We start from the raw sequence: 57,671 nt of genomic DNA on the forward strand, positions 1-57,671 counted from the left end.
GTTGTCTATTTACTCAAAATGGCTTTCTGCAAGCCGCCGTTTGGACAGAGATGACACGCTCTATTGCATTTTCAGGGTTCCGGCAAGATCGTGCAGGGCGGCAATAATGGATATGATCGCGTCGCGTGCTTCCGGGCATTTCGACACCGAAGGCAGGAGCGCGGTATACGCCGCGATCTGGCCGAGAAGACAATCCGCCAGAAACCCGCACAGGTAATGGATTGAAAGATAGTTGAGTTCGGCAATGCGGCGGGGATAAGGCCCGACGCGTGGAACGCCGCCCAAGGATTCGATAAGCCGGGCGATATGTTCGGATTCCTGCCGGTCGAAGTCCGCCACGGCCTGGATGCGCTGGACCAGACGCTGATTTTCGGGTGCGACATACGGGCTTGCCTCGAGAATATATTCGGCCAGCGAATGGTAGCGATCCATGAAAACGCGGTTGAGCGCATCGAGGGTGGCTTGGGGTGTGGTGGCGGTTGCTTCGTCGAGCATAAACGGGCTTCCTTATCCACCCGCCGCAAGGCGGATGATCGCCAGCACGGGCGAAAAATGCAGCAGGACGACGGTTGGCACGGCGAGACCAAGGGCATAGACGCGGTCCCATGCGTTCTCTTCGACGGCGTTTTCTTCCGGCGCTTCAAAGGCCATCGCGCGCATGATGGTCATGTAGTAATAAAGCGACACGGCGCTGTTGAGCACGCCGATGACGGCGATGGTGAAGTAGAACAGGGCCATCGGGGTGAGGAGACCGGTTGCCGGCATATGGCCGAGACCGGCCGCAATAACCACCTTGAAGATCATGAACTTGCCGACAAATCCGGCGGTGGGCGGCAGTCCGGTCAACGCAATCAGGAAGATGAACATCGTGGTTGCGAGCACGGGCGACCGCGACGCCATGCCGCGAAACGCGCCGATGTCGGAACGTCCCGCGCGATTGATAACGGCCATCGCGACCCAGAACGCGCCGAGGTTCATGAACAGGTAAACAAACAGGTAAAACAGGATGGCCTCGATGGCGTCAGCCCGGTAGACGGTCAGGCCCAGCAACAGGTAGCCGGCGTGCGCAATCGAGGAATACGCGAGCAGTCGCTTGACGTCGGTCTGGCGGATGGCGGCCAGATTGCCGAAGGTCATCGTCACTACGGCGAGAATGCCGAACAGGATGGGCAGGATGTCCGCGCCCATGCCGCCCGTGCCGCCGGCGGTGAAAAAGGGCAGCATTATGCGCAACAACGCCCCGAAACCGGCCGTTTTCGACACGACGGCGAGGAAGGCCGTAACGGGCGTGGGGGCGCCCTGGTAGACATCCGGACACCAGAAATGGAACGGGACCATGGCGCACTTGAAGCCTACGCCCGCCAGAATCAGCGCGAGCACCAGCAGGATGCCGAGCGGGTTTACGAGGCCGGCGGCGGCCATGCGGACCAGCTCGGCCCCCCCCGCGCCGAGCGACAAGGTACCGGTCAATCCGTACCAGTAACTGATTCCGAAAAGCATCACGCCGGACGCGACCGCGCCGTACACGAGGTACTTGAGGCTTGCCTCGGCGGACAGCCGGTTGTGTTTATCGGAACCGGCCAGCACATAGGATCCAATCGAAAGCGTTTCCATGCCGATTATGAACAGGACAAAGTGATCCGATGCGACGAGAAACATCGCGCCCATCAGACCACCGAGGATCAACGAAAAATACTCGCCGTGCCGGAAGGATTCGAGTTCGCGGCTGCGCAGTGAGAACAGGATGACGCCCGCCGTGCCCATCAACAGAATCGCGTTGAAGACCGTGCCCGCTTGATCGTGCACGAACATGCCGCGGAAGGTTGCGCCGGTGGAGGCGGATGGCGCAAAACGGGCGACGAGCAATAGAAAGGCGAGCATCGTGCCGCCCAGTGCTATGCCGCCGCAAACGCGCCGGCTGGAACGCAACGGCACGAGTAGATCGGCCACGACGACCGCGCAGATCGTCGCCGCGACCACGATGTGCGGCAGGACGGCATTGCCGTGTCCCGCCAGTTCACGCCAAGTCATGGGATTCATAGCGATCGGATCACTTTTCCTTTTGGGCTGCCCGGTATTGCCGGAGAAATTCATACACGGCCGGCAACAACGAAATGATGATGATGGCGATGATAACCAGTGAAAAATGGTCTTTCACGACGGGCGCATTGGCGAAGAAATAGCCGCCGAGCGTCAACAGAAAAACCCAAAGCAACGCGCCAACGACGTTGTATGTGAGAAACTTGCCATAGGTCATGCTGCCCACGCCCGCGACGAACGGCGCGAACGTCCGCACGATGGGCACGAAGCGCGCGATGATAATCGTCTCGGCGCCGTACCGTTCGAAGAACTCATGCGTGCGGTCGAGATGTTTCTGGTTGATGAACCGGATTTTCTCGCCACGCACCAGGCGCGGCCCCACAAAATGGCCAACCCAGTAATTGACCGTGTCGCCGATGATGGCGGCGGCCGTCAGCAAGAACAACAGGCCCACGACATTGAGCGATCCCAGGGAAGCAAAAACGCCCGCCGCGAACAACAGCGAATCGCCGGGCAGGAATGGCGTCACCACCAGCCCGGTCTCGCAGAAAATGATGACGAAGAGGATCAAGTAGGTGAATGCGCCGTAATTTTCGATGATTGTGGCGAGATGCTTGTCGAGATGCAGAAAAACGCTTATCGCCGTTTGAATCAACTCTATCATGTCTCAGTTGCCTTTCAGATGGCCGTTTACAACGCCACGAACAACCGCATGAACACATCCGTCGAGGAGGCGTATACATTCAACACAAGCATCGGCAGGATGCCGAACACAATGCACAAAACGCCCAAGGGCGCGATGGCGATGAATTCCCACCGGTTGCAATCGGGATACCCCTCGTATTCCGGCTTGGCTTTGCCGAGATAGACACGCTGCATGGTCCACAGGATATAGCCCGCGGTCAGCAGCAAACCGACGGTCGAACAGGCCGCCAGCCATGGACTATACCGGAACGTGCCGAGCAAGACCATGACCTCGCCGATAAAGCCCACCAGCGAGGGCAGGCCGAGCGACGCGAAGAACCCCACCACGGCCAGCGCGAAATACACCGGCATGTGCGTGCCGAGGCCGCCGAGCCGCGCAATGTCGCGATGATGGGCGCGATCGTAGATCACGCCGACGAGCATGAACATCATTGCCGAGGACAGGCCGTGGGCGAACATCTGGAAGATCGCGCCGTTGACCGCCTCGGTTTTGAGAATGGCGATGCCGAGCAGGACGTAGCCCATGTGGCTGACGGATGAATAGGCGACGAGTCGCTTGAAGTCGCTCTGGCCAAGCGCGCACAACGCGCCGTAAATGATATTGACCACGCCCAGCACGGCGAGGAACCACATCACGCCGGGCATACTGGCCACATCGGGCAGCAGCGGCCAGTTCAACCGCAGGAAGCCGTACCCGCCCATTTTCAGCAGGACGCCGGCCAGAATGACGGAGATGGCTGTCGGCGCCTCCACATGCGCGTCGGGCAACCAGGTATGGAACGGGAAAATCGGAACCTTGATCGCGAATCCGATGAACAATCCCCAGAACAAAAGGTACTGGAAGAGCGTCGGCCCGCCGGCCACGTGGAACGGCTGGCGCGCGACGAGTTCAGGGATATTGAAGGCGTACTGGGCTTGGCCCATCGAGGACATCTTGAAATAGTAGGCGAGCATGACGAGCAGGATCAGCACCGAGCCGAGCAGGGTGTAGATGAAGAACTTGATGGCGGCGTATTCCTTGCGCGGACCGCCCCAAATGCCGATGAGGAAATACATCGGCAGCAGCATGACCTCCCAAAAAACGTAGAAGAGGAAGAAGTCGAGCGCCATGAACACGCCCATCATGCCCGTGACCAGCAACATGTAAAGAACGTAGAATGCCTTGACCTGCTTCACGACCGAAAACGCGCTGAAGGTTGCAAGGAACGACAGCAGGCCGGTCAGCACGATGAGCATGACCGACAAGCCGTCCACCCCGAGGCGGTAGTAGATGTTGTACGCCGTGATCCAGGGGATTTCGATCAGGGTGCGGGCGTCATACGCGGCAAGCGCGCCGCCGGTCTTGATGGCGGCGGCGTCGAAGATCCACCAAAGGTACAGCGTCAGCAGGAACACGATACCCGTTGTAGCCGCGGCGATGGCGCGAATCAGGCCCGGCCGCCCGTTTGGCGCGAGCAGCATGACGACGGCGCCCGCAAGCGGCAGAAATGTTATTAACGTTAGCAACGACTTGTCCATGATGACGAATCAAGCCTTCCTTGTTCTTTGTGTGAGAAAAGGGGATGAGGGGATAATAGGGATGAAATGGAGATTCATTCCGATTCTATCCTCCGAAAGTCCGCCTTTTCGTCCGCGAAATTCACCAATATTGCAGTCCGGCAACCTGTTGCTTTCAGGTATGAGCGGACTTGTGCGTAATGTGATTTTCCAAGAGCCTCTACCGTTTTAAGTTCCACAATGACTGTGCCTTCGACAAGCATATCGAGTCTATGCAAGCCCACTTCCTCGCCTTCATAGAAGATCGAAACGGACTTTTCCGTTTCTACACGCAACCCACGTCTTTGTAGTTCGATCCGGAGCGCATTCCGGTAGATGCTTTCCAGAAAACCCGGGCCTAATTTCGAATGGACGGCGATGATCGCGCCAATAATCTCCCTGGTGAGAGTATCGGTCTTCGAGTCCATCTCCGTAATCCCCGTTATCTCCATATCTCCTTTTTTTACACACGTCGCGTTCATGGCTGCCAGTATCCGTAGAACGCATACGCACACACACTCGATATGATCAACAGGCCGAGCACGGTCAACATGAGATATTGCCGCACGTAGCCTGTTTGGGATTGATTGACTTGGCGGCCCATGTAGGCTGTGGTTTGCGCGGAGCCGTTGACAAACCAGCCGTCCACCACGATTCGGTCGAAGATTTCGGTGAGGTAGGACCACGCCCAGCCGCACCAGCCGGCCAGATTGACAATGCCGTCAATGATGAGGCGGTCGAAAGTGGCGGAGATTACGGCCAGCGCGCGCGTGGTCATGACGAAACACGCCATATACGCCTCGTCGAGATAATACTTGTTCCAGAGAATCCGGTGCGCAAGGCTGCAACGTTGCGCCACGCGACCGGGATCGAGCAGCGTCTTGCCGTCTTTGCGTTGCAGGTAGAATGCGGCGCCCAGGAGAATTCCGGCCAGCGCAAGGCAGGTCGAAAGGCCCATGGCCATGTAATGCGCCTTGTGGCGGGCCTCGGCTTCCGGACTGTGTTCGCCGGCATGCGCATCGCCGAGCGGATCGCCATGCGCTTCGCTCGAAGCGGCGTGCGGCGTTTCCGCGTCATGCGACTGCTGGACAACGCTGTCCATGAGCGACGTTGTGAAACCGGCTTCGCGTAAGCCGCGCACCTGCTCGACGCCGGATTTCGCCGGATTCATCGCGCCGAACCATCCGCCCATCCCGCCGCCCACGACCGCGAGCGTTCCAAGCACGATCAGCGGGATGAGCATGGGCAGCGGCGATTCGTGCGCGTGGTCGTAGGCGTGATGGTCTCGCGGCTTGCCGGTAAAGGTCAGGAAGAACTGGCGGAACATGTAGAAGGCCGTCAGGAACACCGTGGAAAATCCCGCCACGACGAGGAACCAATGGCCGTTGAGCATGGCAAAAGCGAGCACGTCGGCGAGAATCGCGTCCTTGCTCCAGAATCCGGAAAAGCCGGGGAATCCCGCCAGCGCCAGCGTCGCGAGGAGATAGCAAACCGTCGTGATGGGCATTTTTCTGCGCAGGCCGCCGTATTTGCTCATGGACTGTTCGTGGTGCATCGCGTGGATGACCGCGCCCGCGCCGAGAAACAGGCCGGCCTTGAAGAAGGCGTGCGTCGTGAGATGGAACAATCCCGACACATAACCGCCGACGCCGAGCGCAAGGATCATATAGCCGAGTTGACTGACTGTCGAGTAGGCGAGGACTTTCTTGATGTCGTCCTGCACGAGCGCAATCGTCGCGGCAAACAACGCCGTGAATCCGCCTATATACGCGATAAACAGCAGCGTGGGCGGATCGAACACCGGCAACAAGCGGCCGGTCAGGTACACGCCCGCGGCCACCATCGTAGCGGCATGGATCAGCGCGCTGACGGGCGTTGGGCCTTCCATCGCGTCGGGCAGCCAGACATGCAGCGGGAATTGCGCGCTCTTGCCCATCGCGCCGAAGAACAGGCCGAGGCCGGCAATCGTCCGCCATGCGCCCGACAGGCCGCCCTGCTCGACCGCCGCGAACAGATCGCCGTATTGCAGCGATCCCACCTGCAGGTAGCACACCATGATACCGATGAACATGCCCACGTCGCCCAGGCGCGTCGTGATGAAGGCCTTGATGGCGGCGTCGGACGCGGACTTCTTCTCGAACCAGTGGCCGATGAGTATGTAGGACGTCAATCCAACAAGTTCCCAGAACATATACAGATACAGCAGGTTGTTCGCAAGGACGAGTCCGAGCATGGACACGGTGAAGAGCAATAGGCCGGCGAAGTAACGCCCGTATCGGACGTCGCCTTCCATGTATTTCGTCGAGAACAGATGCACGAGAAAACTGACCAGCGTGACAACGACGAGCATGACGGCGGTAAGCCGGTCAATCAGGATGCCGCCGAGCACGGCCTTGTTGACTTCCATCGGCAGCCACGCGAACGAAAGGTTCACGAAGACCGGGCGCGGATCGCTCCACGCGCGCCAGAAGACGTACAGCGACAATCCGAGCGCCAGCCCCATGACGCTCGTGGCGATGAAATCGCCGCGCCGGGGCAGGCGCTTGTTGAACAGGCCCAGCACGACGAACGAAACCAGCGGGAGCGCGAAGATCGCCAGGCCGCATTTCAGCATCGTGTGGTCCATGCGTTAGAGCCTCATCCGGTTGGCTTTGTCCACTTCGACGGATCCGAAGTTGAAATACAGGTTCAGAAGAATGGCCAGCGCCACGGCGGCCTCGCAGGCCGCCAAGACGATGATGAAGATGCCCATCATCGGTCCGGCCATTGAAGTGTCGTTTGTGGCGGATTGCCCGAATCGCCAGAACGCCATGAAATTGAGGATCGCCGCGTTCAGGATCAGTTCGAGACCGATCAGGATGCCGATGGCGTTCCGGCGCGCCATGCAGGCCGTCAGGCCGAGCGCGAAAAGGATCGCCGCCGCAGTCAGATACCAAAGCAGTCCGACCGGCTGTGTCGAGGAAAATCCGGCGGAGGTCAGCAGGGTTGTATTCATCGCTCGCGCCTCCTGACGAGGTAGGCCGCTCCAACAAGGCATAGGAGCAGCGTCATACCCGCGACCTCAAAAGGCAGCAGGTAGGTTGTCAGCAGCGCATGGCCGATGGGCCGCACGTCGCCGACAGGCGGGTTCTGAATCGGCCCGGCACGCCATGGCACGGTCCAGATTAGATGCGCCAGCACGACAAAGAGCGCCGCGCTGAGCGTGCCGGCCAGCAGATAGAGCCAGTGGGTGTCTTTCGGGTCGCGCTGCATCGGACGCGCGGTGAGCAATATGCCGAACATGAGCAACACAAGAATGCCGCCGACGTAAATGATGACCTGCGTGACCGCGAGGAAACTGGAGCCGAGCAGGACGTAATACCCGGCCATGCCGAGCAGCGTGAAAAACAACGAAAATGCGGCCACGACGATGCTTCGGCTCAGCGCGGCGACCGCGCCGGACCCCAGCACCAGCAGGGTGATCATCCAGAACGCGATGTTCGGGCCCTGCCAGATCGCGACGGTTTGGATGGCCGTGTCCGTGTTCATTGTTCCGGTTGCTCCTGCGCGTTTCGTTCCGCCTCTTCGCGCGCCTTGCGTTCGGCTTCTTCCCTTGCTTTTCGTTCCGCTTCCTTTTTGGCCTGCGCCTCCTTGCGTTCGGCTTCCTTGCGCGCGAGAAGCGCCTTGAATTCGTCCATTTCCTCTTGCGATTTGGGACGGGCAAAATGCCGCAGGCAATCCCCGCGCGAACCGCACGCAAGGTTGTATTTTTCCGAAAGGGCCAGCGCGTTGAACGGGCACGCCTCCGCGCACAAATTGCAGAAAAGGCAGCGCGCGTAGTCAATGTCGAATTGCAGCAGCATCACGTCGCGGCCCCGGCCCAGCAGATCGATGCCGATGCAGTCCACAGGGCACGCGCGCGCGCATGCGCGGCAACCGGTGCATTTCGACTCGTCGTACACATGCACGCCCCGGTGGCCCGGCGGAATGACCGGCTTTTCCTCCGGATAGCGCATCGTGACTTTCTTGCCAAAGAAGTATTCGATGGTGATCTTCATCCCGGCATACGTGGTGTATATCCCCGCCCAGATATCGGCGAAGTATTGCGCCACGGGATTTTTCTTTTCCGCCGTCTTCATGGAAACACCACCACCTGGATCGCCGCCCACGTCGCGCAGACAAGACCGATAGGCAGCAACACCTTCAAGCACAAGTACATGACCTGGTCAATGCGGATGCGCGGCAAGGTCCAGCGCACCCAAATCATCACGAAATACAGGCCGAAGGCCTTGAGAAACATGTTGATTACGCCGACGATCTCGTACGCGGCAATCGTCAGCCCGAGTCTGCTGAAAGCCGTGCCGGCCAGCGTGGCGGCAAACACTTCGAGGGACGCCGCCACCGACAACCCGCCGCCGGCTTGCGCATGAATCGCATCCAGCCACGTGTTGAAAAACGCCGCGTTTTCCGGCAAGGCCGGGCGTGGAATCGGTCCGTGCCAGCCGCCTAGGAACAGGATCGCCGCCAGCGCGCACACAACGTACATTGCCGCGTACTCGGACATGAAGAAAAAGGCGAAACGCAGACCGGAGTATTCGGTATGGTAGCCCGCCACCAGTTCGCTTTCCGCCTCGGGCAGGTCGAAAGGCGCCCGTTTCGTTCCGGCCAGCCCCGCGATGTAGAACATGAAAAAGGCCACGAACGCCGCGGGCGAACGGAAAATCGCCCAGCCGAGTATCCACGGCCCTTGCGATTGCCACGCGACGATTTCGCCGAGATTCAATGAACCGGCCAGGAAGATGACGACGAGCACGCACAGGCCCATCGGAATTTCGTAGGACAGCATCTGCGCGGCGAGGCGCATGCCGCCGTAGAGCGACCACTTGCTGCCCGGTCCCCAGCCGGCCATCAGGATGCCGATGACTTCGATGGCCTGGAAAGCCAGCACGAAATAGAGCCCCAGCTGCATGTTGGTCAGCACGATGCGTTCGCTGAACGGAAGCACCGCGAAGGGAAGCATCGCGCCGAGGAACACCAGGATCGGCGCGGCCGTAAACAGACTCCAGTTCGCCGCCGACGGCATGATGTCCTCTTTGGCGAGTAGTTTGATGGCGTCGGCGAGTGGCTGCAGAATGCCCAACGGCCCCACGCGGTTCGGACCAAGCCGCACCTGGATGAATCCGGCGATGCGCCGTTCGCCGTAGGTCCACACCAACGCCATGATCGCCATGAAAGCAACGATGATCCCGCCGCCCACGAGGTACGCCAGCACAAACGGCAGCCATGACGGGACGTGCAGCAACGGCGGAAACAACGCGCCCGCGCCCGACTCATGGAATGTCTGGATTACATCGTTCATCGGTCCACTTCACCCAACACGATATCGATCGAGCCGATAATCGCGACCACGTCCGCCAACAACACGTCGCGGCAAACCGCGTCGGTTATGCACAGGTTGCAGAACGACGGCGCGCGCGACTTGACGCGCAACGCCTTCGATGAACCGTCGGCGACCACGTAAAATCCCAATTCGCCGCGCGGATTTTCGCACGGAACGTACGCCTCGCCTTCGGGCAGATCGAACGAACGGCCCACTTTCTCGAAAAACGGCCCTTCGGGCAGGCCGTCGAGCGCCTGTTCGACAATCTTGCAGCTTTCCATCATCTCGACCATGCGGACCCAGTAACGGTCCCAGCAGTCGCCGGTCGTTCCCATGGCGCCTTCGCCCACCGGCACGTCGAACGAGAAATGTTCGTAGCCGCAGTAGGGATGCGCCTTCCGCAAGTCGAACGCGACCCCGCTGCCGCGCAGGCACGGCCCGGTCAAGCCGTAGGCGATGGCCTGTTCGCGCGGAATCACGCCCACATTGGCCGTGCGCTTGACGAAGATCTGATTCTTGCTGAGCAGGGTGTTGTATTCCGGCCATACCTTGCGCATCTGCACGAGGAAGGCGCGAATGTCGGCGGCGATTTCCGGCGTCATGTCGCGCGCGACGCCGCCGATGCGGGGGTAATGGTAGAGCAGGCGTCCGCCGCTGATCTTTTCAAAGATGGAAAGGATCATTTCGCGTTCGCGAAATCCGTACAGGAAGGGCGTGAACGCGCCGAGGTCGAGCGCATACGTGCCGAACGCCAGCAAATGCGACGCGATACGGTTCAATTCCGCCATGATCACACGCAGATACGATGCGCGATCCGGCACCGCAAAGCCGCCGAGTTTTTCCACGGCAAGACAGAACGGCAGCGGATTGTTCATCGAACCGAGATAATCCATGCGGTCCGTGTACGGGATGACCTTCGCATAATCGAGCGATTCGGCGATTTTTTCAAAGCAGCGGTGCAGGAAGCCGATTTGCGGCCACGTCCGCCGGACCATCTCGCCGTCGGTTTGCACAATGAGCCGCAACACGCCGTGCGTGGAGGGATGCTGCGGGCCCATGTTGATGAGCAGTTCTTCCGTCCTCAGCGAGTCGGCGTATTCTCTCGTGGTTTCGTGGGTCATCTATGCGTTGGTCAACCCATGATATTCCGTCGGCGCCTGGTAATCCTTGCGCAACGGGTATCCTTCCCAGTCGTCCGGCAGCAGAATGCGTGTCAATTCGGGATGGTTTTCATAAACAATTCCCATCATGTCGAATGCCTCGCGTTCATGCCATTCGGCGGACGCCCATACCGAAGACACGGACGGCACGCGGGGCGTCTCGCGGTCCACATCCACGCGCAACACAAGCGAATGGGAATGCTGGTACGAATAAAGATGATAGACCGACGACAATTGGGCGCCCCGGTCCACCGTGGAAATCAGGCGGAGAAAATCGAACCGCGTCGCGTCGTGGTCCCGCAGAAAACGGCACACGTCCGCGAGACCTTCCGCGGCCACAACGATGAAGGCGTCGCCGCGTTCCGGCGTCCGAAGTTCGCCGACGAGGCGATCGAATCGTTCGCGCAGCAGCGCGTGAATGGACTGAATATCCACGGCCTATGCGGTCTCCTTGCTGTAACGTTTGATCAACGGGCGCTCCTGCGCGATTTTCTGTTGCAGCCAGAGCAGCGCGTCAATCAGCGCCTCGGGCCGCGGCGGACACCCCGGCACATACACGTCCACCGGCAGGAACCGGTCTATGCCCTTGACCACATGATAACCGTGCACCGAATAGGGGCCGCCGCCTATCGTGCAGGCGCCCATCGCCATCACATACTTGGGCTCCGGCATCTGATCGAACAGGCGCTTCACGCGCGGGGCCATCTTGTGCGTGACCGTGCCGGCCACGATCATCAGGTCGGCCTGTCGCGGAGTTGGACGAAACGCCCCCGCGCCGAAACGGTCGAGGTCGTATTTTGCTGCGCCGACGGCCATCATCTCGATGGCGCAGCAGGCCAGCCCGAACGTCAGCGGCCACAGCGCATTCGCACGCGACCAGTTGATCGCCGCGTCGAGCGGCGCCACCAGCACCGACATTCCTTCCGATTTCGTTTGTTTCAAATAATGCAGGTAGCGCGTCAGATCGCGCGGATCGCGGACCGCCTCGGCGAACAACTCCTCGGGCGTTTTCTTGCGATCGTCAGCCACGGGCCTGCTCTCCGGATTCCGCCTTCCACGTCTCGCCGATCCAGTCCAAGTTGCCGTTGGCCCATTCGTAGGCCAAGCCAAGTGCGAGCACGCCCAGGAACACGAGCACCCCTATCAACGCGGCAAAGGCCATGCCCGCGCCCGCGAATTCACGCAGAACCAGCGCGGCGGGAACCAGCACAACGACTTCCACATCAAACAGGAGGTAGACGAGCGCCACCGTGTAAAAACGGCTGTTGTAGCGAATCCACGCCGAGCCGATGGTGGGTTCGCCGCACTCGTAGATGCGGCGCTTGTCGGGCGTCGGGCGGCTCAAGCGAACCAGCCATCCAAAGAGGAGACTCCCGACGACAAAGACGAAGCCTAGGGCCAAAAAGACCAACACCGATGCAAATTCAATATACATGAAACACAACGACCCAACCAGAATGTTCACTGCCAACAACGAGACGCTTCCGCGCCATGGGCGGACTTCGGACACACGCCCTGCCGCCCAACCGCCAGACGCAGCGCGAAAGGCCGGGGCGAGTACTTCAGACATCAGGACCTGATAGGGTTTCATGATTATGCCATGCGTTTCTCTGCAAAGTCAAAAGAACGCGGGGCGCACAAGGATCGATGCCGGCCGCGGCGGGAAGAAGCCAAAAACCGCGAATGAACGCAAAGATTTTCCACAAAGTCGGCCGTTGTCATGGTGGGAGAGAAAATAGTATTCACGTTCATTCGTGGATTTTCGCGGATTTCCTGCGTCCGTCAATGAGGTGCATGATGGCGAGATAGGGATGGCGGCGAAGCATGCGCGGACCGGAATACCGCATTACCTCCGTGACGCGATGGCGCATGGATTCGCGGTAACAGTGAACCGGGCATTCCCGGCAGGGCGGCTTGTCGTCGCGGAACATGCACCGGTCGAGGCGTTCGTTCGCGTACGCAATCAACTCGCGGCAGTCGTTGCAAAGGCCGTTCGCCGGCGCATGGCAATCGCGGCAGTACAGCGCAATCATCTCGACGATGGTCCGCCGTTCGCGGCGCAACCGTTTCGAGTCGCCGTTCTTTGGGAGCATCGGGCAGATCCCTAACATTTTCCATGTATGGCGGCTGCCACCAACAACGCATGAGCCGTGAAATACATTCCCCGGCTTTTTCTGCGGCGCGAACAGGCACAAACGCCGAAAACACGTGATCAGCGGATCTGGCGTTTCGGCCGTGGGTTCCCCGTGAAAAGGCGGCGGGAAGCCAGCGCCAGCGCCAGCAGCAGAAGGATCGCGGTATCTGCGGCGCCGCCGCGCATGCCGGATGGCGGAATCGTTGCCATGACGCCGCCGCCGGCGCAGCCGCCTCCCGGACCCGAACCCTTGACAAGCGCCATGGTCATCGTGCCCACGTCACCGCTGGGAACAAGTCCCCTTTGCTTCAAGGTGACATAGCCCGGCGCCTGGGCGGTAAACTCGTGTTCGCCGGGATCCAGCGAGGCGAAAATGTAGACGCCCGCGTTGTTTTGTGTGACCGGAAAAGCGGGGCCGGGCGACGCGAATACCTGCGCGTTGCCGATCGGCGCGGAAGTCGCGCTGTCCACGACCAGTATGGCCATGGATCCATTAACAAGGCCCTTGACCTGAATCGATCCATTGGCGCTAGACGGCGCGTTGGGCGCGTCGTAACGCGGCGTAAAACCGTAGGGATCGGTCAGGGCGGCGTCGCTGGCGCGAAGCGGCACGGACATGCCTTCGCCGCCGGATTTGGGCGTCATGAAGTTGATGTAGGCCGCCGTGACGGGTTCCTTCGAGGCGATCGCCCCGCCGCCCGCGATGGCCACGTGCACGAACCCCTTGTTGCGATCGGAAACCGTTCCGGAACCGGTCCATGCCAGTTTGAATCCGGCTTCCGCAAGTTCTTCGCCCAGCTCTACCGATTGCAGCGACAGTCCGAGGGCGCCGGCGGGAAACGTAACGTCAAACGAGCACCCGGCGGCCTGCGGCGCGTTCTCGATGTACACGGGCACGGCGATTTCCGATCCCGTCTCGGCTTCGACGTTTCCGATGCGGACCAGCGGTTGCTCGCCTTCGCTTTTTTCCGGCGCGGCGAACGAATCCCATGCGGACTCGCTGGTCTTGGATATGGGATCCGGCCATAAATCGCGCACGTGCAATCGCCGCAACAGCAGCACGGCATCCGCCTGATCCACGGAATTATCGAGGTTGATATCGGCGACCTGCCGTGTACACGGGTCCGGCTCCGGCACGCCGCCCGCAGCGATTTGGAGGATATATTCCGCGTCGTCTTCCGTAATCCTGCCGTCCAAATTTGCGTCGCCGTGCGCCGCGCAAAGCCCGTCGCCGCACAGCAGGCCATCGTCCAGATCGAGCGTGATGGGTTTGAGCGCGCCATCATACAATCGCACGCCTTGTAACAAAGGCTGATCCCTAATGAACAACAGCGGGCCGCAGGCGGTTTCTCCCGCAAGGAGCGCTTCGGAAGGGGTAATCACAACGTAAAACAAGGTTCCCGCACCGTACAGCGGCAAACTGGACAATCCGGCGGCAATGATCCGAAGTTCAATAATTTCATTGTCCAAAACAGAAGCATTTCGCGCAAAGAGAAATCCTCCCATAAGGCCGCTTGGATACACGGCAATACTGTCGGCGCTGTCGATCAGATTGCGTGGCAAATGGACGGCCACCTGAATGCCATAGGTTGAAATGTCGTAGGCGCACTGGGTCGCAATGGGAATCGCGATTCGGGGCGATCCGTCGGAGGGCGACTTGAACCGGTAAATGCCCCCCTGATTCGCGTAGATATCGGGGAAATAGACCCGCAGCCGTTGGCCGTGTACGGGCGGCATGCTGGGTTCGGAACGTTCGCTGACGGCGTCGCCCGCGCCGACGGCCTCGATGACATAACAGTAAAGGCGATCCTTTTCGATTCCCGTGTCCACGAACTCGGTCCTGGAAACGGGGCTGTTCCCGTTGACCCGGACCGGATCGCCCACCGGCGTCGCGGTTTCCGCGTCCACGACCTCCTGCCGGTAGACATGGTAGCCCCTGAGATCGTATTCGGGATTGGCCCGCCATTCAATATAAGCGTTGCGCGGACCGCCCCGCGCAAACGGACGGGCCGGACGCGATGGCGGCGATATTCCGGTGGCCAGATCGGACGGTTCGGACAGGGCTGTCGCGGCCCACAACACCGCAACCATGCCTGCCAACGATCCAATCTTCAACATCCCTGCCGCCTCCAATTCAAACACGGCCCCTGCATTGTATTCCTTTATACATAGAATACCACAGACCGGCGGCCGGCGGCTAGTCATTTCTGGAAAACGCGTCGGAAATCGAGCGTAAGCATCCAGTAGGCGTAGTCGGCGTCGCGGCTGTTTCGCCCCGCGTCAAAGGCATTGCCGAACGCGTGCGTGAAATTGCCGTCGCCCAGCGCGGCGCCGGAAAACAGGTGGCCGTAGTAGAGTTGAACGAGGAGATTCGGGTTGAATGAATACCGGACGGTTGTGTCGAGGTGGAATCCGAGGTTGTCCGAGGAGTGCAGCGGCCGCCACGACTGCTCGGCCCATAACTGTTGCCCGCGCACCGTCACTTGCACCTTTTCCAGCGGCGCGAAGTTCATGCCGGCGCGCAGTTGGACGAAATTCGACATGTTGCCGTTGTCCTGCAGCACGGGGCAATAGTTCAGAACGGAAAACAGGCGATTGAAGGAAGGACCCATGACGAATCGCCCGCCGCCGAGGTCTTCGATTTCTCCCCCCTCGAAATACAGGCCGCCCGCGAAAATGCGCGGTTTCCAGGCGGCATCGAAGGAATAGCCGATCTCGCCGTCGAAACCCAGATTGTTCCAGCGTTCGCCTTTGGGCGGCGCGCCGGCAAGACGGTTCGCCGAGGCGAAGGCCAGCGCCTCGCCGTCGGCCGGACCGAACTGAAAGGCCGCCTCGACGTCGTAATCGAAACCTTCCTTCCTGCCCCAGAAACGCGCGCCGGCGGTGTTCAGCACGGTGGGTTCGTACAGGTCCGGCGCGCCGGAAAAAATCGCGTCCGCCCGGCGGGCGTCGCGCAGCAACAAATAGTACAGCGACGCATTGGCGGCGTCGCTTTTGGCATACGTGGCGTACACCCCGTAAAACGCGCTGTCGCCGTCCTTTTCTTCGGGGCTGGACTCCGCCAATTGGGCCATCCATACATCAATCGTCACTTTGTCAACAGGCGTAAAGGTGGCGCGAAGGGCATCGAACGAGAAACGCTGCACCGGCGTCGAATGATCGGAAATCAGGAGTTGCTTGCCGAAGGTCATGCATTGGCGGCCAATGCGCAGACGCAAAGGAAGTCCGAACGTGTCGTTGGTTTCCACGTACCCCTGCAGAAGACTGGCGTTGAGACGGGGATCGCCGCCGGGGCGCGCGTCAATACCGCCCAGGTAATCGCTCCGAAACCCGTCGCCCCAGAAATGATACGCGTAGAACTCGACAAACGCCGAAACGCCACCGGTAAAATCCGCGCGCGCGTGCCACGAGGTGGCCTGTTCAACAGAGGTCCAATCATTCGTTTCGTCCCACGCGTATAGGCTGGGAAAACCGTTGTGCAATACGGCGGCCCTGGATTCGTTGAAGGTGTTGTGGATCCAACGCCCGCGAATTACGATCCGCCCGCCCGTTTGCACGTTTTGCAAATCGGCCCGCGCCATTCCCGTCAAGCCTGCGACCATCGCAAGCAGCACGGCCTTGCGCGCCGTAACCCTCCATGAACCCGAATTCGTCATTGGAACGCCGGGCCTTCGCTCAATCCGTGGACGAAATGGACTTTGTGGACCCGGTGGATTTCTTCCGTATGGCGAAGCGCCTTGCGGGTTTCTATCGTCCACAACGTCCATCTCTTCCATGGGATAGGGTGATTTCCTTTGATTTCCACTGCCGGATTTGGGTTCGTGAAACCGCCGGATTTGGAAAAAACCAGGCGGAGCCTGCACGAGCGCTCCGCCTAGCCGCTTTCAACAAGGACGGTCGCGATTCAGTAGACTAAAATTTAACCTGCGTGTCGAAATACAGGTAATCGGCATCCCGGTCGTTGAGCGTCGGACGGCTCAAACCGTTGTGGAAGATCCAGTTGCCGTCGGTCAGGCCGTCCTCCTTGAACAGATGCTCCCAACCGATCCGGAGCCACAGGTCGGCGCTGTATTGGTACCGCACCCAGACATGGGACATCGTGCCGATGCCGTCGTCGGCGTTGTCAATGGCGTCCACGATGCCGAAATAGGCCAGGCTCAATCCCGTGCTGATGGCCTTGGTCGCATTGGCGGTAAGCCCGCCGCGCACCTGCCAGAAATTGGTCATGGCGCTGGCGCCGTCGCGAATGTCGAGAATCGAGGAATACCACTGGCCGGAAAACAGGCGGTTGAACGAAAGGTCGTCGTCGGTGTTCGGATTGTCCTCGCCGCCGAAGTAGGCGCCGCCGACGAATACGCGCGGCTTGCAGTTCGCGTCGAACGTGTAACCCATCTCCACGTCGCCGGCAAAGGCGTTGTAGTCAAGGTCGTGCTTGAAGATGGCCGAGGCCTGTTCGGATTCGCCGAACTGGTAGGCCAGTTCGACATTGTAGTCGAAACCGCTTCCCGCGCCCCACACCCGCAGGGCCGGGGTGTGCAGATGGCTTACGCCAGGCGTGCGGCCGTCGCGGATGTAAACCCAGTAGGGCGATACGTTGAACCAATCGCACGCGTTGTAGGTGGCGTACAGGCCGTAGTAGTCCACATCGCCGTCTTCCTCGTTGGGTGAATTTTCCACCAGTTTGGACATCCAGCCGTCAAGCGTGAATTTCCCTTCCTTGTACGTCAGCCGGAGGGCATCGTAGGAATACCACATGGTGGGCGAGGTCTGGCTGCCCAGGAGCCATGCCTTGGCGAAGGTCAACTCCTGGCGTCCAACACGCAGACGGAGCGGCGCGCCGAACAACTCTTCCACATTGATATAGGCCTGGTGAATCGCCACGTCGTCGGTGGGACGGCTGTCCAAACCCGTAAGATAATTGGACCGGAAATCTTCACCCCAACGATTATACGAATGAAACTGAATGAACGCCGACACATTGTCCGTGAAATCCGCGTTGACATGGAGCGCCGTCAACTGCTCGACGTATTTCAACCCCGTGTCGTTCCAATCGTCCCACCAGCGGCCGCGTATGCGCAATTCGCCGCCGACCGTCACATTCTGCAGGTCGGCATACGCCATGCCCATCAACCCAATCGCCAACACAAACACCGCCACTTTACGCATTACTCTCCCTCCATTATCCATTTGTTCATTTTTCAAACCCACCACGATCCGATTTCCATCTTGTTCTCAGTACCACCACAATCGTTTGTACGCAAACAAGTTACATAGTATATTCCAAACTTCCATGGAAAGTCAAAGCGCCACGTTGTGAAAAAATAAACAACCAAAGCCCTTTATTCGGGCGCTTCGGCAAGGATTTGCACTCCCGCGCTTGTGCCGAGACGATCCGCGCCGGCATCGAGCATCGCGCATGCGTCCGCATAGGTGCGAATCCCGCCCGCAGCCTTGACGCCCAGTTTGCGTCCAACCGTCTGCCGCAACAGACGGACGTCTTCAACCGTTGCGCCGCCGGACCCAAACCCGGTCGAGGTCTTTACAAACGCGGCGCCGGCGCGCATGCACATTTCGCAAACCGCCACTTTTTCCGCGTCGTCCAGATAGCAGGTTTCCATGATGACCTTGACCGGCGTTTTGCCCGCGGCATGGACGACGGATGCGATTTCCTTTTCGACGAATTGCGGGTATCCCGATTTCAGGGCGCCGATGTTGATGACCATGTCAATTTCGGTGGCGCCATTCGCGATGGCTTCGCGCGTTTCTTCGACTTTGACATGCGCCGTCGTGGCGCCAAGGGGAAAGCCGATCGTCGGATCCACGCCGATGCCGGAGCCCGCAAGCCGTTGCGCGCAAAAAGCTGTCCAGACCGGGTTGACGGCGACCGCCGCGAAGCCGCATTCGATCGCCGCATCGCACAACGCCACGATATCGGGACGCGCCGCGTCGGCCCGCAACAGGGTATGATCAATCAGGCGCGCCAGTTGAATCCGTGTCATCGAAGGCTCCTCTTGTTTGAGGCATTGCGGCTGCACCGTGTTAGGGAAAGCCGCCGATTGGAAAACACAGCGCGTTTCCTTTGACGCTTTTCAAGCACGGGGAGCGATTTCGCCCGGCCGATCACACATTATCCGGCACAACGAACGGTTCGCGATAGATCCGCTTCACGAATGCGTTGGCCTCTTCGGCATGATCGCCGGTGAACGTTTCCGTTTTGGCGTCGTAAGTGAGTTTGGGACCGAGGATAAAGGGTTTCGCCTTGAGATCCACGGCGTTGCCATGGAGTTGTTCGACCATGCTTTCGAGAGTGTTCAGGGCGTCCTCATGCTGCTTGACGCTCTCGCGGACTTCCTCGACGGAAGCCGCCTTGCCGACGCGGAACGCGATATTGGCCTGGTGGCACAAGACTGTGCTCATGTGGCCGATTTCGATTTCAGCGGCCAGCGACTTGTTGCTGCCTTCGCGTATGGCGTTGATGAAATTGGCGTCGTGTCCCGAACCGCCGGTGCCCTTGTATTGCTTGATCTGCTTTCCGTCCTTGTCGAAGGCCTTGCCGCCGCCGCGCGCGATGTTGATATAACCGTTTTCGCACATCAGATAATTGCCGCCGCGCGACTTGAGATACACCGCGCCCTGATCGCCGCCCTTCTTCGGATCCTTCATGTTGCGGATGTCAATGACGATCTTCGTGCCGCGGTGTTCCATCAGGCACATGTGCATGTTCGGCGTTTCGCCGTCGTCGTCCCACCAGCGGTTGCCCGCGGCGATCGCGTTGCCGGGCACGTCGTCCCATCCGAGCAGATGGCGCAAGTCGTCGAGATAATGCACGCCCCAGTTGCCCATCTCGCCCGTGCCCCAGTCCCACTGCCAATGCCAGTCGTAATGGAATTCCTTGCGCATGATGGGGGCCATCGGTGCGGGTCCCGCCCATAGGTTGTAGTCCACGGTTTCGGGCGGCGGCTGGGGGCCGTCCACCTTGCCGATCGGATCGCGCGCGTCGAGCTTGCTGCAATGCGCCCACAACACCTTGCCGTACATGCCCGACTGAATGTCTTTCGCGCATTCCTGCACGGCCGGGCACGAGCGCTGCTGCGTGCCGGTCTGCACGATGCGGTTGTACTTCCGCGCCGCCTCGACCATTTTGCGGCCTTCCCAGATGCAATGGCTGACAGGCTTCTCGACATAGGCGTGCTTGCCGGCCTGGAACGCCATGATGGCCGCAAGACAATGCCAATGGTCCGGTGTGGCGATGACCACGGCGTCAATATCCTTCATTTCGATCAGGCGGCGCAGATCCTGGTGTTTTGCGATTTTATCCCCGGCCTTTTCCATGCGCGCCTTGTCGGCGTCGCAGACGGCCAGGATCTCCACGTTTGGAATCTTGCCAAAATCGGCGAGATGCGCGCCGCCCTTGCCGCCCAGCCCGATAATGCCGATGTTCACGCGATCGTTCGCGCCCAGCACCCGCCCCGGGAACAGCGAAAACGCCGCACTGGCCGCCGCCGTGCCCGCCAAAAACCGCCGTCTGGAAAACGTACCCTTCTTCATCATTCATTCTCCTCGTGTCAAACTGTAAACCTCGTGCGCCGGACGTATTCGGCCCGTGTCGGCGCCGCCAACCGCCTCCTATAGTAACACGAAGCCCCGGAATGGATGAAACGCGGCCAACGCCGTGCCGCGGCGTCAGTACGGCAGCGAAGACACCGATTTGGCGACCATGGCGAAGGCGACCGAGAGCATGCCGATCAGTCCGACGCCACACGCATATCCCGCTGCGAGGACCGGTGTGTAACGCCGCCATGTTTCGGCGCCGTAGCGAGGCTCGAAAACACGGCGTCCGATGATTGCGCCGGCGAACATGGGTATCGCGGCGTTGGGAATCGCGCCGAGTCCGCCAATGAGACCGTAAAAGAACAGCGGCGGAAGACCGGCGACGGTGGTGATACCGAGCATGAGGAATCCAAAACCAATGCCGCCGAGGATGAAGGGCAGGCGAATAGACTGCACGAGCCACGAGTTTTCGCCGGTCGTGGCGGTCATGAACAGGCATTGGTATGTGGCCTGGAGCGGCCACATTTTCGCGGTGAACGGATACGTCGCCGAGGGGATGGACTCGATGTGCCAAAAGAACGCCCAGAAGATGTAACTGGCCACAAGGCAGATGGGCAGCATGAACAGTTCCACTTTCACGAGGCTCGAAAACTTTGTTCGCGTCAGCGTGAGTTCGCGGAACATCTGCGTGGTCGGGCCGTAGTCGGCCAAGGGCAGCGGCGCGAACCAGATGTCCACCCCGCGGTAGCCGCTGAGGATGAGGCTGCCTTCGCGCAGGAACGGAAACGCGACGGGACTGCCGGTGAGGCCGATCATGCGGGCGCTGACGTACGAGATGGCGGGCGTAATCACGAGCGCGTATGCGAGGAGCATCGCCATTGGAAAGGTGTCCTGCTTGAGCAGAACGCGGCACAGGACAATGCTCGCCGTGCTGGCGGCGACGTAGACGAGGATGCACCAGCGCAGACGGATGTCGCCGCGGCCTTTGGGCGGTTCGAGCAGGCTGCCTTCGGAGATGTCGCGTTTCGTCAGCAAGGCCTGAAAGACTTTGTAGACGCCGATGATCGCCACGCAGAGCGACGCGCCGATGCCGATGCTCATCCAGAAATCGAAATCCACGGCCAGTTTCGTCGGGATCAGCGACATGCCCGGTTTCCAATGCGGGAGCATGCCCATTTTCTGCAGGATGGGATTGGCGACGAAGGCCGATGCCACCGCGGCGACGAACGTTCCCGCGACCATCGCAAACGGCAGCACCATGCCGAAGATCACCGCGCCGAGGTCGAGGCTGACGCCCGCCAGCGCCGCCGGCAAGACATGATGCGCGCTTTCCGTCATGTCCACGAAGGGGATTGGAATGACCTGCAAGGTCTTTGAAAACAGCACGCCGGTAAAACCCGGAATGCCGACGTATACGCCGCCGAAGACCAGCCCGATGGCCGCGCCGACGCTGAACACGTTCCATCGCCACGTCTCTTTCTTCGCGGTGGTTTCGGCAAGCGCCGTGGCGCCTTCCGCCGCGATGGGCGCGAGCGGGAACGCGAGTTTTTCCACATCGGCGGTAATACGAAAGAGCATGTAGCCGGTCGTCAACGCCGTGGCCCGGCCCATAATCCAAAGGAATGTCGTCAGCATGACCGGGATATACCACGGCTGGGCGAGGAGGTTGCGCCCGGCAATCGCGGCGTCGGTCCGGTGCGGGACGATCCATTCGGGGAAGTAATCCGCAATGCCGAAGCCAATCGCCTGCGGACTTTGGACGAGGTACTGGTTCCAGATCAGCCCCCCGAACGGACCGCCCGTCATCGCAAGCGCCGCGGCCATGTAATAAAGAATATAGACTTCCTGGCGTTTGAGCGTTGTAAACGAGCGCCGCGCCATTTCGGTGAAGAGGATAATCGTGACCCATTGTGCGGCGGGACCGAGTCCGGACCCGGCGACAAGGCCAAGGTAAATGGTTCCGGGCATCATTACGAAACCGACGAAGATCGCGCCGATCATCGTCCGAATCGAAAATCCGTCCCGGAACTCGAGGTCTTCCCGCAATGGTTCGCTAACGATCATACAAAGATCCAAGGGGTTTGGGGTTTGGGGTGCGAGTGATTTGAAAGTTGAGATTTGCGAAGGGACGCACGCGCACGCGCACGAACAAGGCGATGATATAGCAGGGAATTATCATGCCAACGCGAACTCCTTTCCCCTCGACACATAATCCGCGCGCGCCTTCGGGGTCAAGTTGCGCCATACGAGAAACTGGCTGCGAATCGCCGTCATGAAGTGGCCGTTGGCGCGCCGCCACGAACTGGCGTCGCCGCTCAGCCGCTCGATGGACACTTCGACGCCGCACACGTTCATGTCTTCGAGCACGCGCAACGCGATGGTCGTGTATTGGCTGATGCCGAGGTCGAACGGCGTCAGCCAGAAACGCGCGGTGATGCCGGTGCCGGAACCACCCGCAATGGCCGGCCCGGCCTGAACCTCCTCGACATAGAAATTTCCCACGGACACATCCACATGCGAATCGAGGTATTCTTTCAGGAACGCGACCAGTCCCGGCGCCTCATGCATGGACACGGTGAATGGCAGTTGCAGTGTGATGCGCGCCTCCTTCGTCGGCGGGAGTTTCCAACGGCGCTCGATGTCGGGCACGCCGAGTTCGCTGGCCTTGCGCGACGGATACACCGACGACAGCAGGACCATGCCCATGACGAGCAGGCATGCCGCAACGCCCGCCATCGAACTGTAGTTGAGTTCGAGCGTGTTCAACAGCGGGATGTCGAGCACATGCGCGAGCCGCGAGACGGTCTGCCCGGCCACGTAGCCGGCCATGACGCCCAGCACCGCGAACACGCCCGCCTCGACCATGAACAGGCGTCCGATATGCGAAGGGGCAATGCCAAGCGCAGTATACGTGCCGATTTCCTTTGTCCGCTCGAAGACGCTGCCCAGCATCGTGTTGAACACGATCAAACCCGCGATCACCATCAGGATCAGCAGGTTCCACAATTCGGAAATGCGCGTGGCGTTGCGGCTGCTCAGCAGCGTCGGCGTGCCGTCGAGATTCGCGAACAAAATATAGTCGAGACGGCGGATCAGGTTTTCAAGCAGCGGCGTCAATTCGCCCGGATTGTGAGGGAGCAGCGCGACCGACCGGAGATCGCCGCCCAGATTGCCCAGCACCTGTTCGCTGACGATTGCCACGTCCTTAAATGAATGGTGGATGTAGCGCTGGACGGATTCGGGATCGGGTGTGCCCTCCTCCTGGAACTTCTTTTCCATCTCGACCGGATCGAAGGGGGTAAGGCGTTCCCCGTCAATATCCACCAGCTCGTTCATCTTTTCCCAGTCGTACACGCCGATAACCTCGAATTCGCGGCCCAGCATGCGCACCTTCCGGCCGATCATGGCGTTGGCGATCCGTTCCTTTTCGGCGGGCGAAAGGGCGGCCTGCGGGTCACTGCCGGGTTCGTTCAGAAAGTCCCGGGCTAAGTTCACGGGCAGCAAAATCTCTTCGGGCGGCGTGACGCCTTCGACGTGCGGACCGATCCAGCGGCTGTTGCCGAGCAGCGCGCCCTTGATGTCGAAAAATTTCAGTTCCTCGGCGCTCAGGCCGGCCAGCGCGCTGACCGAACGGATCACGCCGTCCTTGTCAATGTCTATGAACGACCGGTTGAGGACCAGCGCGCCGTAGTACCACCGGCGCGGGGCAATCGTGCATTCGCCGCCGTACTCGTTGCGCAGCGAGGCATAGGTCTCGAAGGGGAACGGCGCCCAGTTTCGCGTGCGAAGCAGCGCGCCCTGGTAGGGCGTCGCGCCGTCGCTGTACGTGTACTGCTGGATGCGCAACTGCGCCGTGACGGACATGAACGACAATACCGAAAACGTCAGGACGATCAGCGTAATGCTCGTCAGAATCGTCCGCGCGCGGCGGCGGCGCATGTTGGCGATGCCGAGTTCGAGCGCGAGCGCAAATCCGCTGACGGCCTGCACGCCCGATTCGTGCTCGCCCTGCTGTTCGATCTTGCGTTTCGATACCAGCGCCTCGAGTTTCGCCATCACAATCGAGATGATCACCACCGACAGCGTCGCCACGGCGAATCCGAGCAGGACGATCATCGGGCTGAGCACAATGCGGAAGGCCGGATGCGTGAACCGCAGCACGAAGAACATGGCGAGAAACAACGCCACAATGCCGGCGATGCGCGTTTCGATGCGGCGGCCGGCGAGGAAAAGGCGTTCCGTCGCGAACGCGAACGGAATCAGTAAAACAAGATAGAACACGAGTCCGCGCACGACGTCGTTGGCCATGCCCACGACATCCGGATACGCGCGCGACTCGAAGCCGAGCGCGCGCTTGGCCTGCACGAAATATTCCTGGTAGTTGCGCGCGTCGAGCGCTTTGCGCGCCTTTTCGAGCGCGTCGCCCGCGAGCCGGTGCAGGGTGTTGACGCGCGCGTTCTTGATGCCGTGCGATCCGAAGAACGCGATGCGCGACTCGTCCAGCCGGTACATGTCCGTGGCGCTTTGCATGTAGGTGTGGCGCACGGCGGGCGTGTCGTCCACCGCGAAACCGTCGCCGGTATTGAACAATTGGCCGGGCGCGAAGCGTTCGGGAACGTTCAGCAGCAACATGCGCTTTTGCGCGGCGCCCGCGCCCGCCGTGATTTTGAGTCGCTTGCCCGGCTGGGTGAAAATGGATGCCGTCGGCGCCATGAACGACGGCCATGCGCTTTCCTGGAGCGTCGTGCCGTACACGGCGGGCGGGCTGTTGCTGGCGGCTTCGAGCACGTCGAGCGAGTTGAGCAGGTTGTAATTGCGCGGGTCCACGAGGTTGAACAGATCCAGCGTTTTGCACGGAAAGGCGACGCACATCAACTCCATTTCCTTCTGGACCGGCAACAGGCGCAAGGGATAACTTTCGCGGCCCATCTGGCCGAAATCCGGCGCCCACGTGATATGGCCGTCCTCGATCACGAATGGTTCGAAGGCGAGCCAGCCCATTTGATACAGCGCCTCCGCGTTGTAGCCCAGGCAGGGCAGCTCGAATTCGCCCTGGCCGTTGGCCAGCGTGACCGGACGCGCCATGACGCCGGTCAGGATCATCTGATCCCACATGCCGCGGGCGGTTACCACCGCGTTGGGCACGGGCTTGTTCGGCAGGTAGCCCTCTTTCGGGTCGAACGAAACGACCCGGCCCCTGACGCGGCATGCGACGCGTTGCATGGACCGCTTGAGATAACGGCCCTCGACGTTGAACGCATTGGGCAAAAGACACGCAAGCAGGCGGACCTGCCGGGCCAGGTTTTCGGCATTGACCTCGGTGTCGTTCGGCGTCGCGGCAAAAAATCGCGAATCGTTGACCGTTACGAACGACAACGACGGAACGCCGGCTATCAGCGCCGCTTCGTGGTCCAGCGCAAGGCCGGTCGGCGCGTAGGTGAACCACTCCTTGCCGAACGCCGGGTTGATCGTGTCCACGAACAACTCGTCCGGCGACACGCCCAAGGCCGTGGCGATTTCGTTTGCATAGTGCGTGGCGCGGCGGCCCAGATCGGACACGCGCGGCTTGACGTTGTTTTCGAACGGCGTGAAAAAATTGCCGGCATAAAACAGCCCAACGCGCGGCCCGCCCGAAGACAGGTCGAGCCCGAAAAAGGCCGCATGGCCCTGCGGCGACACGTCGCGCATCGGCGACGTGTGCCGTGCGACATTGTCCCACGCGTACCGCCGGGCGCCTTCAATCGCCTGGAAATGGCCCGAAAGGGCCAGCAAACGCACGGATTTCTGGAAGCGGTGTTCGGCGATCAGTTTGCCGAGTTCGAGCAGGGCCGCGATGCCGCATGCCTGCTCGGCGCCCGGCGCAAGATCCGGCACGAACGAACTGCTGTCGTAGTAGGCCGAAAGAACGACGACCTCGTCCTTGTTGTGTTCCTTCGTGCTCAGGCCGGGGATGTCCACGTAAATGTTCTTGCCGGTGCGGCGTTCCCATCGGGCGTCCGAATACAGCGTGGCTTCGAGATCCCGCGACTTCAGCAACGCGACGAGCGGCGCGCCTTCGGCCTGCGTCATCCAGAACCGGGGCACGTCCTGGTGCGACATTGTCTGCGTCGTCATGCCGATGTACCGCGGCGGACGTTCCCGTTCGACGAAAATAATCGCCCGGGCGCCGAGATCGATCAGGTAAAGCCATTGCTCGCGCGCGCCCGTTTCCACGACGGCCGTCGCGCCGTCAAGTTCCTTGCCTTCCACCTCCGCCAGACTGCCCGATCCCGCATAGATGAGCCGTGTCTTGATCCCCTCTTTCGGGGTTGCCGCCGGACACACCCCGTTCGGATGCAGCGGATGCAGCGGGAACACGCCTTGCGGCGTCCGCGCTTCCGCGATGTCATGAACGGGAACGGTCGCGGGAAATTCCTGGACCACCGGCTCGCCCACGCCGAGCGCGCGGAACTGCGCGCGGATGTATTCGAGCGCGGCATCGCAACCGGGCGTGCCCGTCTGCCGCGACGGAATGTCCGACAAGGCGTCAATATGCGCCTTCAGGCCTTCCGGCGTGAAACGCGCCGCAATTTCCGGATAACGCGCCGGCTCGAAAACGACCGTCTCCGCGAGGTCCGGATCCTTTTCGGTCTCGGTGGCCCATTTCGTGACAATGAACTGGACAAACAATCCCACGACGGCCACGAGGCACCAAGAAAGTATGTAACGCGCCTTATTCATGGAAAGGCCCTATATGAAGAACGGGGATGCAAGAATGCAGGCGGGAAGAACCGCATGCCGCCGTTTCCGCACCGTCCATCTCGTCCATCTCGTCCATCTCGTCCATCCCGTCCATCCCGTCCATGCGTCCACCTCACGCATTGCGCTCCGGCTAGTAAGGCCAGAAGTGATAGACCCGAGTTTCCATCACAATGCCGTACAAATTCCAGAAACTGCCGACCATGAAATCGCCCATGATCAGGCCGACGAACAGCGGCACGACCGGTTTGTAGGCCTTCGCGCCGCCGTATTTCAACAAAATGACTTTGATGAGCCATGCAATCATCACGCAGAGCCAGATTTGCTCCATGCCCCAGGATCCGCTGATGGCGAACCCAACCGGATGCAGGGGCCACCAGTGAAACGCCATACGCAACACGGCCAAAACGATCGAAACGCCCAAGCCGATCAGAATGGCGTAGGTCGGCTGCATCTGATGAATTTCCGGCAGCGTGAACCAGCGGTACACCTCTTCCCATGCCTCGCGTCCGAAAAATTCGCCCGGCCCCACGGCTTGGGCCGCCGCGCCATATTTGTTGAACACCCACAGCATCGCCCAAAAGGCGCAGACAATGCTCACCGGGATCGCCGCAAACATGGCGATCAGATACCGCCTGTTGTCGAGTTTGAGCCGTTCGGCGATGCGAAACGCCTCGAGGCCGTGCGGCATGGGATGCCCCCGATAGGCCCGGTTGAAAAAATTGAAAAAGCCGAACATGGCCAGGTCATTGGGATGATCCCGGTGCATGTTCGACATGCCGAGAAACTTGACGATTTGAAGTTGCGGCCCGGCGTGATGGAGGTCGTGAGCCGGTGGGCCGAGTTCCGCCCGCATCCGCGTGATTGCAATGGACAACAGGAAGTACAATCCGAACAACACCAGCACGATGGGCAACGACATGCCGGCCTTCAGGCAGAACCAGATCAGGAAGGCCGATCCGCCAATCAAGAGGATGGCCGCAATCCGAACCTCCTCGCGTTCCCATGTCGTCTCGCGTTCGACGTTGCGGCCAATCAGTATCAGGAACACGCGCTTGAAATGGTGGCGCGTCACCCAGAGTGCAATCAGGGCAATGCCGTAATAGCCCCCCGCCGTCTGTTCCTCGACGAACGGAAATCCCGGCATGCCGTGAATACCGATATAACTCGCCAGAACCCGCTCCATTTTCCAGAAGAAAAAGAAAAACCAGCATGAAAACGCCAGATCCGTCGGCATGAAGAAACACATGCCGATCGCAAACGGATAGAACGAAATCCAGCCGGCGCCCATATCCACCCATGGCCGTTCCGGAAAAAACTGCTGGATGTTGTAAATATGGACGATGGGGATGCGGGGCAACAGGGGAAACAGGACATTCATGCCATTGACCAGATCGATAAATCCCGCCACGGCAAAGCCGGTCCAGAACAGGCGGTTGCGGAGCAGCGTGTCGGTTTCCGTGACCAGCAGCATCGGCACTTGGATGACCGGATACGACAATTTCTCGTTTTCGGTCCATTGTTTGCGCAGGATCAGGTTCATCCCCCACAGAACCGCGCACAGGGCCATCGTAAACGCACCCCACCATGCCAGCGGGCCCAGCCACGGCACGAAATTCGCCGGGCGGTAGATGGACTCTTGACCGATGTATGCGCTCTGGAGCGCCGCCTGATCCTCGACCCGCAGCCAGGCCGGAATCAGCGAGAGAATTTCTTGGTAACGCCCCTCCAGCGGTTCGTAGCGGTTCAAATGGCCAACAATCGGGACCAAGATTTCGAGCATGTCGTGGCCGCACAAGGCGCTGTTGATCGCCAGCATCGTGTAGACGACCAAGAGTTCCCCCGGTTCAAGCGCCCAGGATGGCCTGAAACGCCGGACCGCCAGATTCCCCAAAATGAGCAGCGTCAGGATGAAAACGACGTTGTAGAACAGGCTGATGGTCGTCGGCTCGCCCGAATACCACATGATCTCGCCCAGCACGATCCACAGACTGTTCACCGGGATCAAGAGCAGACCTATCACAATGCAGCGAAAGGTGACTCCCACCAGAACGCACTCCTGCCGCGCCGGCAGCCCGTCTCCGGCGCATGAACAGGGCCATTTTACCCGCGAATCCCCTCCGGGTCAACCTTGGGATTCGGCCCCATTTCGACAATCGAAACGCATTATTCGCATCCTATCATGCGGCCGTCCTGAATGCGTTCCATACGAACCGGCAGAAGTTGGTTGGCATGATTTTCGCCGGATTCGACGAAGACCTGAATGTAATTTGCCGTGTAACCCGTCCAGAATCCGTTTTCCTTCGTTTCAAACAAGACGTCGAGCGTCCGGCCCAGGAAGGATTGCATGAAGGCGGTCCATTTCGCGCCGGAGAGGGCGCGAATGCGTTCGCCGCGCGCGTTGATCTCGACGGCCTCCACCTTGCCCGGCATGCACGCGGCCGGCGTCCCTTCGCGGTCGGAATACTTGAAGACGTGCGCGTAGGCCAGCGGGGCGTTTTCGAGAAAGCGGCAGGTCTCGCCGAATTCGGCCTCCGTCTCGCCGGGGAATCCCACGAGGACATCCGTTCCGAGGCAGACGTCCGGGACACGCGCCGCGATACGCTCGATCCATGCAAGGAACTCGTCGGCGCGGTAGGCCCGGCCCATGCGCGCGAGGACCGTTTCCGATCCGGATTGCAGCGGGATGTGGAGAAAAGGCACGAGCGGGTGACGGGGGTCCGCCATGCGGGCGATGAGTTCGTCGCGGATGCCGCTGAGTTCGATCGATCCGAGGCGGACGCGCCGGACGCCATCAATCCCGGCGATCCCGTCCAGGACGTCAACCAACCGTTTGCCTTCGCAGGCATACGCGCCCACATTCAATCCCGTAACGACGATTTCGACGGCGCCGTGTTCCGCGAGATGGCGCGCTTCGGCGGCGATATCGTCCAGGGGCCGCCCGCGGCTTTTGCCGCGCGCGCTCGGCACGATGCAAAACGCGCAATGGCCGCTGCATCCGTCTTGGATTTTGATTTGTGGCCGGCACACGGGCGGCATGGCATTGCGCGGGGCGATTCGGAACGATTCCGGCGCAATGGGATCGCGAATTACGCGCGGCGCTCCGGAAATCTTCTTCGGCGCGGCGGGCAGCCATGACGCGATATCGAGCTTGTTTGCGTTGCCGACCACGAGGTCCACGCCGGAAATGGCGGCCATCGCTTCGGGCCGGACTTGGGCGTGACAGCCTGTCACGACCATAAACGCGCCGGGGTTGCGGCGGATGAACGACCGGACCGCCTTGCGCGACTTGGCGTCGGCCTCGCGCGTCACGGTGCAAGTGTTGACGATGCAGAGATCGGCGTCTTCGACGCGGCCGGCCAATACATATCCGGCGTCCGCAAGGGTCTGGGCGAGAATGCCGGTCTCCGCATGGTTGAGACGGCAACCGAGCGTGTGGAGGAAAGCCCTGTTGGCCATGCCGATCACGCTTTCAATTCGGCGGTGAGCCAGTGGCCTTGAACACCGGTAATGCGGACGTTCGCGAAATCGCCGACCGCCAATCCTTCGCAGACCACGGACACGGGGCGGTAGCCGCCGGTGCGTCCGCTCCAAACCTTTTTGCGCTTGGGATGCTTGCCGTCAATCAGAATCTCCTGTTCCGTTCCGACATACGCGGCCATCTGCTCCGCGTTGATGCGATCCTGCGCTTCGATCAGCCGGGCGAGCCGTTCTTCCTTGACGGCGCGGGGAACGTCGTCCGGCCATTCCGCCGCGCGCGTGCCGGGGCGGGGCGAATACTTGAACGAAAAGACCTGGCTGAACCGGACTTCCTCCATTGCGCGCAGCGTATCCTCAAATTCGGCATCGGTTTCCGTCGGAAAACCGACGATGAGATCCGTGCTGATCTCAACGGCGGGGTTGACGCGCCTCAGATAGCGCACCTTGTCCAGATATTCGGCGAGGGTGTGCCGCCGGTTCATCTTTTCGAGGATGCGGTCGGCGCCCGATTGCAGCGGCAGATGAAGGTACTTGCAGATGTTCGGCCGCGAGGCCATCAGGTCCGACAATGCGTCGTCCCAGTCCTTCGGATGCGGCGACGTGAACCGGATGCGCGGCACGCCGAGTTGCGAGACCATATCGAGGAGATGGATGAACCGCGTCTCGCCCGCATGGTACGCATTTACGTTCTGGCCGAGCAGCCAAATCTCTTTCGCGCCCCTGGCCATCAATGCGCGCGCCTCTTCGAGAATATTATCCGGCTCCCGGGAGATTTCGCGCCCGCGCACACTCGGTACGATGCAAAACGAGCAGCCGTTGCTACATCCCTTGCTGATGGCGATGAACGCGACACAGCCGTCGAGATGACCGCGTTCCAGCCACTCGCCGGGAATGAAGTTGTGGACCCGCCCGCGCACGTCCTGCCATTCGGTCCATGCGATGCGTTCGCCGTGTCCGACGGCGTGCAGCATTTCCGGCAGCCGGAACATTTGATCGGGACCGAATACCATGTCCACGACCCGCGCCCGGCGCAGGATGGCCTCCCCCGCCTGTTGCGCCACACAGCCCGCCACGCCGACCATCAGCGCCGGGTTGCGTTGCTTGAGCCGTTCAAGAACGCCAAGGAAACTGTAGACCTTGTTTTCGGGATTGTGGCGGACGGAACACGTGTTCACGAGGATCAGCGACGCTTCCGTCATCTCGCCGGTCCGCTCATAGCCGAGCGACGACAGGATTTCCATCATGCGGGAACTGTCGTGCTCGTTCATCTGGCAGCCGTAGGTCTGTATGAACGCTTTTTTGTTCGACATGCGGGGATCATACCTGAGATGACGGCGCCGAGGCACGATTCCCGCAATGGGCGGGCGGCAACTATTATGCGTTCCGATTGCGACGGCCGCGCCCCATGGACAGCCGGCCGATTGCCCGATACGGGAAAATCACATGAAGCAAGAGGGCGCAGGAACCCACCGGTAGCACGGGCGCGCATATATTTGGGAGGGCGCATGTCCACGCGCGCCGTTTCGGGTTGACTTGCCCACTCGGTACCTTAAACTCAGGTTTTTTACAAAAACAACAAGAAATTCCGGGGCCATTTGGGCCATCAATGGAATTTCAATAATTTGGTGGATGGGAAAACGGCGGGGTTTTGAGAGCGATGACGAGCACGATAACGAGCACGAAGAGAAACCGGTTTGTGGACAACGCTCCCGTCAGGGATCTTTGCCTGCCGGTCGGTGGGGACGCCGCCTCTACCGTGGTCGCGGCATCCTTGCCGAGTTCCTGATGTGCGGCCCGACCGCAATATCCTGCACAAAGAAACGTGTTCCGCCGATTTGCCCCGTTTCGCGCCGTTCGCTATAGTGGGCGCTCATGAAACGGATAGAAGGAGTAGTCTATGCGGCTGTTGGTGGTTGGCGCGGGAGCGGTGGGAAGTTCCGTGGGCGGATTCATGGCGAAGGCGGGGCACGAGGTCACGCTGGTCGGACTTGACGCGCATGTCGAGACGATCCGCGAGAAAGGTTTGCGCATTACGGGGATCTGGGGGGAACATCATGTCGCGAATCTACGCGCCCAGACCGATTTGTCGGGATTGAAGGCGGGCGATTTCGATCTGATTCTCGTGTCGGTCAAGAGTTACGACACGGCGGCTGCGGCGGAGTCGTTCCGTCATCTGCTCGACGCGCATACGCTGGTGTGTTCGTATCAAAACGGCCTGGGCAATGCGGAACGCATCGCGGCGGTGGCCGGCTGGGAACGGACCATTGGCGCGCGGGTAATCTATGGCGTTCGACGGCCGGCGCTGGGCCACATCGAAATCACCGTTATCGCGAATCCAACGGCGCTCGGCGTGTATTGTCCCGAAGCGCCCGTGGACCGGGTCCGCGCGATTGCCGAAGCGATGGATGCGGCGGGGCTGCCGACGGAGTTCACGGATCGGATCGCGACGCTGTTGTGGGGCAAGGTCGCCTACAATTCCGCGTTGAACCCGCTATCGGCCCTGCTCGGCGTGCCGTATGGCCGGTTGCCGGAAACGGGGCATGCGCTGGCCATCATGCGGGATATCGTCCATGAGTTGTATGCGGTGGCCGGCGCAAAGGGAATCGCGCTCGAACCCGATTCGCCGGAGGCGTACATGGACGTGCTCGTCAACCGTTTGATCCCGCCGACGGCGGCCCACTTCGCGAGCATGCACGAAGATTTCCTGTTTCATCGCCGGACCGAAATAGACGCGCTGAACGGCGCCATCTCCGCCTACGGCCGCGAACATGGAATTCCCACGCCGGCCAACGACCTGTTGACACGCCTCGTTCACGCCCGGGAAGCCCTATCGGCCCCGTAATAAAACCGAACGCCCCGGCCAAAGCCGGGGCGTTTGAAGTTCAATCAACACCCGATTACAGGGCGACTACATTCTGCGCTTCGGGCCCTTTTTTGCCCTGGGCCGATTCATACTGTACCCGCTGTCCATCCTTGAGGCTTTTGAAACCGCTCATCTGGATGTTCGAGTGATGGACAAACAGATCATTGCCGCCCCCGTCGGGAGTAATGAAACCGTAGCCCTTGTCGTCGTTGAACCACTTTACCGTACCTGTTGCCATGTTCTTTTCTTCTCCATGGGATTCGCTTCAGTCGGGCCGAACCCCTATCCTACCCGGGACAATGTTGTCCAACACGCGCAGCGGACAACGGCCAATCCATTTCCGCCACACATTGACGACAGTATGACACGTCATGGACATTCAAAGCAAGTCGCCCAAACGGGCATTTGCGTTTCTTCCACGAAACGGGTCGTTTCCCCGGACCGTCTGCCCGTAACAGGTTTTGAAAAAGCGGTTCACCTTCGGTTGCGGATGGCGGCGGAATGCAAGGTGGCGTACAGGCCGAGACCGTAACCGGTATCGAACAGGATCGGCCCGATATCGCGGCCAAGGATAAGAACGGGCATCCACGCCGGTTCGCCGGATTCGGCCGGGCGGTGCGCTTCCAAGGCAATGCAATCGTCCCATGATCGAAATTCGGGACCGAAATCGTCCAACGTGATGTGCACTTCCCGTTTCCCCTCTTTTCCTTCGTTGAAAACATAATGCAGCGGAAGGAACTGATTGATCGGACCTGCCGTGTAGCGCAGGTCCATCTTGTAATGCCGGCGAAGCGGATCGCCGGCATCCGTGATAACGCGCGGCGTCAGATCGCCATGTGCAATCGGAATGAAACCGCTCGCAACGGGATCCGTGAAATCGTCGCGGCACGGAATCGCGCCGGTGTTATAGAACACCCCGTCTTCGAGGAAATAATAGCCGGCCGGAAACGACGATGATTCCGAGCCTTCCGACGTATCGGTCATGGAGACACGCCAAGTGCGGCGGCAATTTGCGAACGACATTTCCTCGACTCGTACCTCGTAGTACGTGGCGGCCGCCTCGTTCGCCGCGTTGAACGCCACGCATCCAAAGGTCCATGAATTGCCTTTGGCCGGCGGAAGGTATTGGAACAGCCCGAAGGGTCCCCGGTCTGCCGGACACCCCGAAACGGCCAGCCAGCAGATGATAACTCCCAGCAAAGGAAGCGATTTCTTCATCGTTTCGCCTGGTGGCCGAATGTTCGGCGGTTTGGGGCCGCCTTCCCGCGCATCTGTTCCATGCCGTTCATCCCAACGTTTTCCTTGCGGCGGCGCCGGCTGACACGACTTATTTCATTTCGGGTACAGGCGGACGAATGCTGCGCCCGAAGGTAACGGGCGCTTCCGGTTCGGGAGGACAGAAATCAATGCCAAGGCTTTCGAGAAGGGTGCCCTCGCTGAGGCGCAGTTCGACAAGGGCTTTTTCATAGGCAATGCGCGCCTGGAGTTCCTGTGTCTGGGCAAGGGTCAAATCCTGTTGAACCTGCAATACGCGGTAACTGGTGCTGACACCGAGCCGGAGCCGTTTTTCCTCGGCAATGACATTGGCTTCCTGAAGTTGCTTCGCTTGGCGGTTGCTTTCGATCAGGATCTGGCTGGTCTGGACGGCGCGCGCGGCCAGTCGTACCCGGAGCATCAGTTCCTGCTTGGTTTTTTCGAGTTTTTGTCCGGCTTGGCGGACGGTGAGGTCCGCGCGCTGAAACGCGCCGCGCGCCGCCCGGTTGCCCAGCGGCACGGACGCTTTCATCCCGACCATGAACGAGTGGTCGTCGCGATGGATAATCCCCGAAAATACATTGTCCCATTCGTAGCCGCGGCGTCCCTGAAACACGCTGCCGGAAACACTGACATCGGGCAGCATGTCGTTGGCGGCGCGCCGGCGTTCGATTTCGGCCGTTTTGATTTCCAGGTCGCCCGACGTCATTTCAGGCCGGTTTTTCAGGGCGAGTTCAATGCTTTCGCTCACTTTCTCGTTTTCGTTTTTCAGTAGTTCCGGGTCGAATTCGCCGGCATGTGGACGATCCACCGGCACGATCCGCGCGGACGAGAAAATATCCCCGTCGCGCATGTTGAGCACGGCCTTGATCGCGTCTTCGGCGTTTTTGACCTGCGCCCGGGCATTGACGAGATCCGTCTGCCGCATGGCGACGCCCGCCTTGGCCTGCAAGACCTCCATCGCGGCGGCGGTGCCGATGTCGAGACGTTTCCGGCTGATTTCGAGGAGGCGCTCGGCGTTGGCGAGAGCCTGCTCGCGCACGGTCACGTTTTCCAGGGTGCCGACGAGATCCCAGTAAGCCTTCACCACTTCCGCGACAGCCGTCATGACGGCCAGGCGGAGTTGGCTCTCGGCGATTTTCTTAGCGTTTTCGGCCATGCGGATCCGGGCCGTATTGACCGCGCTGCCCCGTCCGCGCAGCAGCGGCTGGCTGAGCGTCAGCGTCAGGCCGCCGCTCCATTGCGTGCGAAACTTGTTGAACGAGGACGCATCGCTGTTGAGCGCAAGCGAAACATCGTAGATCGTCCCTGTGTGCAGCCGTCCGGTCACCGAGGTCTTGCTCAGCATGTTGCGCATCTCGATGTCCGAACTGCGCCGGAACAGGAAGAAGAGCAGGCCGATCGTGCGTGTTTCGGCGGACGCCGCCTGCAGGCTTTCGGCATAACTGATTTGGGTGCTCAACAACGGATCGAACATGCCTTTGGCCGTGAGAATGTCCGCGCCGGATTTCAGCGGCTCGTACCGGACAACCTGCAAATCGGGATTGCGCTCGATGGCGATCTGAATGCATTCCTGCAGGGACATCCGGACGATGTTCGCGCCTTCCGCCTCCTCGGTGATTTCGCGAAGCCGGTCAAGATCGATCAGGTTGAAATCAATTTTTCCGCTGATGGAAGCCGTTTCCTCCGGAGCGGAAAGCGATTGCGCGTCCACGGAAAGCGGTTGGACCGTCGTGTCCGAACCGGATGCCGCAGCCGCGGATAACCAGCCTGCCAACAGAATGCACCACATCCCGATCATTCGGCTCCTCCATGGCCTGGGATTCGCTTCGGACGGTCACCGATTCCTTCTTGAGACCTTCCGCCATTGCCGCCGGTTTTTCTTTTCCACGCGGACGTGTCTTGCGCGCCAGACCTTCAAATGGATTCCATCACCAAGACAAGAGAGATTTGAATTTTAACCTGTTGACATTCAATGCGTTACAAAATAAAAAAGCGACGATCCCATCTCCATCAACGAAACGACCACCTGTCCAACGATACCCGAGGATTGCATCGGATTTTCGAGAAAAACTCCCCGATGATCGTCATGGCATTTTCTTGTGGGTCCGGTTCTACACGTGTTCCTTTTTATGCCGTCATCATATCTCTTCAAACCTCGCCAATGCAATGGCGTCTTGGCGAGGAAGAAACAGACACCGTTGCGGATGTCTTTGTGACAGAGGGGGGGCTCGGTAACCCCGGGTTCCTCTATGATGCCCGGATCGCGTTTCATGGTTGGACAAGCGGGAAGGTTACCCGGTATTCTTTCCTGTATCATGAAAATTCAATCCGCCGAATATGTATGCAGCGCCATGCGGCCCGATCAATATCCGCACGACGGCAAACCGGAAATCGCCTTCGCGGGCCGGTCGAACGTCGGCAAATCGAGTCTGATGAACGCGCTGTTGCGGCGCAAAAACCTGGCCAAGACCAGCGGCACGCCGGGCAAGACACAGACCATCAATTTTTTCGAGGTGAACCGCGCGTTCTATTTCGTGGATTTGCCCGGCTACGGCTATGCGAAAGTGCCCAAGACCGTCAAGGCGAAATGGAATGCGGCCCTGTCGGTGTATCTGCGCGGACGCGGTCCGCTCAGACTCGTCGTTCAATTGCTCGACCTGCGGCACGAACCTGGCGACAAGGATTTCGAGATGATCGCCCTGCTCGCGGAATGCAAAATCCCTACCCTGCTTGTGGCCACGAAAGCCGATAAACTTGGCCGCGGCGAACGCGCGGCAAACCTTGCCAGGATGCGAAAATGCTTCGATCTCGGAGAGGACGGCCTTGTCATCCCGACTTCCGCCGAAACCGGCGAGGGTCTTCCCCTTGTTTGGAACGTGATTGACGAATACCTGATTTCCGGCAAGACGTAAGGCGTGACAATCTTGAAACGCCGGGCAACAGGCGCCGCGGACGGTCAGTCCGGCTGTTCACCGTCCACCGGATAGCCCATCGCGCGGTACTCGCGCAGGCGATAGGCCAGGGTCCGGCGGCTGATCCCCAGCGCGCGGGCCGTTTCGGTGCGGTTGAATCCGTTTTCGCGCAGCGCCTTGAGGATCGCGGCGCGCTCAATGTCGTTCATCTGTTGCCCCGCCACTGGCTTGCTGGAATCGGCGTCTGGTAGCGATTGTTGCACACGCTTGGGCAAATATTCCGGCAGGATCACCTCGCCGCGCGCCAACAACACGGCCCGTTCGACGGCATTGCGCAACTCGCGCACATTGCCCGGCCATTCGTACAGTTCCATGCACGACATCGCGCCGGGTGAAAAGCGGCATTTGCCTTTGCCCAGTTCCGCCGCGAACCGGTGCGCAAGCGGCACGATGTCCGCCTTGCGATCGCGCAGCGGCGGCACGTGAATCTCCATCACGTTGAGCCGGTAATAGAGATCCTCGCGGAAACGGCCTTCCGCGACTTCGCGTTCGAGGTCGCGGTTGGTGGCCGCGAGAACCCGGACATGGGTTTTTTGTTCCGCATTCGATCCGACGCGGTTGAAGGTCCCGTCCTGTGTGATGCGCAGTAGTTTGGCTTGCAACACCGGCGGCATTTCGCCGATCTCGTCGAGCAGCAGCGTTCCTTTGTCGGCCTCCTCGAAGCGTCCGATCCGGCGGGCAATCGCGCCGGTGAACGCCCCCTTTTCATGTCCGAACAATTCGCTTTCGAGCAGATTCTCCGGAATGGCGGCGCAATTGACCTTGACGAACGGCGCCGCGGCCCGCGCGCTCCAGCGATGGATGAGATCGGCGACGACCTCCTTGCCCGTGCCGCTTTCGCCGGTGATCAACAGGCGCGTATCGGACGGCGCGGCCAGCGCCGCCTCCCGAAGCGTCTCGCGCATGGCCGCGCTGTGCGCCACAATGCCTTCGGGAATGGCGTATTCGATGGAAGATACGGCGGCCAAGGGATTGTTTATGCCCAGCGCGCGCCGCACGATGGCGTGCAATTCATCGAGGTCTATCGGCTTTTCGAGATAATCCACGGCGCCGCCCCGCATGGCCCCGACCGCGCCGCGAATGTCGGCGTAGGCCGTGACAAGCAACACCGGCAGGCCGGGGCGCCGTTGGCTGGCGCATTCAAGCAGTCCGAATCCCGACATCCCCGGCATTCGCACGTCCGAGATCAACATCGCGGGCGGACGCGCTGCAAGGATATCGAGCGCTTCCTGCCCCGATGCCGCCGTGGCCACCGCGAATCCCTGGCTGCGCAGAAAGGATTCGAGCAAACTCCGCTGTCCGGCGTCGTCATCCACCACAAGGATGTACCGCTCGTCCGATTTATCCAAAGGTTGCCTGCTCCTGTGCAAGGGTGATTCCACTCACGCGAAACACGCCGCCGCTTGGGTCCGGCACGCACGCCACGCGCCATCCGTGCGCGTGCGCGATCCGGCGAACGACCGCAAGGCCAAGCCCCGTTCCGTTCTCCGACGTGGTGAAGTAGGGACGGAAGATTTCCTCGCGGACTTGTTCGGGCACGCCGGGCCCGTTGTCGTGAATTTCCACCGCCGCCGTTCCGGCGCTTTCCTTCATGGCGCGCACTTCGACGCGGCCGCCGTCCGAGACCGCCTGCACCGCGTTGAGAATCAGGTTGAACAGGACTTGGCGCAGCATGTCCTCGTCCGCAAGAACCGTCAGGGATGGGCCTTTCCAATCGAAAGAGACCGACTTTTCTTCCTGATCGAAGGCTAGAATTCCAAATACCCCCTTTACCAGTTCGGAAAGCGGCAGCGGTTTGGGCCGCGGCTGCACGGGGCGCGCATAATCGAGAAACTGGTTCAGGCGGCCTGTTACCCGGTCGGCTTCCTCGGTGATTTTCAAGGCGGTATCCCGAAGGGCCGCGGGCAATAGTTCCGCGTGTCCAATCATCTGCGCCCAGCCACGGATCAGGTTCAGCGGATTTTTGGTTTCATGGACCAGTCCTGCCGCGGTGACGTTCAATTCCTGAAGCCGCTGCGCCGCCTCCCCGGCCCGCACGAGTTGGATTTCGAGATTCGAGGAACGCTCGAAGGCGCGCCATGCCGCGCCCAGCGCAAGGCATGCCAGCAACGCGACCCCGACCACGATGCCCCGCAACTGAAGGTCGCGCGCCATGGCGGCGCGCAGCGGCCCCGTCGGAATCGTCACGAGAAACCAGTGCACGCCGCGTTCTTCGGCCAGGCGATCATACTCTCTTCGGTTCATCCAAGGCGGCGGCCCCGGTCCGGGACCGGGCGGATGGCCCGGCTCGCCCTGCGGTCCCCGCCGAGGACGATCGCGCGGGCCGTCAAGCAGCAAAATGGCGGGTTCTTTTTCCGCGCCCGGCCCAAGCGCCACCAGATTGGCGAACGACGCGCGGTCTTTTGTCCACAGTTCGCGCATCCGCAGCAAAGTATCCAAATCGGCCTGCATGGGGCGTCCCGCCGACGCGGCCACCTCCCCCGATTCATTGAGCAGCGTGACGGATTCCAGTTCGGTCGAGTCAACGAGTTCGCCAAGCGCCGCTTCCAGCCTCGGCCGGGGCACGATGGCTGTGCGCCCCTGTGAACGGATGACCACGCTCAAGGCGGCGGACAAATCGTGCGCCCGGTTCGACAGGGCGCGCCGTCCCGATTCCCGCATCCGCTGATGCTCGAATGCCTGCCAACCGGCGACGGCGAACCACACGAAAACCAGCAGGCCATATACGATTTTTCCGCGCATGGGATTCATTTTACGCGATTGCGTTGCCTATTCGCGATGACGGCCAACCCGGGAAACGGGCACGGCAGCGCATCGGATGAACGCCGTTGCGCTGCCGTTTGCCTGTAAGGTTCAGGAGGACTATCGCTGGCGGGGACCGCCTGGACCGAAGCCCTTGCCCTGCGGTCCGGGAGGACCCGGGCGCTTGGCGAGCTCGTCCTTGTCCAAGACGCCGTCGCCGTTTTCATCCATTCGCTCGAAGTGGGTCTGGTTGATTTGGGCGCATGCGGCGGAAAACTCATCTTTCGAGACATTGCCGTCGTTGTTGGTGTCCATTTCCTCGAGCGATGGACGCAGCGGGCCGCCGCCGGGGCGATCCGGGCGATCCATGGGCGGCCTTGGGCCTTGGCCGGGCCTGCGTTCGCCCTCACCGCGGGGTCCACGACCTTCGCCGGGACGATCGGGACAATCCACGGGCGGACGCGGACCGTAACCGGGCCCATGTCCACGGCCTTCACCGCGCGGGCCGGGCCCGGGACGCTTGGCCAATTCTCCCTTGTCCAAGATCCCGTCGCCGTTGGCGTCGTGACGCTTGAAGCGTTCCCGGCCGATTTTGTCCCACGCGGCGGTAAATTCGTCGAGCGAGACATTGCCGTCGCCGTTGGCGTCCATTTCTTCGGGCGGCGGCATGAAAGGCGGCGGACCTCCGCCGGGACGATCCATGCCGGGCGGCGGCGGCATCGGGCCTGCCTCCGGCGCGCCCTGCGCCCACGCGGGGAACGTGCATATCGCCCATGCGGCCACGGCCATTCCAATTGAACGAAACGTGTTGGTTTTCATATCGCGACTCCTTCTTGTTGGTTTCCAACGGTGCGCCGGGCCTTCCATCAGGCCCGATGTGCTTCTAAGCGCAAGGCCCGTGCCATACACAGTCTTGAAAGAAATGTTCATCTTCCGGATGACATCCATCGGGTTCACAACGTCAAGCCTTCTCATGACTTAGGCGAAACAGGCGTATCCGGCGGCCCCTGCCGGATTGGCGCCGTCGAAGGCCCGTGAACGACTGAAGGCGTGCATCGTGAGCAGACATTGCATATCGGGCCGGGCGGCGTTTGCGCAAAAATTGCGCGGTTCGCCGCGATCTATGGACTTGGCGGCGCCGGAGCAGTCGCGCCGGCCGCCTCAAGTCTTTTGACGGCTTCGGCAAACTCCGGAAATATCTCGCACCGTTCGTTGGATTCGAGTCGTTGCATCTCTACGTGGACCTTGGCCAGATCCCGATCCATCAACAACGCTTTCAAAAAGGCCGAATAAGCATCTTCCTCCTCGGAATCCGCGGCGAAACATCGTGCGAATGCGTCGCGGGCTTCGGTATCGCGTCCCAAGGCCAACAGGACGCGCCCCGTGAGAAACAACACCGGGGCATATTGGATGGCGGCGAGCCGGTTGTGGGTTGACAACGCCTGCAAGGCCTCTTCGTGCTTGCCTTGGGCCAACAGAATTTGTCCTATCATGGCATATCCGGGGGCGAATTCCGGATCCAGATCCACGGCGTCGCGGAGATGTTCGAGTTGGCGGTCCCATTCGCCCGAAAAGCCGGCGGCCACTAAAAAGAGGCGAATCGCGGCCACGGAATCTTCCGCTGGTTGTTCGTTTTTCAGGCGCGCGGCGAGGTTTTCGCACAACCAGCCGGTGAAGGGATCCAAGGTGTCCGCTTCCCGGATTGCGTCGAGCGCCTCCCCAGGATCCCCGTATTCGGCGTTTCCCAAGGCAAGTTGCAATAGGGCGCCCAGATAATCCTCGTGCGCCACGTCCAACCCGCCGCCAACCTTCCGGGCTTCGCGAAACGCGGCGGCGGCCTTTGCCAGATTGTTTCGTCCCAAGTAGTCATGGCCTTGCCGGACATCATCGAAGATCTCGGCAAGGCGGCTGCGCCCCTGGGGACTGTGGAGCATGGCGCGGACTTCCGGCCATGGCGGTTCGTTCAGGATCCCGCATACCTCCGCATCGCCCAGAAATTCGGCCGCTTGCGTGAAATTGCCGCGTTTGAGGGCAGAGGTGACGAGATCGGAAAACACGGTTTCGCATTGCGGCCCGGCGACCGGCGCTTGCCCCGTTTGAGCCTGGATCCGGTAGACGATGATGCAGTCCATGGCGTCAAAGGTCGTGCGTTCGAACTGCAATCCTTCGTCCCAGAGGCACGATTTGAATTCCAAGAACGGCCCGCTGTAATAGTTCATGACAAAGACAGCCCAAACGCGATTCACCAACGCATCCTTCGAGAGCAGACACGCCACCGCATCGCAGGTGTCCTCGGCCGACGTGGCCTGCAGCACCGGATACGATTTGTCGGTGAAATAGAACCTGAAGAGGGCGCGGGCTATCTCTGCGGGTCCGCCCGGCCAGCCGACCAAGACGACATCGCCCGGCGCGATGTTTGCCTGCACGAATGCGGCGGCGTCTTTCCACTGGGTGCGCGTCGCATGGGGGACCGTATGGAGTAGCTGATAGCCGATCAAGGCAAAGAAGGCCACCCCCGCGGCAAGACGGATGGAACGCCGGGGAAGGGCGGCCATCGCGCCGCCTGCCAAAGCATACACGACGATGGACGAGTAGATCGTATAACGGGGGAAAATGCAGGGACGCCACAGCAGCGAGAGCGCCGCGAGGGCTAGGACCGGGATCGCGGCGACGCACAGGAAAAGCCGGACCGGATCGTCGCCGCCACTACGAATTCGCGCCGCCGCTTTCCACAAGGCCCAGGCCATGCAAAGCGTAAACGCGGCAACCAGCAGATATCCGAGCCACGGGTCAACGGCAAGCGCGTCGAGCGCCGTCGTTTCCGGAAGAAGCGCGCCGCTCACGTTGACGGCGTCTTCCGCCACGATGTCTAAAAACACGCTCTTGATGTCGGGCGGTATGAAGAAATCGTAGGCCGTGGCCGTCGTGTGAAGGACGAAGATCGCATACAGCGCGGAAGGAATCACGGCCAATCCATGAAACACGAACCAGAAAGCCATTCTTCGGAAGGAGGTTCGCGCGGTCGAAAGCAGATACACCCCCTGCCCGACCAGTAGAAAAGCCCCGAGCAGATGGGTCCAGATCAGCAAGACGTTGCAAAGGCCATGAAGCGCCCACGCCCATGGGCGGTTGTCCCGGCATGCGATCAGCAGGGCGTATATTGATAGCGCGCCCAACAGGGCCACCAGCGAATAATGGCGCATTTCCTGGCTGTAAAAGATATGGACGGGCGACATCGCAAGGCACAGGGCCGCCACGGCCCCGGCCGTCCGGCCGAACGCATCCCGTGCCAGCAGATAGACGACGGGAATGGTTGCCAGTCCGAACAGGATGGGCAGCGCCCGTAAAGCCTCCGGACTCGTGCCAAACAGGCGCGACCAGAAATAGGGAAAAAGATAATAGAAGGGGACCTGTTCGCCGTTGAATGAACCGACGCCGAACAGACAATTCCAGTACTCGCGGAACGTCGGTTCCAACACGCAGACGTAATCGTTGTAGTCGTCGAACCAGAGCGATTGATCCCCGATTCGGTGGAAACGAAGGAATGCGCCCACGGCCACGGCGAACGCAATCCATGCCAGGTTCGATGCGCGGGCGAGTCTTGATTCCATCATGGCGTCCCAAGCCTCCGTAAAATCGCTTTCTCGAAGGTTCCGATCAGGATATTGTTTCCCTTGCGGTTGAGGTGGCATTCGTCCTTGAACAGCGTTTCACCGGGCACGCCGTGCGGTTCCGCCGCTGCTACCGCCGCTTCCACATCGGCTATGCCGAGATCGAATTCCGCGGCGACCGACCGGATGATCTCGTTTTCCGCATCCGAGGATTGATGGCGCGGCACTGTTCGGAGGATCTGCCGAACCCGCGCCATGCCTTCCTGATACCGGCCTTCCGCGAAAAGGGCCTTGGCCGGCTCGAATCCGCCGGCGTATTCGGGCGGAACATTCGGCTTGACGAGGTTCGACGGGACGGTTCCAACAATCAGCGGCACGCCGTGCGCCCGGCACATCAAGGCAATCATCGAAAGGTTCCGGCGATAGGCGCGCATGCGATCCTCGACCTCGCCGGGCGTGAACCGGTGTTGCCACACACGGGTGTAGTCCACGTTCGGATTGGCGAGGATTGCCCGGTTGTGTTCCCGTTGAAGCCGCGCGACGCTCCACGCGGCCTTGCGGTCGCGCAAGAACCGAAACAGCGCCGAACGGCTCAGCCGCTGTTGCCAGATCAGGGTTCCGAGGTTCGCGAATTCGAGTTGATCCAACTCCTCGAATTCGTTGTGGCCGCAGTACAACAGGATCAAGTCGGGTTCGTACCGCACGACTTCCGCCGCGATGGGCGCCAGACGCTGGCTGCCGTGGGACAATCCGCCCGCATTGATCGTCTCGACGCGCCGGAAACGGTGGCCGAGCGCCTTCTGGAGGCGCACATCGAGACCGTGCAATCCCTTGCCGAGGTAATTGATCGAAGAACCGCCGAGGGCGAAAAGACGAAAGGTTCCGGGGGCTTTACGCGCGTTGAAACGCTGTTTTTGAAATGACTTTTCCTTGGCCGGATGCGTGATCATGACGGAGGGGTCTTCCGGGGAGGGAATGAAAAGACGCGATCCGGGTTCAAATCCCAGCCCATAATCCATTTCCAGCGGGGGAATCCAGATTTCGGTAACGCGGGCCGCGCCTTCCAGCAGGACCAGCAGCCCGATCGCGATTGCGCATGCGGTCGCGACCGGCTTGAACACGCCCGCGCGAAAGGCGCATGTCCCCCCGGTCCGGCCTGCGATCATGGCCGGTTCTCCTCCCATTTTCGAGGGCGGTGGCAGGGAAGCGCATGGATTTCAAGAAAAAAGACGCGTTTCGGAAATTGACGGAGTCTGCCCTGCCGGTACGTCTGTAACGCGACCAACGAATCCATATCGTCCATTTTCCGGGTTGACGGCCCGGCGTGCAAACAGCGGCGTTATCGCTCGTCCTCGTTGCCGACTTGCTTGATTCCAGTATACATGTAATCGAAATAGGATATCGCTGAAATGACGACGGTGGCGATCATGAGTCCCCAGGCGAAACGGGCCTCGATGAGAATGGCAATGACGAGGCTCATCTGAAAACAGGTGGTCAGTTTGCCGGTGATGCGGGGTTTGATGCGGACGGGTCCGTAGAACTCGTTGATGATGTAGGCGCCCATGACAATCATGACGTCGCGCGCAAGAATCGCGGCGGGAAACCAAAGCGGGACCGGCGTGGCGAACTGGTTGTTGACCGCCATGAACACGAAACCGATGTTGATCATCAGTTTGTCGGCGAGCGGGTCGAGCAGGGTGCCGAGTTTCGTTTTCTGGTTGTAGGCGCGTGCCACGAACCCGTCGAGCGCGTCCGAAATCGCCGCAAGCGCATAGACGACGAGCGCGGCGTGCCGGATCCACGGCTGTTCGCGGGTGTAACTGGCGATCAACGCCACAAACACCGGCACCATGAAGAGACGAAACAACGTAATCCGGTTTGCCAGCGTCACGAAACGATTCCCGGGGCGTTATAAGCCCAATCAGCCCTGCGGTTCCTGTTTTTTGAGGTGGCGCCGGATTTGGGCCACCAGTTCCGCTGGAAAAAACGGTTTGACGACCAGCGTGGACGCGCCCACCTTGAGGCTCTGGGCGCGCGCATCGGGCGTGTGTGCGGACGACACGCAAATCACCGGGATGTCCTTGGTGCGCGGATTCGATTTGATCTGTTCGCATACCTCGTAGCCGCTCATCATGGGCATCATAATGTCGAGCAGCACGAGATCCGGTTTCTCCGTGTCGGCAAGGTCGATCGCGCCGATCCCGTCGAACGCGCTGACCACCTCGAATCCTTCCGACTTCAACGTCCGCTCGATCAGTTCCACCACGTCCGGTTCGTCGTCCACCACGAGTATCTTCGGCTTGTCCACGTTACCTCCCACCGCGTCCGCGACGCCGCTCTCCCAAGGTTATGTCCATCGTGTACATGCGCGTGGCGCGCGCCGGGGCCGCCGGAATATCCGTTGGCGGGCGAACCCTGCGCCCTTCCTTCCGGCGCGCCACTTTTTGCAGGATGCGAACGCCATGATCCATGAAGCCCGTTTCATCCGGCTGGACCCGCGCGACATGCGCCTCGACCGGGTCGGACAGCGGCACCGTGTATTCCTCGTCGCGCATCATCTGAACCGTCACGGTGGCGCCTTGCGGCAATGCTTCGATCATCCGTACCCGCATCCCGTAGGGGCTCATATCCATCACCACGCCCGGATAGACCGTCTCCGGGTCTTCCGCCTGCCATAACAGACACGGGCGGCACGTTTCCGTGCGGGGCGCGACACGCCGCCCCCGTCGCAATGCGCGGCCATCCCGTGTGAAAAACATGTCATCCGCCATGACCCTGTCCTTCTGCAGACTTCTACCTATTACCAGTTTACACCATTTTGCACAGAATTGTCCAAAACATTATTCATCCCTCCCGCTTTGTTATAATACGGAGCAAATGGATGCTCGCTTTTTATTGATTGGGAAGGATTGACTCATGACACGGAGAGGATTTCTTGCTTCGACGGCGGCGGGCATGACGGGACTGGCGATGGGCCGGGCCGGGGCGGCAGGGGAAGATCTTCCCTGGCTCGATCTGCACGTCCACTTGGACAACAGCACCTTGGAGGCCGTGTTGGGGTTGTCGCGCGAGCGTAATGTCAAATTCGGCATCGTCGAACATGCGGGCACAAAGGAGAACGTGTATCCCGTCGTTCTGGGCAACGACGAGGAGTTGAAAGCCTGGATTGCGGCGCTCGAGGGTTGGCCGGTATACAAGGGGGTGCAGGCCGAATGGATTGATTGGACGGGCTGTTTCTCGAAAGATGTTCTTGCCCGGCTTGATTTCGTGCTGACCGATGCAATGACGATGCCCGGCAAGGATGGACGCCGCAGGAAACTCTGGGAAGCGGATGCGGCGGAACTGGGCGATGCCGAATCCTTCATGGACCGGTACGTGGACTGGCATGTGCGGGTGCTCGAATCCGGGCCGGTGAACATTCTGGCGAACGTGTCATGGCTGCCGGAGGCGTTCAAGGGGGACCACGACCGGCTTTGGACCGAAAGGCGGGTACGCCGGATCGCCGAAGCGGCCGTCAAGCGTGGCGCGGCCATCGAAATCAGCGGCGGCATGAAATTGCCCAAGCGGCCGTTCCTGCAAATCGCCAAGGCCGCCGGCGCCAAGTTTTCGTTCGGCACGAACGGACGTTATCCGAACATGGGCAAGATTGATTATTGTCTCGAAACGGCACAGGCGCTGGGTTTGACATCCGCCGACATCTTCGTGCCCACGCCCAAAGGCCCTCGCGCCGCCGCCTGAACCCGTTACGGATAGAGAAGAATGCCCACGCGTTCGATATGTTCCCGGAGGGGTTCGAGCCGGATCGAGGCAAAGGGCATCACATCAAAGCGGTATGGCAATGGCAGTTCGTCGAGTTCGCCGGCAATGGCCTCGGCGCGCAGGGCATCCACGTCGCCCCAGATCGCGAGGTCCACGTCGGAATACGGCCGGTGAACGCCTTTTGCGCGGGAACCGAACAGTTTGACCGCCTCGATCTCCGGGTGACGCCGGAAAACGACGCGGAGCAGATCGATCTCGTCCAGTTTCAAAGCGGGAGTGGTCATTTCCTGCTCTCAGACGCAAACCATCGCCGTACGGATTCCATCGCGGGCAAATAACGGTTTGCGATGGCCTCCACGGCCGTCCCGAACACGGCGGCGTTGTATGTGTGGGACAGCAGGTTTCGGTGGTCCAGCATGTCGATCCACACCTGCCCGTCATCGATCAGCCTGGCCGCGAAAGCCTCCTTGATGACTTGGCGCGCCGTGACGGGAATAATCGAAACGCCTTCTTCTTCCAGGTAGTCCCTCATCGTCTTCCAGGCCAATTCGAAAGAGTACTCGAAACGTTGGGCCACGCCCTCCTTCTCAAGCGTGGAGAGCGCGCCGGGACCTTCCGCCAAGGATTCATGCAGCAGCGTGCATGGCCTGTCAAAATTGTAAAATCGCTGCTTCCAGCGCGTATCCAAGCCCATGGCCACGTCCCTTGATTGCTGCATCTCGCCGGGAATCGCTTGTTTTCCCGCAACGCTTTCCATGGGTACATGTTCACAGATCTCCCTTGGGAAATCAAGGCGTGGAACCGCGTGATGGCATGCGGTCGCGCAAGACTGCCCGGATAAGGCGTTGTCTGGCCGGATATCGCCCAGTATAATCACCCTGGTTTGGATTGGACAAGTCATTCGGAGAAGCGGCATGGAAAATGTAGTCGTTATTGGCGGGGGACCGGCGGGTTGCACGGCGGCGTTGTATGCGGCGCGGGCCGATTTGAATCCGTTGGTGCTGGAAGGCGAATTGAGCAAGGAAATTTTGCCCGGCGGGCAACTCATGACAACGACGGAGGTCGAGAACTTTCCCGGTTTTCCGGATGGGGTCAGCGGCCCGGAATTGTGCGACTTGATGAAGCGGCAGGCGATCAAGTTCGGCGCGCGGTTCGTGTCGAAGACGGCGGCCTCGGTGGATCTCGGCTCGCGTCCGTTCACGATTCAATCCGGCAACGAGTCGTGGCAGGCAAAGGCGATAATCATCGCGACCGGCGCGACGGCCCGCTACATGGGCCTTGAATCCGAGGACCGTTTCATGAACCGCGGCGTCTCGGCGTGCGCGACGTGCGACGGGGCCTTGCCGCGTTTCCGCAACAAGCCGGTCGTGGTGGTCGGCGGCGGCGATTCCGCGATGGAAGAGGCGCTGTTCCTGGCGCGGTTCGCGAGCCGGGTCCACGTCGTCCACCGGCGCGACAAGTTTCGCGCGAGCAAGATCATGGGGGATCGCGTGATCGCGCACGAGAAAATCACCGTCGAATGGAACTCGGTGGTGGACGAGGTACTCGGCAACGACAAGGACGGCGTGACGGGCGTGCGCCTGCGCGACGTGCGGACAGGCGAAACCCGCGAACTGGCCTGCACGGGCTATTTCAGCGCCATCGGCCACAAACCGAACACGGATTTGTTCGCCGGTATCCTCGATCGCGACGAGACGGGTTACTTGATTACGAAACCGGGGAGTGCCTGCACGAACATCCCCGGCGTGTTCGCGGCGGGCGATGTGCAGGACCATGTCTACCGGCAGGCGATCACGGCGGCGGGTTCGGGTTGCATGGCGGCCATTGATTGCGTGCGATGGCTTGAAGCGCAGGAGACGTGAGATGGGGTATGGGGTTTGGGGCCTATGCAGATCTGAGATCCCAATCACCAACCACCAGCCGCCAATCACCCATGAACATTAGCGCCGCGATGATCGTCCGAAACGAAGAGCGATGCCTCCGGCGATGTCTTGAATCATTGCGGGGCGTTGTGGACGAAATCGTCGTCATGGATACGGGTTCGACGGATGCCACGCCGTCCATCGCGCGCGAATTCACGGAGCGTGTCCACGCCATCGCATGGCGGGACGATTTCGCGGCCGCGCGCAACGCCGCGATCGACCGTTGCGAAGGCGATTGGATTCTCGCGATCGACGCGGACGAGTGGATTTTGAATCCCGGCGAGGCAAGGCAACGTCTCGAAGCGTTCACCGTTGCGAACTCCGCCGATACCCTCGGAACCGTAGAAATCCGCAGCACGCTTCCTGTCGCGCTGGGCGGCGGCGAGGCCATCCTGCGCGCGCCCCGCTTTTTCGCGCGAGGGCGATTCCGGTATGAGGGCGCCATCCACGAGCAACTTGGGCATTCCGGAAATTCCGAAATGGGAACGACGGGTGTCGTCTTTGGCCACTCGGGTTATGCTCAGGAACCGGACGATCCGCATCACAAGTCGCTTCGCAACAAGCGCATCCTGATCGATGAAATTCGGAAGCATCCAACGGACGAGTATTTGTGGTTTCAATTGGGCAAGGCGTGTTTTGCGTTGCGTGCCCATGCGGACGCCGTCGCCGCGTTTGATCGCGCGCTGGCGTTGATTCGGTTCGATCGCGGCGCAACGCCGATGGGCCTGCAAGGCCCGGTCGCGCCGGATGTGGTGGCGGATCTGCTTGCCACGGCCGCCTATGCCCACGTGAACAACGGCCAACTCGATAATGCCATTACTTTGCTCGAAAGGCATCGCGCCCTTGGACATGCCGGTTTTGCGTTCGCCGATGTCCCGCATGCGCTGGGCTATGCGTATTTGATGCGTGGCGATGTTCCGCGCGCACGCGCCGCATACGAGGACTCGCTGCGTCTCGGCCCGTTGCGCGAGCAGGTAACCGGCACGGGCAGTTTCGCAAGCCATTATCATCTCGGCCTGCTGGCCGAGGCCGAAAATGACATTCCGCGCGCCGTCACGCATTACCTCGAGGCGCTACGGATGAATTCAGCGTATAGTCCGGCGATCGCGCGGTGTCTCGATTTGGCCGCCGAACGTCCCGGCTGTCTGCCGGAAGATTGGCATGAATGCGTGAAACCGTCCGCGTTGGCCGTGGAGTTGAGAAAAAGACCTCAGACCGGAGGAGGAACCTGATTGTGCGGATTGAAAATGATTGCATCGCCGTCGAATTGGACACCGCGACGGGGGGATTCGCCTCGTTGTACGACAAGCGCCGTGATAGCGAATACGTGATCGCGCCGGATCGCGCGCTCTTGTTCCGGCTGATGATGCCGGACGGGGAACTCGCGCATGTGCATGTTGACAGCGCCGATCCGGAGATCGCCGTATGCGGCGCGACGGCCACGCTGACCTACCGGCTCCCGGGCGTTGCCGCGACGGTCACATTGACGCTCGACGGCGACGCGATTCTGGCCGGCCTGAGTTTGACCAATACCGGCGAAGCGAATATCGAGGAAATTATGTTCCCGATGCTTCGCGGCATTGGGCCGATTCCCGGCGGCCAGATCGTCGCGCCGAACTTTTGGAAGCGGCGGTACGACGATCCCTTCGGCAAGGATCTTGGGGGCGATCACCGGACCTGGAACGACTGGACGCAGAAGTTCCATTCGCGGTATCCGGCGTACATGGCCAGCGCGTGGCTCGATTACGGCGATCAAAACCGTGGACTCGCCGTCGAGGGCCGCCACACGGATTTTTCGATGATGGACTTCTTCGTGCACAAAGTCCTCGAAAAGGAACGCGATCCCGTGCGCCGGACGCTGGACATCGCCATTGTCCATCCCCGCCGCGTGAAACCGGGCGAGTCCCATGCGTCCTCGCCGGTGCGGATCGTCCTGCACGAAGGAGACTGGCACGCCATCGCGGATGAACACCGGACATGGCTCGACACATGGATCGGCAAGCCCGACCGTCCCGCGCGGTTCGCCGAGTCCATCGGCTGGCATTTCTTTTTCATGAAACACCAGGACGGCCTCGAATGCCATACGTATGCCGATCTGCCCAAGCTGGCGCGCGCCGCGCTCGAAGCGGGATGCCCGTACTTGCTCCTGTTCGGCTGGCAGACGGGCGGCCACGACAACAATTATTTCTACCGCTACGTGCCGAACGAGGATTGGGGCGGCGCGGATGCGTTGCGCCGCGCCGTCGGGGAATGCCGCGCCATGGGTGTCGAAATCATGCCGTTCTTCAACGGAACGCTTGCCAACATCGAGATGCCCGAACACAAGGAATTCGGCCATCGCTGGGAAGCCAGGACGCGCGCCGGGCATCCGTACTACGCGGGCGACTGGGCGCGGCACAACTTCGACGCGCCGTCGCGAAACCGCGCCATGCTGCACACCGAGGTGGCGTTCTGCGCGGAACACCGGAAGTATTTCCTCGAAACGGTCAAGCGGATCGTGCAGGATTACGGCTTCGGCAACACGCAACTCGACCAGATGGCCGAAAAGATGCTCGTGGACTATTGCGAGGATCACATCGTCACGACGCCGGACCGCGTGTACGTGGACGGCGTGAACGAACTGCTGCCGGGCGTCCGGCGGATCGTGCGCGAGGCGAATCCGGACGGCGTGATGATCTCAGAAGCGATCAACGAGTTTACCGGCCAGTGGTGCGACAGTTCGTGGGACTGGACCGTTTTGCTGCCGTTTCCGGAACCGATCCTGTACACGCTGCCGTGGCTGATGGCAAGCCATGAAATTGACGCGCTCGAATTCGGCGAGACCAACCATGCGTTTGCCTACAAGATGCACCTGGACATGAAGATTGACGGCGGCGACGCGCCCATCACGAAATACCCGGCCTTCGCGGAACACGTGAAGGGGCTTGCGGAACTGCGCCGGCGCACGGCCGACTACTCTGTGCATGCCGATTTCCGCGATCAGGAGAACGTGAAGGTCCAAGGGCCGGAGACGGCGTTTGTCAAGGTCTATCACAACAAGCCGGCGCGCAAGACCGGGATCGTCGTCGCCGAGACGGCCGGCCGGTCATGCCGCGTGGCGCTCGAAATCGGTTGGAAAGCCCGGAACGGGACGATTGTGATTGACACCAACCGGGGCGATTGCGCGTCCATACGACAGGCGGAGGTTGTCGAAGTGGAACTCGTGCCGTATGAAGTGCGCATCCTCTGCATGGACCTTGCCTAACGGTCTTGCGAAGCCACGGCGCGAAAGGAGAATCGTGTGTATGCGCGTGATCCTGTGTGCAGTCCTTGCGATGATTTTTCCATTCCAAAGCGCGACGGCGGCGGAAGTCTCGATTGCGCCCGACCGTATGCTGGTTGTCAACGGACAGCGGACTTTCATCATCGGCTTGTATGAGAACCCGGGCGACGACGCCGTGCTCGACGAAGTGGCCCGCGCGGGCTTCAATCTTGTCCAATGTTCTTCGGACCGCGCCGCGCTCGACCGCTTGTGGCAACGGGGCCTTTACGGCTGGGTCAATATCGGCGGGCGGACCGAACTGGAGGAAGGCGACGCTGAGGGCATTCAGGCGCTCAAGGACCTCGCCGCGAAGTGTGGTTCCCATCCGGGCTTTCTCGTCTGGGAAATCAGCGACGAGTCGCTGTGGGGCTGCTACCTGAACGCCTACCGCAACCAGAACACGCTCGTCGAAATGGCAAACGCCTATCATGCGAGCGCGGCGGCGCAGGCGGCCCGCATGGTCCGGGGCTACCGGGCCATGAAGGAAATCGATCCGGTCCATCCCATCTGGGAAAACTACGCCGCCGGCAACTCGCATGAACAAGTCGCGGCGCACGCGCAAGGCGCGGACATCATCGGCGCGGACATTTATCCGGTGATGCCGTATCCGACGCGGCCCGTGGACGTTTCGCGGCGCGGTCTCGGCTACGTCGGCGTGGTCACGACGAAGATGCAGAATACAGGACCGGAAAAGCCCGTGTGGATGGTCCTGCAGGGCATGAGTTGGGGCGACACCCATGATCTCTTCACGCACAAGCCGGAACCGGCGCAGTATCCCACCTGCGAGGAAACACGGTTCATGGCCTACGACGCCATCGTGCGCGGCGCGCGCGGGGTTCTCTATTGGGGCACGTATCTGGTTCCGAAGGACGCGCAAATCTGGAAGGACATCTTGAAGATTGCGCGCGAACTTGCCGACAACCAGGCTCTGTTGAGCGCGCCCGATTCGCCGGTCGTTCCCGCCATCGAAACGCGGATCTTCGGGTTTGTTTTGTGGGACATCAAGGGTTCGCCCATCGGCGTGCAGGCGCTCGGAAAAGTGGTTGACGGCCAGACGTGGTGGATTGTCGTGAACGAACTCTTTCTCGACTTCACCTATACCCTGCGCGGGCTTGACCGTTTGAACGGCGTCACCTACGTCGAAACAACGACCGGCCAGACGGCGACGGTCGGCGGTGGCGCCCTGTCGCTGGCCATCCCCAAGTACGGTGTCCACGTTCTAAAACCGGCGGCCGCGCCCGGAGTGTCCGAAACCCGGTGACGGCCGGCGGGATATCCGCTACGGAGCCATGCTCATCACGGTCTGATCGGGCGCGACGATTTTCTCCACGTTTTCCTTACGGATCAGCGCCGTCTGCCGGTTGAACTGGACATAGTAGTAGGGATCTTCGTCAATCACCTTGTCCACGGGCTGCGTGTATCCGCTGCGGAAATAAATCATGTAACTGGGCTTTTTGATAGAGGGCAGTTTGTCGGCCCTGGGTTTGGCCGATGCGACATGGTACCGGGGGGTGTAGCCGTGCTTTCGGATATGGCCCGCGCTTTCGCAAACGGTGCGGACATACTGCCGGGTTTCGGGATAGGGTGGAATTCCGCCGTATTCTTTCACGGCGTTGGGTCCGGCATTGTACGCCGCCAGCGCCAGTTCGACGTCGTTGCCGAACAGGTTCAGCATCTTGGCGAGATATTGCGTGCCTCCCGCGATATTCTGCGCCGGATCGAAAAGGTCGTCCACCTGCATTTCGGCGGCGGTTCCGGGCATCAACTGCATCAGGCCGCGCGCGCCGGCCGGCGACACGGCATAGGGGTCGAAGTTGCTTTCCGCGCGGATGACCGCAAACACGAGATTTTCGTCGAGCGCGTACATCTTCGCGTAATGCCGGACCAGTTCGCCGATCGTTCCGGACGAATATTCCGTGGCCGAATGGAGCTTGCGGTATTTGGGCGCGACGACAATCGGGTTGTAGTGCAGGGCGACCTCGACAAATCCTTTTTTGTTGCGGTATTTGTCGGGTATATTCGTCAGGACAATTGAACCATCCTTGTCCTTGAATTGCTTGAGATTTTCCTTTTTTCGGCGCAGGGCGGCGCCGTCACGCCGTTCCTTGTTGTCGGCGTTCCGTCCTTCGGCGAACCGGTTGCCCGAAGTCGTTTCCGGCAGTGAGGCCCTGGGGCCTTCCGCGAACGCGTACACCGCCATGCTCCACGCGCAAAAAAACACGCACGCGGCCATGTAAACAAAGGAACGTTGCCCGGTGTAATCCGCTGTTCTTGTCATTGCGTAAAAAGTATAGCCCATGCGCCCGGCGCGGACAAGCAGACGAATAAAAGATCCGGTTTGACGGCTGTCAGAAAAATGACCTCTTGGGTTCTTGTGGCTTTGCCTCGACGATTTTCATACAAATAAGGAATAGGACCTGTTGTGCGGTCCATTCGGGGACTCAGCCGGTCAACAAACGTCCCAGCCGCTGGATAAATCCCGGTTTATGCACTTCGACGGGCTCCGCGCCCGACTCGAAGGGGCGCGAGGACGGAGGCGCAATCAGGCGCACGATGGCCACCGTAATATTGTCGGTGCCGCCCTCGTGAAGGGCGCGCCCGACCAGAACGCGGGCGGCGCTTTGCAGGTTTTCGCCCTGGAGGGCCTGTTCGATCTCGTCGTCCTTGATTAGGTTGGATAGTCCGTCGGAACAAATGAGAAAGGTGTCGCCCTGTTGGATGTGAAGGGAGAAGAGGTCCACCTTGACGGTTTCTTTGATGCCGACGGCGCGGGTAATGAGATTCTTGAGCGAGTGTGTGCGCGCTTCTTCCTGGCTAATGTAGCCGTTGCGCACCTGTTCGGCGACCAGGGAATGATCGTTGGTGACCTGGATGAGTGGATGTTTGGGCCGGGCAAGGTACACGCGGCTATCGCCCACCTGCGCGACGTACGCCCAGTCGCCATGCAGAACGACCACCGACAGCGTAGTCCCCATCCCATGTCGATCGGGATTTTGCTCCGCCTCGGAAAAAATCCGGCGACTGGCTTCTTCGAGCGTGTCGCGAAGCCTTTCCGGCAGATTGAGCGAGGGGCTCAAATAATAGCATTCGACGAGCGATTCGAGCGCAAGTCGGCTGGCGAGTTCTCCCGCATTGGCGCCCCCCATGCCGTCGGCGACCGCGAACATCACCCCTCGCCGGTCGGCAAGGCTTTTGTCTTGGGGGATGCACAACAGACAGGCGTCCTGATTCGTCTTGCGCTTGTGGCCAATATCGGACAACAAGTGCGCTTCGATCGTTTCGCCCTTCCAGTGATATTCGTAATTTGGCTGGTCCGAAGGCCCAATCTGCGTCAGGTGAACCGGGATCATACAGTTATCCCCGGGCGCAAATCCCTGAACCGCAACTTCTTGTATCTTGCCATACCTTCCATCATCGGCCGTTTCCGGCGTTCATGCTCGTTTCGCATTCCTTCCCCCGCGGATACTTTCATTATACCCGCTCGTCCGCGATTTTGCACAAAAAAGGATGCAATCACCAAGGCGATCGCCGGATCAAGCGCATGTCAGTTGGACTTTCGTCCCGCGATGCCCTTGGTCTGTTTCGTGATGGTTTTGGCGGCTTCGCGGGGACGCAGCGCGCGGGAAGCCTTGCCGGCCATCCACATTTCGGATTCGCCGATGGCGCGCAGTTCTTTTGACAACTGTTCCTGGTAATCCGGGCGGCCACAGGAGGAAAGCACGCGTTTGGTTTCCACGCCGGTCTTCACCCGCTTGTACAATTCCTTGAAAACCGGCAAGGTGGCCTTCTTGAACTTTGGTTTCCAATCGAGCGCGCCGCGCTGGGCTGTCGCCGAACAGTTCGCATACATCCAGTCCATGCCGTTTTCGTCCACCAGCCGAATCAAACTCTGCGTCAACTCCTCGACGGTCTCGTTGAAGGCCTCGCTCGGCGAATGGCCGTTGGCGCGCAAGACGTCGTACTGCGCCTCCATGATGCCGGCCAGCGCGCCCATCAGCACGCCCCGTTCACCGGTCAGATCGCTGAAGACTTCGTGCTCGAACGTCGTGGGGAACAGGTAACCCGAGCCGATGGCGATGCCAAGGGCCAGGCAGCGTTCCCGGGCGCGTCCCGTGGCGTCTTGGAAAACCGCAAAACTCGAATTGATGCCCGCGCCGGACAGGAAATTGCGGCGGACGGACGTTCCCGATCCCTTCGGGGCAACCATGATCACGTCCACGTCCTTCGGCGGAATGACCTTGGTCTGTTCCTTGTACACAATCGAGAAGCCGTGCGAGAAATACAGCGCGTCGCCCGGATTGAGGCACTTCTTGATCATGGGCCAGATGGCGCGCTGCGCTGCATCAGACACGAGCATTTGAACGATGGTGCCCCGGCGGGCGGCCTCTTCGAGGTCGAACAGGGTCTTGCCGGGAACCCATCCGTCCTTGACGGCGCGATCCCAATCGCGCTTGAATGCTTTTGACTGCCCCACGATGACGTTGAATCCGTTGTCGCGCATGTTTAGTCCCTGCGCCGGACCCTGCACGCCGTATCCGATA

The 57,671-nt window shown here is 60.6% G+C and carries 47 protein-coding genes and 1 pseudogene (1 of these 48 running past the window's edge); 7 read left to right on the plus strand and 41 right to left on the minus strand.

From position 1 onward, the window contains the following. Positions 1-60: 60 nt before the first annotated feature. The 25 genes from P5540_11700 to miaB form a co-directional block, all read right to left on the minus strand. Positions 61-495 carry a hypothetical protein gene (locus P5540_11700; protein HRT65479.1) on the minus strand — a complete coding sequence of 145 codons (435 nt, stop codon included), beginning with the start codon at positions 493-495 and terminating at the stop codon, positions 61-63. 12 nt (positions 496-507) lie between these two features. Further along, complete coding sequence (locus P5540_11705; GenBank protein HRT65480.1) at positions 508-2,040, minus strand: NADH-quinone oxidoreductase subunit N; 1,533 nt, start codon at positions 2,038-2,040, stop codon at positions 508-510. 10 nt (positions 2,041-2,050) lie between these two features. Then, entirely contained in the window at positions 2,051-2,701 is a 651-nt protein-coding gene (locus P5540_11710) for a DedA family protein (protein ID HRT65481.1), read from the minus strand. A gap of 29 nt (positions 2,702-2,730) precedes the next feature. Further along, positions 2,731-4,263 carry an NADH-quinone oxidoreductase subunit M gene (locus P5540_11715; protein HRT65482.1) on the minus strand — a complete coding sequence of 511 codons (1,533 nt, stop codon included), beginning with the start codon at positions 4,261-4,263 and terminating at the stop codon, positions 2,731-2,733. A gap of 74 nt (positions 4,264-4,337) precedes the next feature. Continuing rightward, positions 4,338-4,763: a GxxExxY protein gene (locus tag P5540_11720; GenBank protein ID HRT65483.1), complete on the minus strand. Its 426-nt coding sequence runs from the start codon at positions 4,761-4,763 to the stop codon at positions 4,338-4,340. Next, a complete protein-coding gene (nuoL, locus tag P5540_11725) occupies positions 4,760-6,907 on the minus strand; it encodes an NADH-quinone oxidoreductase subunit L (GenBank protein HRT65484.1) in 2,148 nt (715 codons plus the stop codon). The genes P5540_11720 and nuoL overlap by 4 nt, the downstream gene beginning before the upstream one ends. Before the next feature lie 3 nt (positions 6,908-6,910). Next, on the minus strand, positions 6,911-7,276 hold the full coding sequence (gene nuoK / locus P5540_11730) for an NADH-quinone oxidoreductase subunit NuoK (protein ID HRT65485.1): 366 nt from the start codon (positions 7,274-7,276) through the stop codon (positions 6,911-6,913). After that, complete coding sequence (locus P5540_11735; GenBank protein HRT65486.1) at positions 7,273-7,809, minus strand: NADH-quinone oxidoreductase subunit J; 537 nt, start codon at positions 7,807-7,809, stop codon at positions 7,273-7,275. The genes nuoK and P5540_11735 overlap by 4 nt, the downstream gene beginning before the upstream one ends. Then, on the minus strand, positions 7,806-8,399 hold the full coding sequence (locus tag P5540_11740; protein ID HRT65487.1) for a 4Fe-4S binding protein: 594 nt from the start codon (positions 8,397-8,399) through the stop codon (positions 7,806-7,808). The genes P5540_11735 and P5540_11740 overlap by 4 nt, the downstream gene beginning before the upstream one ends. Then, on the minus strand, positions 8,396-9,490 hold the full coding sequence (locus P5540_11745) for an NADH-quinone oxidoreductase subunit H (GenBank protein ID HRT65488.1): 1,095 nt from the start codon (positions 9,488-9,490) through the stop codon (positions 8,396-8,398). Before P5540_11745 ends, P5540_11740 begins: the two co-directional genes overlap by 4 nt. Before the next feature lie 125 nt (positions 9,491-9,615). Further along, entirely contained in the window at positions 9,616-10,761 is a 1,146-nt protein-coding gene (locus tag P5540_11750; protein ID HRT65489.1) for an NADH-quinone oxidoreductase subunit D, read from the minus strand. After that, entirely contained in the window at positions 10,762-11,235 is a 474-nt protein-coding gene (locus P5540_11755) for an NADH-quinone oxidoreductase subunit C (protein ID HRT65490.1), read from the minus strand. Positions 11,236-11,238: 3 nt separating this feature from the next. Further along, the gene (gene nuoB, locus P5540_11760; GenBank protein HRT65491.1) at positions 11,239-11,742 is read right to left on the minus strand and encodes an NADH-quinone oxidoreductase subunit NuoB; all 504 of its coding nucleotides are present in this window, start codon (positions 11,740-11,742) and stop codon (positions 11,239-11,241) included. A 79-nt stretch (positions 11,743-11,821) separates the two neighbouring features. Next, the gene (locus P5540_11765; protein HRT65492.1) at positions 11,822-12,265 is read right to left on the minus strand and encodes an NADH-quinone oxidoreductase subunit A; all 444 of its coding nucleotides are present in this window, start codon (positions 12,263-12,265) and stop codon (positions 11,822-11,824) included. Between the two features lie 283 nt (positions 12,266-12,548). Further along, positions 12,549-12,893, minus strand: a complete 345-nt coding sequence (locus P5540_11770; GenBank protein HRT65493.1) for a nitrous oxide-stimulated promoter family protein — start codon at positions 12,891-12,893, stop codon at positions 12,549-12,551. A gap of 119 nt (positions 12,894-13,012) precedes the next feature. Next, on the minus strand, positions 13,013-15,052 hold the full coding sequence (locus tag P5540_11775; protein ID HRT65494.1) for a carboxypeptidase regulatory-like domain-containing protein: 2,040 nt from the start codon (positions 15,050-15,052) through the stop codon (positions 13,013-13,015). A gap of 83 nt (positions 15,053-15,135) precedes the next feature. Beyond that, complete coding sequence (locus P5540_11780; protein ID HRT65495.1) at positions 15,136-16,590, minus strand: alginate export family protein; 1,455 nt, start codon at positions 16,588-16,590, stop codon at positions 15,136-15,138. A 256-nt stretch (positions 16,591-16,846) separates the two neighbouring features. Continuing rightward, positions 16,847-18,100 (minus strand): alginate export family protein, encoded by a 1,254-nt coding sequence (locus P5540_11785; protein ID HRT65496.1) that lies wholly within the window; start codon positions 18,098-18,100, stop codon positions 16,847-16,849. Between the two features lie 173 nt (positions 18,101-18,273). Beyond that, positions 18,274-18,924, minus strand: a complete 651-nt coding sequence (deoC, locus tag P5540_11790) for a deoxyribose-phosphate aldolase (protein HRT65497.1) — start codon at positions 18,922-18,924, stop codon at positions 18,274-18,276. Between the two features lie 130 nt (positions 18,925-19,054). Next, positions 19,055-20,485, minus strand: coding sequence for a Gfo/Idh/MocA family oxidoreductase (locus P5540_11795; GenBank protein ID HRT65498.1), 1,431 nt, complete (start codon positions 20,483-20,485; stop codon positions 19,055-19,057). A gap of 132 nt (positions 20,486-20,617) precedes the next feature. Next, positions 20,618-22,549 (minus strand): peptide transporter, encoded by a 1,932-nt coding sequence (locus tag P5540_11800; GenBank protein HRT65499.1) that lies wholly within the window; start codon positions 22,547-22,549, stop codon positions 20,618-20,620. Between the two features lie 111 nt (positions 22,550-22,660). Further along, entirely contained in the window at positions 22,661-27,205 is a 4,545-nt protein-coding gene (locus P5540_11805; GenBank protein ID HRT65500.1) for a M28 family peptidase, read from the minus strand. A 151-nt stretch (positions 27,206-27,356) separates the two neighbouring features. Further along, positions 27,357-29,270, minus strand: coding sequence for a hypothetical protein (locus tag P5540_11810; GenBank protein HRT65501.1), 1,914 nt, complete (start codon positions 29,268-29,270; stop codon positions 27,357-27,359). A 119-nt stretch (positions 29,271-29,389) separates the two neighbouring features. Further along, the gene (gene mtaB / locus P5540_11815; GenBank protein HRT65502.1) at positions 29,390-30,682 is read right to left on the minus strand and encodes a tRNA (N(6)-L-threonylcarbamoyladenosine(37)-C(2))-methylthiotransferase MtaB; all 1,293 of its coding nucleotides are present in this window, start codon (positions 30,680-30,682) and stop codon (positions 29,390-29,392) included. A gap of 5 nt (positions 30,683-30,687) precedes the next feature. After that, positions 30,688-32,013 carry a tRNA (N6-isopentenyl adenosine(37)-C2)-methylthiotransferase MiaB gene (gene miaB, locus P5540_11820; GenBank protein HRT65503.1) on the minus strand — a complete coding sequence of 442 codons (1,326 nt, stop codon included), beginning with the start codon at positions 32,011-32,013 and terminating at the stop codon, positions 30,688-30,690. Between the two features lie 587 nt (positions 32,014-32,600). Between miaB and P5540_11825 the strand changes: the two genes are divergently transcribed. After that, positions 32,601-33,545, plus strand: a complete 945-nt coding sequence (locus P5540_11825; protein HRT65504.1) for a 2-dehydropantoate 2-reductase — start codon at positions 32,601-32,603, stop codon at positions 33,543-33,545. Positions 33,546-33,600: 55 nt separating this feature from the next. Here the strand turns inward: P5540_11825 and P5540_11830 are convergent, their stop codons facing one another. From P5540_11830 to P5540_11840, 3 genes are all read right to left on the minus strand, one after another. Continuing rightward, positions 33,601-33,804: a cold-shock protein gene (locus P5540_11830; protein ID HRT65505.1), complete on the minus strand. Its 204-nt coding sequence runs from the start codon at positions 33,802-33,804 to the stop codon at positions 33,601-33,603. Positions 33,805-34,040: 236 nt separating this feature from the next. Next, entirely contained in the window at positions 34,041-34,784 is a 744-nt protein-coding gene (locus tag P5540_11835; GenBank protein HRT65506.1) for a hypothetical protein, read from the minus strand. A 109-nt stretch (positions 34,785-34,893) separates the two neighbouring features. Continuing rightward, positions 34,894-36,621 (minus strand): TolC family protein, encoded by a 1,728-nt coding sequence (locus P5540_11840; GenBank protein HRT65507.1) that lies wholly within the window; start codon positions 36,619-36,621, stop codon positions 34,894-34,896. 517 nt (positions 36,622-37,138) lie between these two features. Here P5540_11840 and yihA point away from each other — a divergent pair. Continuing rightward, complete coding sequence (yihA, locus tag P5540_11845; GenBank protein ID HRT65508.1) at positions 37,139-37,735, plus strand: ribosome biogenesis GTP-binding protein YihA/YsxC; 597 nt, start codon at positions 37,139-37,141, stop codon at positions 37,733-37,735. A 44-nt stretch (positions 37,736-37,779) separates the two neighbouring features. Here the strand turns inward: yihA and P5540_11850 are convergent, their stop codons facing one another. The 8 genes from P5540_11850 to P5540_11885 all read right to left on the minus strand — a co-directional run bounded on the left by P5540_11850 (position 37,780) and on the right by P5540_11885 (position 46,919). Then, positions 37,780-39,144 carry a sigma-54 dependent transcriptional regulator gene (locus P5540_11850; protein HRT65509.1) on the minus strand — a complete coding sequence of 455 codons (1,365 nt, stop codon included), beginning with the start codon at positions 39,142-39,144 and terminating at the stop codon, positions 37,780-37,782. Further along, entirely contained in the window at positions 39,137-40,537 is a 1,401-nt protein-coding gene (locus P5540_11855) for an ATP-binding protein (GenBank protein ID HRT65510.1), read from the minus strand. Before P5540_11855 ends, P5540_11850 begins: the two co-directional genes overlap by 8 nt. A gap of 120 nt (positions 40,538-40,657) precedes the next feature. Next, positions 40,658-41,356 (minus strand): EF-hand domain-containing protein, encoded by a 699-nt coding sequence (locus tag P5540_11860; GenBank protein HRT65511.1) that lies wholly within the window; start codon positions 41,354-41,356, stop codon positions 40,658-40,660. A gap of 302 nt (positions 41,357-41,658) precedes the next feature. Beyond that, positions 41,659-44,151 carry a glycosyltransferase family 39 protein gene (locus P5540_11865; GenBank protein HRT65512.1) on the minus strand — a complete coding sequence of 831 codons (2,493 nt, stop codon included), beginning with the start codon at positions 44,149-44,151 and terminating at the stop codon, positions 41,659-41,661. After that, complete coding sequence (locus P5540_11870; protein ID HRT65513.1) at positions 44,148-45,314, minus strand: SGNH/GDSL hydrolase family protein; 1,167 nt, start codon at positions 45,312-45,314, stop codon at positions 44,148-44,150. Before P5540_11870 ends, P5540_11865 begins: the two co-directional genes overlap by 4 nt. 173 nt (positions 45,315-45,487) lie before the next feature. Continuing rightward, positions 45,488-46,039, minus strand: coding sequence for a CDP-alcohol phosphatidyltransferase family protein (locus P5540_11875; protein HRT65514.1), 552 nt, complete (start codon positions 46,037-46,039; stop codon positions 45,488-45,490). Between the two features lie 30 nt (positions 46,040-46,069). Next, positions 46,070-46,456: a response regulator gene (locus tag P5540_11880; GenBank protein HRT65515.1), complete on the minus strand. Its 387-nt coding sequence runs from the start codon at positions 46,454-46,456 to the stop codon at positions 46,070-46,072. Between the two features lies 1 nt (position 46,457). Beyond that, positions 46,458-46,919: a PilZ domain-containing protein gene (locus P5540_11885; protein ID HRT65516.1), complete on the minus strand. Its 462-nt coding sequence runs from the start codon at positions 46,917-46,919 to the stop codon at positions 46,458-46,460. 145 nt (positions 46,920-47,064) lie between these two features. Here P5540_11885 and P5540_11890 point away from each other — a divergent pair, with 145 nt between their 5' ends. After that, positions 47,065-47,886 (plus strand): hypothetical protein, encoded by an 822-nt coding sequence (locus P5540_11890; GenBank protein HRT65517.1) that lies wholly within the window; start codon positions 47,065-47,067, stop codon positions 47,884-47,886. A 5-nt stretch (positions 47,887-47,891) separates the two neighbouring features. On the opposite strand, the gene P5540_11895 is transcribed toward P5540_11890, so the two are convergent. Continuing rightward, complete coding sequence (locus P5540_11895) at positions 47,892-48,191, minus strand: nucleotidyltransferase domain-containing protein (GenBank protein HRT65518.1); 300 nt, start codon at positions 48,189-48,191, stop codon at positions 47,892-47,894. After that, a complete protein-coding gene (locus P5540_11900) occupies positions 48,188-48,664 on the minus strand; it encodes a nucleotidyltransferase substrate binding protein (protein ID HRT65519.1) in 477 nt (158 codons plus the stop codon). The genes P5540_11895 and P5540_11900 overlap by 4 nt, the downstream gene beginning before the upstream one ends. Positions 48,665-48,821: 157 nt before the next feature. Between P5540_11900 and trxB the strand changes: the two genes are divergently transcribed. The 4 genes from trxB (at position 48,822) to P5540_11920 (ending at position 54,391) form a co-directional block, all read left to right on the plus strand. Further along, positions 48,822-49,769 carry a thioredoxin-disulfide reductase gene (gene trxB / locus P5540_11905; protein ID HRT65520.1) on the plus strand — a complete coding sequence of 316 codons (948 nt, stop codon included), beginning with the start codon at positions 48,822-48,824 and terminating at the stop codon, positions 49,767-49,769. Positions 49,770-49,840: 71 nt separating this feature from the next. Beyond that, positions 49,841-51,061 carry a glycosyltransferase gene (locus tag P5540_11910; protein HRT65521.1) on the plus strand — a complete coding sequence of 407 codons (1,221 nt, stop codon included), beginning with the start codon at positions 49,841-49,843 and terminating at the stop codon, positions 51,059-51,061. Positions 51,062-51,063: 2 nt separating this feature from the next. Then, positions 51,064-53,073 (plus strand): DUF6259 domain-containing protein, encoded by a 2,010-nt coding sequence (locus tag P5540_11915; GenBank protein HRT65522.1) that lies wholly within the window; start codon positions 51,064-51,066, stop codon positions 53,071-53,073. A gap of 40 nt (positions 53,074-53,113) precedes the next feature. Further along, entirely contained in the window at positions 53,114-54,391 is a 1,278-nt protein-coding gene (locus P5540_11920) for a hypothetical protein (protein HRT65523.1), read from the plus strand. A 288-nt stretch (positions 54,392-54,679) separates the two neighbouring features. Here P5540_11920 and P5540_11925 read toward each other — a convergent pair. The 3 genes and pseudogenes from P5540_11925 to ilvC form a co-directional block, all read right to left on the minus strand. After that, positions 54,680-55,021: pseudogene (locus P5540_11925) on the minus strand (lytic transglycosylase domain-containing protein). A 550-nt stretch (positions 55,022-55,571) separates the two neighbouring features. Continuing rightward, positions 55,572-56,480: a Stp1/IreP family PP2C-type Ser/Thr phosphatase gene (locus tag P5540_11930; GenBank protein ID HRT65524.1), complete on the minus strand. Its 909-nt coding sequence runs from the start codon at positions 56,478-56,480 to the stop codon at positions 55,572-55,574. A 194-nt stretch (positions 56,481-56,674) separates the two neighbouring features. Further along, a protein-coding gene (gene ilvC, locus P5540_11935; GenBank protein HRT65525.1) for a ketol-acid reductoisomerase crosses the window boundary here: on the minus strand, positions 56,675-57,671 show its 3' portion. Its footprint extends 104 nt past the window's final position; the window shows 997 of its 1,101 coding nt (coding positions 105-1,101); its start codon lies off the right edge, out of view; the stop codon is at positions 56,675-56,677.

The organism is Candidatus Hydrogenedentota bacterium (assembly GCA_035450225.1).
Classification (GTDB): domain Bacteria; phylum Hydrogenedentota; class Hydrogenedentia; order Hydrogenedentales; family SLHB01; genus DSVR01.

What these genes read in the sequence shown, in the direction of transcription:
- P5540_11700 (HRT65479.1), bottom strand. Translation starts at nt 495, where the DNA reads ATGCTCGACGAAGCAACCGCCACCACACCCCAAGCCACCCTCGATGCG.
- P5540_11705 (HRT65480.1), bottom strand. Translation starts at nt 2,040, where the DNA reads ATGAATCCCATGACTTGGCGTGAACTGGCGGGACACGGCAATGCCGTC.
- P5540_11715 (HRT65482.1), bottom strand. Translation starts at nt 4,263, where the DNA reads ATGGACAAGTCGTTGCTAACGTTAATAACATTTCTGCCGCTTGCGGGC.
- P5540_11720 (HRT65483.1), bottom strand. Translation starts at nt 4,763, where the DNA reads ATGAACGCGACGTGTGTAAAAAAAGGAGATATGGAGATAACGGGGATT.
- nuoL (HRT65484.1), bottom strand. Translation starts at nt 6,907, where the DNA reads ATGGACCACACGATGCTGAAATGCGGCCTGGCGATCTTCGCGCTCCCG.
- nuoK (HRT65485.1), bottom strand. Translation starts at nt 7,276, where the DNA reads ATGAATACAACCCTGCTGACCTCCGCCGGATTTTCCTCGACACAGCCG.
- P5540_11735 (HRT65486.1), bottom strand. Translation starts at nt 7,809, where the DNA reads ATGAACACGGACACGGCCATCCAAACCGTCGCGATCTGGCAGGGCCCG.
- P5540_11740 (HRT65487.1), bottom strand. Translation starts at nt 8,399, where the DNA reads ATGAAGACGGCGGAAAAGAAAAATCCCGTGGCGCAATACTTCGCCGAT.
- P5540_11745 (HRT65488.1), bottom strand. Translation starts at nt 9,490, where the DNA reads ATGGCGATCATGGCGTTGGTGTGGACCTACGGCGAACGGCGCATCGCC.
- P5540_11750 (HRT65489.1), bottom strand. Translation starts at nt 10,761, where the DNA reads ATGACCCACGAAACCACGAGAGAATACGCCGACTCGCTGAGGACGGAA.
- P5540_11770 (HRT65493.1), bottom strand. Translation starts at nt 12,893, where the DNA reads ATGCTCCCAAAGAACGGCGACTCGAAACGGTTGCGCCGCGAACGGCGG.
- P5540_11775 (HRT65494.1), bottom strand. Translation starts at nt 15,052, where the DNA reads ATGTTGAAGATTGGATCGTTGGCAGGCATGGTTGCGGTGTTGTGGGCC.
- P5540_11780 (HRT65495.1), bottom strand. Translation starts at nt 16,590, where the DNA reads ATGACGAATTCGGGTTCATGGAGGGTTACGGCGCGCAAGGCCGTGCTG.
- P5540_11785 (HRT65496.1), bottom strand. Translation starts at nt 18,100, where the DNA reads ATGCGTAAAGTGGCGGTGTTTGTGTTGGCGATTGGGTTGATGGGCATG.
- P5540_11795 (HRT65498.1), bottom strand. Translation starts at nt 20,485, where the DNA reads ATGATGAAGAAGGGTACGTTTTCCAGACGGCGGTTTTTGGCGGGCACG.
- P5540_11800 (HRT65499.1), bottom strand. Translation starts at nt 22,549, where the DNA reads ATGATCGTTAGCGAACCATTGCGGGAAGACCTCGAGTTCCGGGACGGA.
- P5540_11805 (HRT65500.1), bottom strand. Translation starts at nt 27,205, where the DNA reads ATGAATAAGGCGCGTTACATACTTTCTTGGTGCCTCGTGGCCGTCGTG.
- mtaB (HRT65502.1), bottom strand. Translation starts at nt 30,682, where the DNA reads ATGGCCAACAGGGCTTTCCTCCACACGCTCGGTTGCCGTCTCAACCAT.
- miaB (HRT65503.1), bottom strand. Translation starts at nt 32,013, where the DNA reads ATGTCGAACAAAAAAGCGTTCATACAGACCTACGGCTGCCAGATGAAC.
- P5540_11825 (HRT65504.1), top strand. Translation starts at nt 32,601, where the DNA reads ATGCGGCTGTTGGTGGTTGGCGCGGGAGCGGTGGGAAGTTCCGTGGGC.
- P5540_11830 (HRT65505.1), bottom strand. Translation starts at nt 33,804, where the DNA reads ATGGCAACAGGTACGGTAAAGTGGTTCAACGACGACAAGGGCTACGGT.
- P5540_11835 (HRT65506.1), bottom strand. Translation starts at nt 34,784, where the DNA reads ATGAAGAAATCGCTTCCTTTGCTGGGAGTTATCATCTGCTGGCTGGCC.
- P5540_11840 (HRT65507.1), bottom strand. Translation starts at nt 36,621, where the DNA reads ATGATCGGGATGTGGTGCATTCTGTTGGCAGGCTGGTTATCCGCGGCT.
- yihA (HRT65508.1), top strand. Translation starts at nt 37,139, where the DNA reads ATGAAAATTCAATCCGCCGAATATGTATGCAGCGCCATGCGGCCCGAT.
- P5540_11855 (HRT65510.1), bottom strand. Translation starts at nt 40,537, where the DNA reads ATGCGCGGAAAAATCGTATATGGCCTGCTGGTTTTCGTGTGGTTCGCC.
- P5540_11860 (HRT65511.1), bottom strand. Translation starts at nt 41,356, where the DNA reads ATGAAAACCAACACGTTTCGTTCAATTGGAATGGCCGTGGCCGCATGG.
- P5540_11865 (HRT65512.1), bottom strand. Translation starts at nt 44,151, where the DNA reads ATGATGGAATCAAGACTCGCCCGCGCATCGAACCTGGCATGGATTGCG.
- P5540_11870 (HRT65513.1), bottom strand. Translation starts at nt 45,314, where the DNA reads ATGATCGCAGGCCGGACCGGGGGGACATGCGCCTTTCGCGCGGGCGTG.
- P5540_11885 (HRT65516.1), bottom strand. Translation starts at nt 46,919, where the DNA reads ATGGCGGATGACATGTTTTTCACACGGGATGGCCGCGCATTGCGACGG.
- P5540_11890 (HRT65517.1), top strand. Translation starts at nt 47,065, where the DNA reads ATGACACGGAGAGGATTTCTTGCTTCGACGGCGGCGGGCATGACGGGA.
- P5540_11895 (HRT65518.1), bottom strand. Translation starts at nt 48,191, where the DNA reads ATGACCACTCCCGCTTTGAAACTGGACGAGATCGATCTGCTCCGCGTC.
- P5540_11900 (HRT65519.1), bottom strand. Translation starts at nt 48,664, where the DNA reads ATGGAAAGCGTTGCGGGAAAACAAGCGATTCCCGGCGAGATGCAGCAA.
- trxB (HRT65520.1), top strand. Translation starts at nt 48,822, where the DNA reads ATGGAAAATGTAGTCGTTATTGGCGGGGGACCGGCGGGTTGCACGGCG.
- P5540_11910 (HRT65521.1), top strand. Translation starts at nt 49,841, where the DNA reads ATGAACATTAGCGCCGCGATGATCGTCCGAAACGAAGAGCGATGCCTC.
- P5540_11920 (HRT65523.1), top strand. Translation starts at nt 53,114, where the DNA reads ATGCGCGTGATCCTGTGTGCAGTCCTTGCGATGATTTTTCCATTCCAA.
- P5540_11930 (HRT65524.1), bottom strand. Translation starts at nt 56,480, where the DNA reads ATGATCCCGGTTCACCTGACGCAGATTGGGCCTTCGGACCAGCCAAAT.